Source organism: Mycobacterium sp. 1164966.3 (assembly GCF_001665395.1).
GTDB lineage: Bacteria > Actinomycetota > Actinomycetes > Mycobacteriales > Mycobacteriaceae > Mycobacterium.
The window spans coordinates 1-45,125 of sequence record NZ_LZSG01000002.1 but is presented as its reverse complement, the minus strand read 5'-3'; the positions used below and the strand labels follow the sequence as shown (position 1 = coordinate 45,125).

Here is a 45,125-nt window from a genome sequence, read left to right as displayed (position 1 = left end):
ACCGGTTTTTCTGCTCGTGAATCCACCCATTACCCGTTGGCGGTGGGGGTCATTCCCGGTGATCAGTTGGGTCTTCGAGTCGAATACGACACCGAAGTATTCGACACCGGCGACATCGAGGTGCTGGTCAACCGGTGGCAAACGGTGTTACTGGCCATGACCGCTGATCCAGGTCGGCGGTTGTTGTCGATAGGTCTGCTCGAGGAGGCCGAACAGGCCCGGCTCGATGAGATCGGTAATCGGGCGGTGTTGACCCAGCCGCCGGTGCCGATGGTGTCGGTGCCGATGGCGTTTGCCGAGCAGGTGGCCCGCAGTCCGCGGGCGGCGGCGGTGACCTTCGAGGGCCGCTCGATGTCGTATCGCGAGCTGGACGAGTCCTCGAATCGGTTGGCGCATCTGCTGATTGAGCAGGGCGTGGGCCCAGGTGAGCGGGTGGCGTTGTTGCTGCCGCGCTCAGCGCAGGCGATTGTAGCGATCTTGGCGGTGCTCAAGACTGGGGCGGCTTACGTGCCGATCGATCCAGGGCATCCTGACGCGCGGATCGAGTTTCTGCTCGCTGATGCCGCCCCAGTCCTGGCGGTCACGACTGCCGGGCTATGCGCGCGCCTGGACGGGCACAATGTCGGGATCATCGATATCGACGACGCCGTCGTCAACAACTACCCCGACACGGGCCTGCCGGGGCGCGCGGCCGACGACATCGCCTACCTCATCTACACCTCGGGTACCACCGGGAACCCGAAGGGAGTGGCGACCAGCCACCATAACGTGATGCAGCTCCTGAAGGTAGCGGACAACTATCTGCCGGCGGATGGGGTATGGACGCAGTGTCATTCGTATGGGTTTGACACCTCGGTGTGGGAGATCTTTGGTCCGTTGTTGGGTGGGGGCCGGGTGGTGGTGGTGCCCGACGAGGTAGCCAGCTCGCCAGACGATTTCCACGCCCTGCTGGTTGCTGAGCGGGTCAGTGCCCTTGCACGTACCCCCTCTGCCCTAGGGACGTTGTCGCCGCAGGGGTTGGAAGCGATGGGGTTGGTGGTCGCTGGTGAGGTCTGCTCGCCGGAGATGGTGGACCGGTGGGCGCCCGGACGGGTGATGTTCAACGCATACGGCCCGACCGAAACGACGATGGCCGTGACTATTAGCGCGCCGCTGAACGCGGATGCCGCTGGCGACGATGTGGTGCCGATCGGTGCGCCGGTACCCGGGGCAGCGTTGTTTGTGCTGGATGGGTGGTTGCGTCCGGTGCCGGTAGGTGCCGCTGGTGAGCTCTATGTGGCTGGCGAGTGTGTGGCGTATGGGTACGCGGGTCGGGCGGGATTGACCTCATCGCGATTTGTGGCCTGCCCGTTCGGCCGTCCCGGACTACGCATGTATCGCACCGGAGATGTGGTGCGTTGGGGCCCCGATGGACAGTTGCGATATGTGGGGCGCGCCGATGAGCAGGTCAAGATCCGCGGATATCGCATCGAGTTGGGTGAAGTCCAGGCCGCGCTGGCCGGGTTGGAGGGAGTCCAGCAGGCGGCGGTGATCTCCCGTGAGGATCGTCCGGGTGATAAGCGGTTGGTGGGATATGTGGTCGGTGCGGTGGACCCGGCGGCGGTGCGTGCCGAGCTCGGTGAGCGGTTGCCGGGATACATGGTGCCGGCCGCGGTGGTCGTGATCGACTCGCTGCCGTTGACGGCCAACGGCAAACTCGACAAACGCGCCCTGCCGGCACCGGAATACGCCGATGGCGATCGGTACCGGGCCCCGGCCAATCCCACCGAGGAACTGCTGGCCGGCATTTTTGCCCAAGTCCTAGGGCTTGAGCGAGTCGGGGTTGAGGACTCGTTCTTCGAGTTGGGTGGGGATTCGCTGCTGGCGATGCGGATGATCGCCACAGTCAACAAGACTTTCGATTCCCATCTCGCCGTGCGCACCCTATTGCTCACGCCCTCGGTTAGAGGTCTGAGTCAACAGTTAGGCAGAAATGACAGCGCCGTGGAACTGGTCCCTATTGAGGTTCTGAGGGAGGGAACAGGTGTCCCGCTGTGTTGTATCCACGAAGGTTTCGGTCTGAGTTATGCATATCGGGCACTGGGCGAGTATTTAGATTGCCCGCTTATCGGAATCAACCAAATCCCGTACAACGGTGAAGGCGGACAGCTCTCGATTCATGAGATGGCGAAAGAGTATGCCGATCGGCTCCAGGCGCTGTACCCCGAAGGGCCCTACAGGCTTCTCGGCTGGTCTTTTGGCGGCCCGGTCGCGCATGAACTGGCCATCGAACTTCGTCGGCGCGGCAGCGTAGTCGAACGCCTCATACTGTTGGACCCGGTGCTCACCAACAATGGCGCCACACAAAGTCAGCCCCCAGACGATAACAGCCAAGGCGAAGATCGCATCTTGCAACTTTTCTTACAATCTAACGGTATCGATATTCCCGACCTGGCGGAGCCTCTTACCTACCAGAAAGCAGAGGAATTGATCCGTCAACAGCAAGGAGTTGTAGAATTTGTTCTTCCGCCCAGGGAGCTGTTCGATTTCGTGGTTGACAATTGGAATGCCAATCGATCACGTATCCTGAACCATTTACCTTCTGTGTTCGATGGCGACATGATCATATTCTCCGCGCGGAGCCAAGAAGGGAATGAATTTACCCATCCACAAAATTGGCGACCGTACGTCGCCGGCGAGATTACGGTGCACCCGGTCGATTGCGACCATGACTACATGATGACCGCCGAATCGCTCGCCCTGTACGGTGAACAACTCAAACTCGCTTTAGAACCGTGATGGCTTGGCTCAGGAAGCTCCTAGTCGATCTCCCCCGTCAGGTTGAAGTCACTGAGCGTGCGGGCCGCTAACTCACGCAAATCGGTTTTCGTTTTGACAGAGCCCGGCTGGTACGCACACACGGCAACGAAAATTCTGTCAGGAAGACGCCAAGACTGCACAGTCATGAGGCCGTCTATTCGCTCTAGCCACTGTCGCGTTAGGTGTTGCCCGGCCAATCGCCCGGTGACGTACTCAGCGTCGCTGCCATCCAGACGGCATACCACCGAGCCGAAATCGCCAAGGTTAGAACAAAATACAGGAAGGTAGTCGCCGAACATCGTGTCGTCCAGCTCGCCCATCCGCTTCAAAACCCGTTTCGGTATGAACGGAATGAGAGAAGCGACTTGCGACGACTCGTCCGGCGATTTTCGCACCGTTTCCAGTGCCTGCCTGATTGCGGCGCGGGCGTCACGCAGATCCGTTGTTAACTGCGTTGAATCAATGCGGACACGTGCAAACGACACCGCGTTCGCACGTGTATCCCCGTCGCTGCGGGTGCTTATCGGGAGTTGCATCGTCACAGTGCCGTCACCCGAACTACGGCGGCCCATGTGCTCAGCGAGTTTCGCGACCCACCCCGCGACCAGCGTCTTGCTCGTTCCGCCGAGCGCCTGTGCGCGGGCATCCCATTGGGTCACATCGACAACGACGGTGACGTGCGGTACGAGGACAACGTCGTCGGGGACGTTGTCCCAGCGCCTTTCTCGGACAGCCACTGCGCGCGATGCCCGCGATTTGGCAATATCCTGCCGGTTAGTTCGCGCCAGTTTCACAGATGCGACGACCGCTCGGGCAAGTTCCGGTACCTGCCGAACTGTTAGACGGACATCCTGCCCCACCGCGCGTAGTCGAGTGCGTGAGCGCGGCGGCGGGTAGGCAAGATCGCGAGTGTTTCCGACAATCGCATCATGTACCGCTGCAACCATCCCTAGGCCGTCGAGCACGTAATGGGAAATCAACAGACTGACCGCGGTCGAACCGTCCGTAAGTGGAAGGACGTTCAGATGCCAGCTGGGCCCCATCTCCGGATCGAGAGGCAATTGTAAACATTCATCAGCCCACTCACTGAGCTCAGATCGTGGACGAGCGCACGTGGCGATATCGATGTCGGACGGCCCTGGATCTGATACCCACCGATCCCGGGCAAATGGCAGCGGCGAACGCTCGATCCGCCGGCCCAACAACCCACGACGAAGATTCTGGTGAAACCGCCTCAGTCCGTCGAAATCAATAGGGTGCTCATAAACCCACACGACCTGCATGACTTCCCTGCGCTGGGTGACGCGCTGGCCCGTGAACACGGCCTGATCCACGGCCGCGAGACGATTGTCCGGCCGTGCCACACGGTTGGACGCTTGGCTATCAGTTGATGCTCGTACAGGAAGAATCCGGGCCGGCACTGATCAGCCTTCCTCGACAGGGTCCGATTTGTTCGTAGCAGGAAGTTGCGCGGGCGCCATCTTTTCGCACAGCAGTCCGGCCAGACCGCGGACGGTGCCGATGTCGGCGAGGTCGGCTGAATTAATGCGTATTCCTGTTTCGGTCTCGATACGGGTGCGCAATTCGAGGGCCCCCAGTGAGTCCATCCCGTATTCGGAGAGCGGACGGTCGTTATCGATGTTGCGCCGCAGGATGAGGCTGACCTGCTCAGATATCAGACGCCGCAGGCGGGTGGGCCACTCATCCATCGGCAGCTCGTTGAGCTCGGCGCGCAATTTGGCTGTGTCCGAGGCGCTTTGGCTCATGGAACGGAACGCTTCGGTGAATGGGCTCTGCTGGTCCGATGCGGTCGACGATATTGCCTCCGCGATGGGCAAGTAGCCGGTGTAGGTCCGGTCGTGGCTCAGCAGCGCTTCGAACGCGTAGGCGCCCTCGTCGGAAGTGATAACGGCCTCGGCACTATCCGGCGAGGAGGTTGAGGACGCGATCTGACCCCAAGAACCCCACCCGATTGCGGTTGCGGGCAAACCCTCAGCCCGGCGCCACTGAGTGAAGGCGTCTAGCCAACTATTGGCCGCGGCGGACGCGCCTTGCCCGGGCGCTCCCAGCAGTGCAGCAGCCGAGGAGAACGAGCAGAACCAGTCCAATGGCTGATCCGCGGTGGCAGTGTGCAAGTTCCAGACGCCATAAGCCTTTGGCGCCCAGCAGCGGTCGATAAGCTCCTCGGTGAGATCGCTCAGTCCGGAGTCTTCCTCCACCGCTGCCGCATGGACCACACCGCGCAAGGCAAGCCCGGTGGCGGTCGCTGTGGCAACCAACCGCCGAGCGGTATCTGGTTGGGCGATGTCGCCGCACTCCACCACGATGTCGCCACCGAGCGCCTGGATGCGCTCTATGGTCCGTAGCGCCTCGGGGGTGGGCTGCGAGCGTTCGGACAACACGACACGCCCGCAGCCGGCATCAGCCATCTTCTCGGCCAGAGACAGGCCCAGGCCCCCTAGCCCGCCGGTAATGATGTAGGCGCCATCGCTGCGGAAGACGCGGACGTTCGACGGCGGCACGGTCACGCGACTGGTGCCTGTACGCGGGATATCGAACACGAGTTTGCCGGTGTGCTGAGCATTGCTTATCGCCCGAAGGGCAGTGGCGGCATCAGCAAGCGGGTAGTGCGAGATCTCCGGCATCGGCAGCGAGCCGTCTGCGATGAGCCCGTACACCGTTGCCAACAAATCTCGGAGCCGGTCCGGATCGTTGAGCGACAGCAACGCCAAGTCGAGGGCGTAGAAAGTGAGGTTCCGGCGAAAAGGAAAGAGCCCCAAGTGGGTGTCGCCGTAGATGTCACGCTTCCCGATCTCGACGAATCGTCCACCGTGCGCCAGCAATTCAACACCCGCGCGCTGGGCCGCGCCGGTGACCGAGTTGAGCACGATGTCTACTCCAGTGCCCAGAGTGTCGCGACGTATCCGCTCGGCGAATTCGACGCTTCGCGAGTCGTAGACATGCTCAATACCCATGTCGCGCAATAGTTGTCGACGCTGATCACTGCCAGCGGTGGCAAAGATCTCGGCTCCCGCGGCGCGGGCGATCGCGATTGCCGCCTGCCCGACTCCCCCGGTCGCGGAATGGATCAAGACCTTGTCGCCACTTCTGATGCGGGCTAGCTCGTGCAGGCCGTAATAGGCAGTCGCGTGCGGCGTGGTTATCGCGGCCGCCTGCTCGTCGGAAAGCCCGGCCGGCAAGGGCACGGCTAAATTGGCGTCGCACGTGATGAACGTGCCCCAGCAACCATTAGGGGAGAGGCCGCCCACATGATCACCCACCTGATGGATGGTCACGTCAGGTCCGACTGCGGTTACCACCCCGGCGAAATCGGTTCCCAGTTCTGGTAACTGGCCCTCGAAGGCGGGGTAGCGGCCGAACGCCACCAGTACGTCAGCAAAGTTGATGCCGGAGGCGCCGATCGCGACCTCGATCTGACCCGGTCCGGGTAGAACGCGGTCGCACGCAATAAGTTCCAAGGTCGCCAGATCGCCGGGTGTGCGGATATTTAGGCGCATCCCGTCGGTCTCGTGGTTGACGAGGGTGGTTCGCCGCTCTTCAGGACCCAGGGGAGCGGAAGACAATCGCGCAACGTACCACTGGCCATTTCGCCAGGCGGTCTCGTCTTCTTCGGACCCGCTGATCAGTTGCTGGGCCAGCTGCTCGGCATCAGTGGTTTCGTCGAGGTCGATCTGGGTGATCCGCAGGTGCGGATGCTCGGTGCCGATCACCCGGATCAAACCTCGCAGCGCGCCCTGATTGAGGTGCGGTCGGTCGCCGGCCACAACCGACTGCGCGTTACGGGTTACGACGTGTACACGAGGCGGTTCGCCAGGCAGGTCGCACAATTCGCGGATGATACGCACCAGATGCCGCACATACTCGCGCCCAAGTACCGGGGACTTGTCTATTGTCTCCCCGTTTTTAGGTCCGGTGAGGATTACCACGCCGGTGAATCGACTGGGGCGCAAGAGATTTGCCAGTTGTTCGGTGGTCGAGGTGACGTCGGCGTTCTGCGGCCAACACATCGTGGTCAATTGCGCGCCATGGCTTTTCAGGGCGTCGGTCAATGAAGTGGCAACCACATCGGCGGTGGCGGTGGTGCTGAGCAGCAGCCAGGTTCCGGCGTCGACATATTCCGTCTCGGGCAATGCTCGCGGCCGCCAATCGATGGTGAGCAGCCGCTCGGCCAGCACCCGATCCTTTTGGTCTTTCTCGGAGACGCCGGTGCCCAATCGCAGCCCCTGCACAGCGAGCAGAATTGCTCCGTGCTCGTCGAGCACATCGATGTCGGCTTCGATCCCGGAAGTGTCGGCGTACGTGATGCGCGTGTAGCAGTAGTGGGCGTTGCGCGCCGAATCATAGGCGCGTAGCCGCCGGATACTCAGCGGCAACGCCAGCATGTGCTCGCCAATGGCCTGAACTTCCGGATGAGCCGCAACGGACTGAAAACAGGCATCCAGCAACGCCGGGTGTGCGCCATAGGCGTCCTGTTGCGAGCGGATTTGGCGGGGTAACGCGACTTCCGCCAAGATCGTGCCGGTGCTTTCTGAGCCGCTGTGGACAGTCCCCAGACCGGTGAACGCCGGGCCGTACTGCAGGCCACGGTCGTCCAGGCGCTTGCGCACGTCTGCGCCATCCTCGCCACCAGGATGCGCGTCGACTAGCGCGGATATGTCAAGCGCAGGTGGCTGCTCGTCGCCTCCGGTACGGAGGACCGCAGCGGCCAGCCGGGCTGGTTCGCCCCCCTGATCGGTGTCTACCGTGAACTCGACGAGTGCCGGCGACATCAACGTCGCCGAAGCGGCAATCGTAATCTCCGCATCCAGCAGCAGCGCTTGCTGGAAGCGAATGTCGCAGACGTCACCAGCCTCGCCCAGCACAGCTCGCGCGGCCGCTAACGCCATTTCGCAATAGGCTGCCGCCGGAAGCACAGCCACATTGCGGACCTGATGATCGCCCAGCCAAGGCTGAGCGCCGGTACCGACCTGTCCCTGCCAGACGTGCCGTTCCGGCTCCCCCGGCAAGCGCACATGCTGTCCCAGCAGGGGATGTACCTGAACTGCGCATCCGCCGTGGGTCGGGGTAGGTTCCTGATTGTCAGCGCTCAAAAATAGCCGGCGGTGAGTCCAACTCGGCAGCGGCACGTCAACCAGCCGCCCGTTCGGGTACAGCGCGGAAAAGTCGACCGCGGCGCCCGCATTGTGCAAATCTGCCAGGAACGATTGCAATCCGCGCGGAAGTTCCTGCTCACCAGCGGGCGGTACGTCCAGTTCGCGTCGTCGCATGCTGGCCAGGGCGGCCACCGGCATGTCGAGGCTGCGGGCGTTCTGCTCAAGGGGGTGGGTGAGCAAGGGGTGTGGCGCCAACTCGCCGAAGACTCGGAAGCCATCCTCCATGGCAGCACGCACTGCGGCCGCGAACCGAACCGTGCGCCGCAGGTTGTCCACCCAGTAATGACCATCGCACACCGGCTGCTCACGCGGATCGAACATGCTCGTCGAGTAGAACGGAATTTCCGGGGTCTTTGGCGTTAGGTCGACCAGGGCGTCGGCCAGTTCGTCGAGGATGGGTATGACCTGCGGAGTGTGCGATGCCAGGTCGATAGCCACCTCACGGGCCATCACTTCGCGCTGCTCCCACGAGGCCACCAGCTCGCGGACCGTCTCGGTGGCCCCGCCGATCACCGTGGACTCCGGTGAAGCCACGACCGCGATCACGACGTCATCGATCCCGCGGGCCATCAACTCGGAAAGCACTTGCTGGGCGGGCAATACCACCGATGCCATGGCCCCCGAACCGGTGATGCGGGACATCAACCGTGAGCGGCGGCAGATCACGCGGACCCCGTCTTCCAAAGACAGCGCCCCGGCGACCACCGCCGCCGCGATCTCTCCCAGCGAGTGACCGATCACCGCGCCCGGGCGCACTCCGTACGATTTCATCGTGGCCGCCAGCGCGACCTGCATCGCGAACAGGGTCGGCTGCACCCGGTCAACGCCGGACACTACCGTAGGTGCCGTCATTGCTTCGATTACCGAAAATCCAGACTCCTGGGCGATCAATGGTTCGACCGCGGAGACGGTAGCGGCGAATACCGGCTCACTGGCCAAAAGCTCAGCACCCATGCCTGGCCACTGTGATCCGTGCCCGGAAAACACCCACACCGGACCTTGATCGTCGCGTCCGACCGCGGGTTGATAGGGAGTATCTCCGTCGGCGATCTCGCGCAACCCCGCCGCAAGCTCCTCAGGGTTGTCGGCGATGACCGCTGTGCGTACCGAGCGGTGCCCGCGACGGCGCGCCAGGGTGTAAGCAACGTCCGTTAGCGCGACGTCGTCGTGTGCTTGTAGCCAGTCCGCCAGCCTGCCAGCAGTGCGGCGCAGCTCGGTGGCTGAAGTGGACGAAAGCGGAAAAAGCAGAGCTGCCTGACTAGTCGATGGCAGTGTTTCGGCTTCTCTGGTGGTTTCGGGGATCTCCGGAGCCTGCTCCAAAATTGCGTGAGCGTTGGTTCCGTTGAACCCGTAGGCTGACACGGCCGCCCGCCTCGGTCGGTGGTCGTCGCCCGGCCATGGCGCATTTTCTACCGGTACGAACAGATTGGTTTCGATTTGGGCGAGTTCATCGGGCAGGCGGGAAAAGTGCAGATTTTTCGGAACAATGCCTCGCTGCAGGACTAGGACCGCCTTCATCAATCCCAACGTGCCCGAGGTGGACTGGTTGTGTCCGAAATTCGTCTTCGCCGACCCCAGGGCGCATGGGCCGGTGCGGCCGTAAACCTCTGCCAGACTCGCGAATTCGATGGGATCTCCCACTGGCGTGCCGGTGCCGTGGGCCTCCACCATGCCGACGGTGCTCGGATCGACGTCCGCCACGGCCAAAGCGGTTCGGTAGGCGTCGACTTGGGCGGGCCGTGATGGTGTGGTGATGGTCGCGGTGCGGCCATCGTTGTTCAAGGCGGTGCCGCGGATCACGGCCAAGATCCGGTCACGGTCGCGCAGCGCATCCGGTAACCGCTTGAGCAGTACCATCGCGCAGCCCTCCCCGGAGGCGAACCCGTCCGCGGCGACGTCGAACGCGTGGCAGTGTCCGGTCGGCGACAGCATGCCGCCCGCCGACCCCGCGGCGAATTTCCTTGGATCCAACGTCACCGAGACACCGCCCGCCAGAGCCAGGTCGCATTCCCGGTCCTGCAAGCTGCGGCGTGCCATGTGCACAGTGACGAGGCCAGAAGAACATGCGGTATCCACTGTTATAGCCGGACCGCGCAGGTCCATGGCGTAGGCGATGCGCCCAGACGCCAGGCTGTAATTGCTGCCCAAAAATCCGTACGGCCCCTCCAAGGCGTGGGCATCGGCCGCCACAGATATGTAGTCGTCATGCGTCAAACCCACGTAAACACCGGTGCGTGTACCAACCAGACTTGTCGGGTTGATACCAGCGTGTTCCACTGCCTCCCAAGAGGTTTCCAGCAATAGCCGATGCTGCGGGTCGATCGCGGTCGCCTCCCGTTCGTCGAGCCGGAAGAAGTCGGAGTCGAATCCGGCAACGTCGTCCAGGAATGAGCCCCACTTCGTAATCGAGCGACCTGGTACCCCGACCTCGGGGTCGTAGTATTCCTCGGCGTCCCAGCGGTCGGGCGGGACTTCGGTGATCAGGTCATCGCCACGCAGCAACGCTTCCCATAGCCGTTCGGGCGAATCGATTCCCCCAGGAAGCCGGCATGCCATGCCGACGATGGCGATCGGGGTGGCAGGTGTGGTCGTCACGTCGGGCGAAGAATCCGGTGAAGCGTGGCGATGCACACCGTCATCGATCGCTCGAGATGGATCCATTCCGCCTCCTAGTAGCGATGACTAGCTGGCCGTATAGGTCGCTCGACTCAAGACGCTACAGTCTTGCGACTGCGCAGGTTGCTACATCACGCCCGATTGATGGCCTCCTACGGCCGAGCCGAATGGGCGGCCTGGAGCAGGGGGAGGGTATTACGCAAGGCGCCGGGCGTTAAGGAAAACTGATGAGGTTGTTACCCAATCGTGATGTCGGTAAGCAGCGCGGCCAGATGCTGGTCGCCCTCAAGGCCGTGCGTGAGACTTCAGCCGCAGGAGAATTTTTCGAAACTGCGACAGGCGCTGATGCCCTCCACTACGGTTGGGAACGGTTTCACTTGTACTAGACGGTCTGGAGAAGCGTGAGCGTCAACCCGTTCGACGATGAGAGTGGCAGGTTTTTCGTCCTGATCAACGACGAAGAACAGCACAGCCTGTGGCCGACCTTCGCCGATGTTCCCGCCGGCTGGCGGGTGGTTTTCGGCGAAGCCGACCGCGCCGCCTGTCTGGACTACATCGAACAGAATTGGCCCGACATTCGGCCAAAGAGCTTGCGCGACAGGCTGGCAGCGGAAAGAGCCTCTGACTAGAAAATTCAAGCCGCGACAGCGAACCTACCTCGACGCTGGTCTGCTACAGCGCAAAGCGCAGCAGGGTTTCGCGCCCACGTGTCGCATCAGCCGATTTCGGCGAATCGCTCACTGGTAACTAGCCAAGCGCGTTGACACCTGCGCGACAGATACAACGGAGCCCGACCTGCCCAGTCGTAAACGCATGAAGTCGAGCAGGCTGTGCTAACCGGCTTTGCTTCTGTCCTGAAAGGAGCTGACCCGGTTCGGCGCAATCTGCGTGGTTCGATCTCGCGGCAGCAGGTCATGCACGATCGCGGCGACGAGATCGGGTCGGTCGATGGGGAGCAAATGACTTGCCCTGTCCGCGAAGACGAGCTCTCCCTGTGGAAATCGCTCAGCGAGTTCGCGATAGGGGTCACAATAGTGGGGTTGCGCAGCTGGAGCGCCGGTTGGCGATTGAGGGAGGACCACCCGCACTGGAACGCTCGGCAACTCAGCGCCGCGCAATTCCGCCGCCACCTCCCGCAGATAGCGGCCAGCGTGCGACACGGTCAATGCGGTCTGCAATCCCACCCGCGGATTCGCAGAGATCATCCGGGAGATCCAGTTAAGTCCCTCCTGACTGAAGTTCGCGGGAGCAAGGCACCGAAGCAAGGTTCGGCCAGCACGCGTGCTGAAAAAACCGGTCAGCGCGAGAAGCCCAGTTACCCAAAGGCAGACGGTGCTGAGGGCGACGGCAATGGATTGGAGAATCCGAGACTCCGTGGCTACCGCCGGGTCGAGCAATACGAGCCCCGCTACGTTGGCTGGATATCGGGCAGCGAACATTTCTGCGACAATGGCCCCGTTCGACCACCCGACGATGATTACCGGCGTGGCACACCCGAGAGAACGAAGTAGCGCGTGCAGGTCATCTGCCATGTCAGCAACGCTGCGACGTGGCGGACCGTCAGACCTTCCACTGCCAGCGCGGTCATAGGTCAGCACCGTCGCAAACGCGGCAAGCCGCTCTTCCAAACCGCCGAAGTCGTCGCCGCTCGTACCTTCACCGGTGCCGCCGGCTTCGAGGACGACAGTAGGACCGTGACCCATCACGCGGGTACATAGCACTTTGTCGCCGATGTCAACCAACCGGCGGTGCGGCCAGATCACGACCCGACCATACAGTGTCCAGGGGGGTTGTATCCGCCGTTTGTTCAAATCCTGGAGGACAAATTCTCTGTCCTGTTCCAGATCGCTAGCCCTTCGGGGGCGCGGGACCTTGCGGCTGGGTGACGGAGAACGCGTCGCCACTTCCAAAACCAACAGAAGCTTCATCCTGCGACATGGGCCATTCGACGCCAAACACCAGATGGCCGGGCTTTCGGATCACTCCTCAGCCATAGACAGGCACAGAAATAGGTCTGGGTTAACTCGCTAGCCCGCCGTGGCGGCCTGATTGACGACAGTCTCAAAACGCTTTTCCCAGCGAAGGTAGCTACCGAAGCTGCCGAGCACGAAGGGCGAGAGTGCGATTGCCCAGGTCGCCACCTGGTTCAGCACATTAGCCGGGAAGCGCATCGGCCTTACGATGTCGACAAAAAGGATGGCCCGCATCCCGTCCGTCCGGTTCCAAGCTTCGTGCTCGAAGGTGTCGTCGAAGATCATCACCCGGCCCTCCTCCCAATGACGGGTCTGCGACCCGACTCGGATGGCACACATCTCGGCCGGCTCGGGGACGAGCAGCCCCAGATGAAGACGGAGCACGCCCTTGTAAGCACCATGATGTGGCGGCAGGTGTTTCCCGGGCGCGAGGATCGAGAAGAAAGCGGTCTTCATGCCCGGCATCTTCTTCAGGAGCTTGGCTGTTTCCGGACAGCGACGACAATTGGCCGCCGCCTTTATACCGTAGGCGTAGAAGAAGAATGTCTTCCAGCCGTCGTCCTGGGTAAGGCCGATCTGGTCCTTCGAGATGTCCTGAAAATTCGGCATGTCCGCCGCGTAGGGCAGCAGCGCATCGAGCTCGGCGCGGACCTTGCGCCAATCAGCCTCGACCGTCTCAACCCAAGGGAAGTCTTTATTTTCGAAGAACTCCTGGTCGCCGAATATCGAAGACCGGCTGTAAAGGCGGTAGAGCGCACCGAAAATCGGCATGATGAGACGTCCGAGTATCCGCCAGAAGAACCCATGCGTCTGGTCCATGCAGCCCCTTTCGCCGAGGCCGAAGTTTACACGGCGCTCTCTTGCGATCCAGCGTTTCCGGAAACCTCGATGCCCACTCGGCGCAGCGCCGCAGATGACTCGATGAACGACCAAACCGAGTTGGGCACCCCGTCTGGCGCCGGCGACTCGGTGTGTCAGACCTTTCGGGGAACGCTTGCTGGTGACCACCAGACTCGACAGCGTTGAGCACGATCAAAAACCATGCACCCAAGTGCAATCGACGGGTCATATTCGGCGGCCCCCGCGACGACGCTTTATGCTGGCCCAACGAACCACGAGGTACGACATCTAGCGCACGACCGAACCGGCGGCCGCGGTAGCTGTCCTCAATGCAGGCAGTCGCCACGGGGCGTCGCCAATCGTACTGCTGCCATACGGCCAGCCGGTGCAGCCTTTGACCGCGTGCAAATCAACCTTTCCTCGTCAATTTGGGGACAACTAATGTCACTGTGCCGCAAGTCTTTTGGCTCCTCGGCCGCGGAGTCACCGGCGAAGGGATAGGATTTTTGCGATGAGATTTGTGCTGGCAAGCTATGGAAGTCGCGGCGATATCGAGCCGTGTGCCGCTGTCGGCCAGGAGCTGCAGCGCCGTGGGCACGACGTGCGTATGGCCGTTCCGCCCGACCTGGTTGGCTTCGCCGAGGCGGCTGGGCTCGCGGCAGTAGCGTACGGTTTGGAGACGCGCGAGTGGCTCGAAGCGCACCGCGACCTCTGGACGCGGTTCTTCCGTGGCTTTTGGAACATTCAAGATCTGGTCGGGTCGGCGCGTGATGTGAGGGCGCCCATCACCGAATGTTGGGAGCGGATCAGCACAACCCTGTGGTCGCTGGCGGACGGGGCCGACCTGCTGTTCACAGGTCTGAGTTTCGAGCAGCCGGCCGCCAATGTCGCGGAGTATTACGACATTCCGTTGGCCACGCTGCACTACCACCCGGCGCGGCCCAACGGTCAGCTCGTGCCATTTCTCCCGAGTCCGCTTTGCAGGTTCGCGATGGCGCTCGACGACTGGCTCGGTTGGCGCATGGCGAAGGAGGCCGAAGACGCGCAGCGCCGTACACTGGGCCTTCCGAAGGCAACGTGTCGCGCGTCGCGGCGAATTGCCGCGCGCGAGTCGCTGGAGATCCAGGCCTACGATGAGGTTTGTTTTCCGGGCCTGGCGGCGGAATGGGCCAAATGGAACGGGCCCAATGGTTCTTCAAGGCCGTTTGTCGGAGCGCTGACGATGGAGTTGCCGACCGACGCTGACGATGAGGCCTTGTCGTGGATTGCCGAGGGGACGCCGCCGATTTTTTTCGGGTTTGGCAGCATGCCGGTCGAATCTCCCGGAGACACGTTGGCGATGATCGCTGCAACCTGCGAAGAGTTAGGGTTGCGGGCGCTGGTTTGCGCCGGGTGGAGCGACTTTAGCGACCTCCACCATTTCGAGCACGTCAAAGTGGTGAGCACGGTGAATTTCGCGGCCGTTTTTTCGGCTTGCCGCGCGGTCGTGCACCACGGCGGCGCGGGCACCACCGCTGCGGGTCTACGAGCCGGAATCCCCACGTTGATTCTCTGGACGTGGTTCGATCAATTGCTCTGGGGAGCTCGGATCAAACGATTGAAGGTGGGGACGGCCCGCCGGTTCTCGAGCGCTACCCGAGAATCGCTCGTTGCGGACCTGCGTAGCATTCTCGCCCCTGACTACGTCGCGCGGGCCTGCGAGTTCGCCACCCGAATCACCCAACCCACTGAAAGCGTTGTAGCCGCCGCCGATCTCCTGGAAGCGAAGGTCCGTCTGAGTCGCGTTGGCTGATAGTTGGAGGCGACCCGTCGAGATGGTTGGGCGGCCCTGCGCATTGAGGTGATACGCGATGATTAGTCAATCGCGCCAGTCAGGCCGAACTCGGCGAGCGTCTGCGCAGCCAGCTCACGCAAAGCGGCGTTCGTGTTCTCCGCGCCCGGCTGGTAGGCGAGGACCGTCATGGCAATTTTGCCGCCGATACGCCAAGACTGCAGTCGCAATTGACCGCCTGCCTGCTCAAGCCACCGCCGCGTTACACCTTGTCCGATCGCCCGCGCGGTGTTGTACTCGGCGTCGGTGCCATCGAGGCGACGCAGCACCGCGCCGACGTCGCCGAAATTAGAACAAAACACCGGAAGATCGGTCGCGCCGACCACCATCACATCGGACAGCCATTTCGACGTTCGTTTCGGCATGAACTGGGTCAGCCAAAGGAGAGGCGAGGACTCATCTGACGTCTCCCGCACGGTGCTCAGGGCTTCTTTGACCGCGGCGCGCACGTCATTGAGATCAGTAGTCACCCGCGTCGGGTCGACGCTGACGTACGCAAACGACATTGCGTTGGCGCGCGTATCACCCTCTGCGCGGTCGCTAAACGGGAGTTGCAGGGTGACGGCGCCATCGCTGGCACGTCGTCGCCCCATGCGCTCGCCGAGTTTCGCAGCCAGCCCTGCCGCCAGCGCATTACTCGTGCCGCCAAGCGCCTTCGCGCGCGCATCCCAGTCATCAAGCCCGACGTGGATTGTGATGGATGGTACGACGACGACCTCATCGCCATCGCCGCCGGAAAGGGCGACCGGTGGGGATGCCGGTGATCGGGAGATGCCTTGCTGGTAACGACGGGCCTCTTTTGCCGCTGCGACAAGCTCGCGGCGGTGATGATTGGCCAGTTTTGCCACCGCGCCCAGCGCCCGGGCCGCCTCGGGTACTTCCCGCGCCGTCAGCCGGGCATCCTGGGCAAGTGCGCCCCGTCGCGTGCGTGAACTCGGGGGCGGGAGGCCGAGATTGCGCGTGGTGCCCATGATCGCTTCCGCCATGACGAGAGCGAGCCCGATTCCGTCGACGAGGAAGTGGGAAACAACCAGGGTCACCGCGGTCGAGCCATCGGTGAGGGGGAGGACGCCGAGATGCCAGCCGGGACCCGATTCCGGATCAGTCGGGATCTGCGAGCGTTCATCAGCCCAGTCGCTGAGTTCAGCGCGTGGACGGGGGCGCTCGGCAATGTCGATGTCCGGCGGATTCGGATCCGAGACCCACCTATGCCGGGCGAACGGTAGCGGCGAACGCTCGATGCGCCGTGCCAGCATTTCGTTGTGAGCGAGATTGTGGTGAAAACGCCTGAGCCCGTCGAAATCAAGCGGGTGCTCATAAACCCAAATGATTTGCATGACTTGTTTTTGGCCGGTGGCGAGCTGCCCCTTGTAAAATGCCTGGTCCAGTAACGCGAGCCGATTGTCCGGGCGCGCATCACCGTTGGGTGTGCGGCTGTCAACGGACGCAGGTGCAGGACGCATCCAAACTGCCACTCATCAGCCTTTCACGAGTCTTGCCGCGGCCGGATCATCGCATCTTCGACTTCCTGCGGGTCTGCCACCTCCTGTGCGCTGTAGCCGATAAACAGCGCGACCCCCCCGAGCAGTCCGATCACCCCCGCCAAGCACAGCAGGCCATAAGTGATGCCGTGGTCCAGGGCATTCAACTGCGCGGCATTCATGAACTTTACCGGCCCCTCAGTGCCACCCAGCGACAGAGTGCGCGCAGTAACGGCAGCCTGAATGGCGGCCAGCATTATTGGGCCTCCGAGATTTTGTAGCATCGCCGCGATTGCGGATGCAGGGCCGATGCGATCGACGTCGACGCTGGCGATCAACGCTAGACGAAGCGGGACGTTGGCCAAGCCGATACCGACAGCGGCGACGACGAGCGGCAGCACCAGATTTGGGAAGTACGGGACGCTGCGAGTGAGCGTTGAGCCGTACAGCATGGCCGCCAGCACCAATACGCCGCCAATGACCATTACGACCCGCGGCGAAAAATCCCGTACCAGCCGCGACGAAGCGGCCGCCCCGATGACCACCGCAATGGAAAATGGGATGAAGCGGACACCCGCCTGCAGCGTGCTGTAGCCCATGACCTCCTGCACGTAGACGCCGACTAAGACGATCAGTGTGAACAGCACCCCCCCGCACAAAAAAACGGTCGCGAATATGGCTAGCCGGTTGCGGTCGCGGAATAGGTTGAACGGCACCACGGGGTTGGTGGCCGTGCGCTCCACTAAGACGAACGCCACAAGAGCGGCCAGAGCCAACACACCCAAACCGATCGGAACAGGCGAGAGCCAGCCCTTCTCCGGCCCGATCGACAAGCCGAAGACCACAGCGGTACAAATCAGCGTCGCCAGGATCGCCCCGGTGGCGTCAAGCTTCATCCGCTCCCTCTGGGTTTCCTTCAGCGCGGCTCGGGCCAGCCAAAGTACCAGCAGCCCGAGCGGCACGTTGACTAAAAACGCCAGCCGCCACGACACTTCGGTGAGCACTCCGCCTACCACGAGACCCATCATTGAGCCGACAGCGAGCATCGCACTGAACACCGCCATCGTCGCATTGCGCAAGGGACCCTTTGGAAAGGTCGTCGCCACCAGCGCCATGCTTGTCGGTGCGATGATCGCGGCCGCGGCACCTTGCAGCAGCCGAGCCAACACCAGTGCGGACCCGTCCCAGGCGATGCCGCAAAGCGCTGATGCGATGGTGAAAAGCGCGACGCCGCTGATAAAGCTTCGCTTGCCCCCGAAGGTGTCACCCAGACGACCGCCAAGCAGCAGCAGCCCCCCGAAGGTCAGCACATAGGCTGTGACCACCCAGCTCCGCCCCGCATTCGACAGGCTCAGTTCGTTCTGGATCCTCGGAAGCGCAATGACAGTAATCGTGCCGTCCATCGACGCCAACAGCTGGATGGCGCCGATCGCGGTAACCGCGGCTACGAACCAGCGGGGCGGCCGATTCGGAAAGAACCTTTTGGTACGCTGCGCCGTAGTCGATTCGATGGACATTGGGGTCGCGCGTTCCGTGCGCTCTGTCGTCCCGTGAGGGAGTGTCTGCTCCCCATCTTTGAGCGGCGCCATAGCTTGCGACCCTATAGCAATCTTCAAAGCCGGTAGCCAGAAACCTAGGATTCGTCTACGGGACTATCGATTGCGGTCGATGGCGCCGGCGATGGAAACTAGCCTGCTGGCCACCGGGCATCGATTGCCTCGCTGAACGCCATCCGCGGCGACGAAAAGATGTTGCTCTTCTAAGAACGCATCAGCGCCGGGAATGTGCGGCCGCGGTCAGGGCGAGCCTGTGCCACGTGCAGAAGCCCTCGAATTTCTAGGTCGGTATCGGCGCCGCGGAATATGTTGCCGGAGCTCAAGACGTGGCGTGATAGGAAGTCTAGACTCGTCGCCGACAATACCGGCGTGGGATAGGGGCAGTTTTGACGGTGACCGCTCTGGACGTGCGATCCTTGTACCTCGACTTGTTGCGACGCAACCTCACCCGATTCGGGATGCACGAACGCATGCCCTCGCGGTGGCCGCTGCGGCGACGCCTCCTTCTCAAAACCGCCAACACGGTTTTGCCTATGCTCAGCGGCACAAGCCCGTTCGGTCAGGCCAAGCGCGACTTGGGCTTAGATTGGCCGGCAGAAGCCGAGACGATGATTGGCATGCAGCGACTCGCCAGTCTGCAGCACTGCGTCGAAACGGTACTGGCGGACGACGTTCCGGGCGATCTGGTCGAATGTGGAGTGTGGCGCGGGGGGGCTTGTATCCTGATGCGCGCGGTCCTGGCGGCTTTCGGGGATGAGACGCGATGCGTGTGGCTGGCCGACTCGTTCGAGGGCCTGCCCCCTCCGGACACCGCAAACTACAAGGCGGACAAGGGGATACGGCTTGACCTCTTTGGATCCATTCTGGGAGTGCCGGAAGCGGAAGTCAGGGCGAATTTCGAGCGTTATGGGCTGCTCGATGAGCGGGTTCGCTTTCTCCCTGGCTGGTTCAAAGATACGCTGCACGATGCCCCAATTGATCGGATCGCTGTCTTGCGCCTTGATGGCGACCTCTACGAATCTACGATTCAAGCGCTAACAGCGCTTTACCCCCGCCTGTCTCCTGGGGGTTTCTGCGTCATTGATGACTACCAAATTCATGTGTGCCGGCAAGCTGTCACGGACTACCGCGCGGAGCATGGAATATCTGAGGAGATCATCGACATAGACGGGTGTGGAGTTCTGTGGCGCAAGCAATGAACGTGCTTCGGACATCCACCCCGCGGCGTTTGGCTTCGACCGCACGTCTGGCCGGAAGCATTTGCGATTCGACGTGGCCAACTCCGCAGTGATTCAACCCAATTGGAACTTGCTCACATCGTACGATGAATCCGGCTACCGCGATATCCGCGGCGATGATCCGACTCGTAGCGAGGGCTACCGTCGTCGGCGAGATGGGTCGCCCGGACGGTGTTAGCCGCCCAGGCTCCGGTGACGAACCTGCGATGTGCTCGATATGCGTTGCAACAGTTGGTGATTGATCGGTCACGATGCCGTAACCGCTGAATGGGCGGCCGGCGGTGGGGCGGATTTCTCTCCGGGCGGTGCGGGCCAACTGCTAGCATCGGGTCCATGTCTGGACCCGATGCTCCGGTTCGGATTGGAATCCTCGGTGCAGCACGCATCGCACCGGGGGCGCTGATCATCCCGGCCAGTGAGAACGACGAGGTCGTGGTAGCAGCGATAGCGGCGCGCGATGTCGCTCGTGCCGAGGCTTTTGCCACCAAATTCGGGATCGCGCGGGTGCACCACAGCTACGAGGCGCTAATCGCGGACCCAGACCTGGATGCCGTCTATAACCCACTGCCAAACGCTTTGCACGGCAAGTGGACCCGAGCTGCCCTTGCCGTGGGCAAGCACGTACTGTGCGAGAAGCCATTCACCGCCAATGCCGCAGAGGCCCGCGAGATCGCCGAAATGGCTTCGAAGTCAGACCGGGTTGTGATGGAGGCATTCCACTATTGCCACCATCCAATGGCTGTGCGAATCGAGGAGATCGTTGCCTCGGGGGAGTTGGGCAAGCTGAAGCGGGTGGAGGCGGCCTTGTGCTTCCCGCTGCCGAAGTTCTCCGATATCCGCTACGACTATGCCCTTGCCGGTGGCGCGACCATGGATGTCGGATCCTATGCGGTCCACATGGCCCGCAGGTTCGGCGGCTCGACGCCGGAAGTCGTTTCGGCGCAGGCGAAATTGCGCGATCCTCAGGTGGACCGGGCCATGAAGGCCGAGTTGCGGTTTGCAGATGGGCACACCGGCCGCGTTCGCTGCTCGTTGTGGTCGACGGACCTGTTGGAATGGAGCGCCAAGGTGGTTGGCGACCGGGGCGAGGTGCGGATGCGGGTGCTCAATCCGCTGGCACCTTTCCGTCGGCTCTCGGTCCGGTCAGCCGAAGGTAATCGTGTAGAACGCTTTCCGCAGCGCACCTCCTATGCGTATCAGCTTGATGCTTTTGCAGCGGCGGTGCTGCGCGGGGCACCGGTGAGGACGTCGGCGGAAGATGCCATCGAGAACATGACCGTCATCGATGGGATCTATCGCGCTGCGGGCCTCCCGCTCCGCGAGCCTGCCTGACCGTCAGGTGGCGAAATGCGCCTGGTTCACGTGGGCGGCCACCCGTAAAGCGTTGGCGGCGATCGTCAAACTGGGGTTCACACCGGTACTGGATGGGAAGAACGAGGCGTCTACCACGTAGAGGTTCTCCACTTCGTGCGCCCGGTTTTGCGGGTCCAGAACACTGGTTTTGGGATCGGTACCGAAGCGGCACGTGCCGCAGACGTGAGCCAGGGCCGAGTTGTTTTCCGCGCCCCGCAGGGTGATTTTGCGAAACGGCTCCAAGACTTCTTTCAACTGGCGCAGGAACACCGCGCGGCGCTCTAGGTCATTGGCGTGGACACGGTACTGAATTCGAAGCCGTGGGCGACCGTCTGAGGTCGGTTGGTCGCACGGCAGGACCCGGTTGTCCAAGTAGGGCAGATCTTCCATGATCGGTGCCAGCACCAGTCCGCCGTTGAAGTACCTTTCGTACACGCGGCGCGTCGCGGGACTCATCATGCGTAGCATCTTCGGCATCCAACCGGGGACGTTGGTCACCATTTCCATCGGCGGCATCGAACCGAATGACTGCACCGTGCCGTATTTCTGCCCTTCCCAGAAGTAAAAATCGCTCAGCCCGATCTCCTTGTTGCACTCGGTGATTTTGCTGCCGGTCTGCGGGAAGATCTCAATCAAATCGATCAGATGGCGCATCAAATTGCGGCCCACCCAATCCGAGCCATTGGCCAATCCACGCGGCCAGTCACCCGAACGGGAATTGAGCAACAGCACCGGGGTGGCCAGGGCACCGCCGGCTGCCACCACCACCTTGCCCTTCAGGGCCAGCATGCCGGAGCGGTCCTCACAGATCACTTGCCTGACCTGTGTGCTGTCCGCATCCAGGCGCACGGCCCGACATTCCGGGAGCAGGTGGGCGCCGTGCTCGGCAACTGCGGGCAGCACGCAATTGCGGGCGGCCTCGTTCTTGCACGACTGGTGACACAGATGGCTGTGGCACGTGATGCAACCGTCGGTGTAATCACAGGCCATTGGCAGGTGGTAGGGATGCAATCCGCGGCCTGTAAGGTAGTCGACCAGCGGCTGGTTATCGGCCGAAAATGGCGGCGCCGCAGGCAGATTGGCCTCCGCCGTCTCTGGCCGCAGGGGATCGGGTTCGCCGCGGACGCCCAACAGCTTCTCAGCCGCCTTATACCAGGGTCGCATCTGGTCGTAGGTAATCGGCCAAGCTTCCGGCACGGTGGAGTCGGCGGGATCCGGAAAGTCTTGCCGCGGAGTGAAATCGCGGACGAAAAAGCGCTCGCAAACCATGGCATAGAGGGCCGACGACCCGCCCGTCCCGCTGCCGATGAACGGCAAGAACCGCCGCGGGAAGCGTCCGCTGATGTCTTCGACCTCGTCGGTCCAGCGGCCGGCCCGGGCCAGCGCGTCGTAGTAGGCCTCTGCGGTACGGGCGGACATCGGCTCGGCCACTTCCGGCGGCGAAGCACGAATCGTCCCCGGCACCCCGGGCAGTGTCGAGCGCCCCTTCTCGACAAACAGCACCCTGCGACCTGACCGAGCCAGTGAATAACCCAGCGTGCCGCCACCCATGCCCGTGCCCACGACGATCACGTCCCACATAATGCGTTCCGCTTCGCGCGGATTCAGCTGGCCGTCGGCCGCAATCGAGTCCATCAGCGGATCATGGCACAAAGCTTTGCGCGGTTTGTGCGAATCGCGATCCGCCAGCCTGGCGGCTGCCCACAACTCAACGAAACAGCAAGGGGTTGATGTGATTACGACCCGCTGGCACAGGGCATACATGCCTCGCTCGCGTCGTCAAGTACCGTGCTCTAGTACCAGTTGCCCACCCAACGGCACCTCGGCGCCCGGCTGCAACTCGCTCAGCCGAACGCCCCGTCCGCGGTCGAATGAGCAGGGATAATGACCGATGCCTCTGGCGCCACGTGAGCGCACGGGGAACCGAAAGGCTGATTTTCGATGAAATTTGCGCTGGCAAGTTACGGAACTCGTGGCGATATAGAGCCGTCGGTCGCCATCGGCCGTGAATTGCAGCGCCGCGGGCACGAGGTCCGCATGGCCGTCCCACCAGACTTGGTGGGATTCGCCGAATCGGCTGGGCTGGCAGCAAGTGCTTATGGGCTGGAGACTCAGGCGTGGCTGGACGCCTACCGCAACTTTTGGACGAGTGTCTTTCGCAACTTTTGGAAGGTGCAGGAGTTGCGCAGGCTATGGCCCGAGCTTTCGAAGCCCCTTACCCAGTGCTGGGACGAGATCGCCAAGACGCTGACATCGCTGGCGGACGGAGCCGACCTGCTGTTCACGGGCCTGAGTTTCGAACAACCGGCTGCCAATGTTGCGGAATACTACGACATTCCGTTGGCGACGCTGCATTACCTTCCGGTGCAGCCTAATGGCCAACTCCTGCCACTGCCGGCGCCGTTGGGACGGCTGGCGATGGCGGCGTACGACTGGCTCGGTTGGCTCATGGACAGGAAGTTCGAGGACGCGCAGCGCCGTGAACTGGGCCTGCCGAAGAGCACCGCCCCCGCGTCGCGACGCATCAGTAAACGTGGATCGCTGGAAATCCAGGCCTACGACGAGGTTTGCTTTCCCGGGCTGGCGGCGGAATGGGCGAAATGGAATGGGCCCATCGATCCTCTTAGGCCGTTTGTCGGGGCGCTGACGATGGAGTTGCCGACCGACGCCGACGAAGAAGTCGCATCGTGGATTGCCGCCGGAACACCGCCTATTTTTTTCGGGTTTGGCAGCATGCCGGTCGAATCTCCTGCCGAAACCATTGCCATGATCGGCGGGGCCTGCGAGCAGTTGGGCGAGCGGGCCGTGGTGTGCGCCGGGTGGAGCGACTTCACCGACGTCCCCGGTTTCGAGCATGTCAAGGTGGTGGCCGCGGTGAATTTCGCGGCCGTTTTCCCCGCGTGCCGCGCAGTTGTCCACCACGGGGGCGCGGGCACCACGGCGATAGGCCTGCGCGCTGGGGTTCCCGCCTTGGTCCTTTCGATGGACGTCAACCAGACATTCTGGGGAGCTGCGATTAAACGACTGAAGGTCGGCGCGGCTCGCCGCCTGTCGGTCACTACCCAGGAAACGCTGATTGCGGACCTGCGCATGATCCTCGGCCCTGACTACGTCGCGCGGGCCCGCGAACTCGCCACCCGGATGACCAAACCCGCCGAAAGCGTTGCTGCCGCGGCCGATCTGCTGGAAGCGAAAGCTCGCCTGAGTCGCGCTGGCTGATCGGCGAAGGCGAACCGTCGCGATGTTTGCCACCGGCCAAGCGCTGGCCGACTGTCGCGTGCCGGGCACGTCTTTCAAGAACTAATCCATAAGACACGCGCTCGACGGGTATGGTCAGCACTACTTACCGCCGCCGTGCAAATTTGCCGAATTACAGCAACGAGGGCGGTCATTCCAGCGTATTATTGTGCCCCCCAGTGCGGTCGGGAAACAATACGCGTGGGTTGCAGGACTGGCTGGTCGCTTGGGTGGGGGTACGGGAGGAATGACTTCAAACGGGAAAAGGCCACGGAAGCCGACCGTTTTGCACGGCCGACGATTGGGGTCGCCCTCGCGCGTTCACGCTCCCACCGAAGCGAGCGACCCCACATCAGCGCCGGCAACTTGGTTCGACACGCACACCGGGACCGCACCAGTGCTGCCTGCCCTAGTCGGCAGCGGCGATTGCAGGCTGATCGACCTCCCCAAGATTCACGACCCTCGAGGAAACCTGACCTTCGTCGAATCGGGCAGGCACGTGCCATTCGAGATAAAAAGGGCTTTTTGGATCTATGACGTTCCGGGTGGCTCTGTGCGAGGCGGCCACGCGTACCGATCCATTCACGAGTTCATAGTGGCATTGTCCGGGAGCTTCGAAGTCATGGTGAGCGATGGCTCGCACCGAGTTCACTATGCGTTAAATCGTTCCTACCAGGCTCTGCTCGTGCCCAATCTCATTTGGCGGGAGATGATCAATTTTTCTACGAATTCGGTGGCCCTCGTTCTCGCCTCGGGGCCATTCTCGCCTGATGAATACGTGCATGACTACGAGGATTTTCTGCGACTCCGGAACATGCAATGAGCCGCATCGACGAATGCAGGCTGGTGAACCTTGAGAAGATCGAGAGTCCCAAAGGCAGTCTGTCTCCACTCTATGGCGGGGTACACGTTCCTTTCGCAATCAAGCGGGTCTATTACCTTTACGATGTCCCCGGCGGAGCTGAGCGCGGCGGACACGCACACCGCGAGCTCCAACAACTGATCGTGGCAGCGTCGGGGTCCTTCGCGGTGACGCTCGATGACGGGCAGAATCGACGAACCGTGTCACTCGACCGTTCTTACTATGGCCTCTACCTCCCGAACTTGATCTGGAGAGAATTGGTGGGTTTCTGTACAGGAGCCGTATGCTTGGTATTCGCCTCCCTGCCCTACGACGAATACGACTATATTCGCGATTACCACGACTTCCTGGCCACTGTGCGCAGCCCAGCCGGCGAGCGCGGCACAGGGTGAACGGTCGCTTTTCGGCTTCGACAATCGAAGCGAGGAAAAGAATTCCGCTTGGATATTCATTGGGGGTATCGTCGCGCCGCTGTTTTAGCGGCTCTTGTCATCGACGGTGCGAAATCCGGTTCGCAGAAGAGAACTGAGCTGAGAGCAATTATGGAAAATGAGTGACCCTGGGGTGGGGGTACGGCGGTGAACGCCCCGCTCGTGGCCGTGGATTTTCTGGACGTTCGCGCTGCCACCCGGGAACTCGAAGCACCGGTGCTGGAGGCCATCCAGCGAGTCGTGCGCGGCGGGTGGTACATACGCGGCGAAGAGACAGCAGCGTTCGAGCATGAGTTTGCTACCTTCACCGGGGCGAAGCATGCGGTAGGAGTCGGCAATGGCCTGGACGCTATTGCCCTCGCGCTGCAGGCGCTCGGGGTTGGCCCCGGTGATGAAGTCATCGTCCCGACAAACACCTACATCGCGACCTGGCTCGCGGTAGCACGTATCGGCGCCCACCCGGTAGGGGTGGAACCGATCGTCGGCCAATGGAACCTCGATCCTGCTCGGGTAGAGGACGCGATCACTCCGCGAACGCGTGCCCTCATCCCGGTGCACCTCTTCGGCCAACCCGCAGATCTCGGGGAACTCTTGGCATTGGCGACCAAACACGGGCTGGTTGTGGTGGAGGATGCCGCGCAGGCGCATGGTGCGCGCTACAACGGTCGACGCATCGGCGCTCACGGCCACGCCGTGGCATGGAGCTTCTATCCTGGGAAAAACCTGGGCGCTTTTGGTGACGCGGGTGCCGTGACCACCGACGACTCTGGTGTGGCAGCTCGCGTTCGTTCTCTCGGCAACTACGGAAGCACCCAGAAATACGTGCATGACGTCCTCGGGACGAACTCGCGACTCGATGAGATTCAGTCGGCCGTGCTGCGCGTCAAATTGCAGTATTTAGATAGTTGGAACGACCGGCGACGGAGCATCGCCAATCGCTACGCCCAAGAACTCATCGGCGCCCCAGAACTACGCTTGCCCGACACCGCCCCTGACCGTGAACATGTGTGGCACTTGTACGTAGTCGACCATCCCTCGCGCGATGACCTACAGAAACATCTGGCTTCCAAAGGAATTCAAACACTGGTGCACTACCCGATCCCCCCGCATTTGTCGGGTGCGTTTGCTCCGCTTGGACTAACCAAGGGAACATTCCCTATCGCGGAAGAGGCGGCGGGCACTCACCTAAGTCTGCCCATAGGTCCTCATCTGTCGGAGGAGGACGTCACGCGGGTGATCGATGCCTGCCGGTCGTTTCCCTGATAGCAGCCGATCCTTCCCCCTCGGGGCTCCCGGCTATCAGCAAACTCGCCTCAGGCGAACCTTCTCTTCAAGTAGATCGGCGGTGGCCGCCGCGCTATCGGCGGGTTTGGTCATCCGGGCGGCGAGCTCTTGGGCGCGCGCGACGTAGTCAGAGGCGAGGATGGTGCGCAGGTCGGTGACCAGCGTTTCCCGGGTAGTGGTCGACAAGCGCCGAGCGGTGCCTACCTTCAGTCGCTTTACCCGCGCGCCCGAGATCATGTCATCGAGCAATGTCCAGAGGATCAATGTGGGGACTCCGGCGCGCAGCCCCGCTGCAGTGGTGCCCGCACCCCCGTGGTGCACGACCGCGCGACATGCTGGGAAGACGGCCGCGTAATTCATCGTGCCCACGACCTTGACGTGCTCGAAACGGGGGACGTCGCTGAAGTCACTCCAGCCAGCACATACCAACGCCCGCTCGCCCATCTGCTCGCAGGCCGCGCTGATCATGGCGAGCGTGTCGGGCGCAGATTCGACCGCTATGCTGCCGAACCCGAAGAAAATCGGCGGTGTCCCCTCGTCGATCCACGCCGCGATCTCCTCATCGGCGTCGGTCGGCAGCTCCATCGTCAGGGTGCCGACGAACGGCCTTGAAGGGGCTAGGGGCCCATTCCATTTCGCCCATTCGGCTGCCAGCCCCGGATAGCAAACCTCGTCATAGGCCTGGATTTCCAGCGACCCGCGTTCGATTATCCGCCGCGACGCGTGGCTGGTTGCCTTTGGCAGGCCTAGTTTGCGGCGCTGCGCGTCCTCTAACTTTTTCGTCATGCCCCAAGCCACCCACTGGTCCATCGTCAGTGCGAATCGCACCAGCGGCGCCGGCAGAAACGGCACGAACTGGCCGTTGGGCCGCATCGGGTGGTAGTGCAGCGTGGCCAACGGAATGTCGTAGTACTCCGCGACATTGGCAGCGGGCTGCTCAAAGCTCAGACCGGTGAACAGGAGGTCGGCCCCGTCGCTCAGCGACATCAGCGTCGCGGTCATCTGCTCCCAGCACTCGTTGACCGGCTCCCAAACTTCTTGCCACGAGCTCCGCAGATCCTGGACTCTCCAGAAGCTCCGGAACAACCGGTTCCAGAAGTCGCGGTGCACTTCCAGCCACTCGCGCGTGTCCACCCCGTAGGCGACTGCGGCAAGTCCAGCCGATTCGGCGAAGCCGACAAGGTCAGGTGGAACGGCCATGCGCACTTCGTGCCCACGGCGCAGCAGCTCAAGGCCGGCAGCGGCGGACGGCTCGATATCGCCGCGGCTGCCATAGCTTGCGACCACAAACTTCATCGCAAAATCCTCGCCTTTCAGTCATTGCTAGACAACGTCAGAAGTATCGGTCGTTACCGGTCATTTCGGGGCCGTTGGCAGCCATATATCCGGCCGCGAGGGCAGCTACGGCAATGTGAGTGGCCGGCGGCTGAGAAGTACCCAGATCGTGCCGCGGTTCTTGAAATCGCTATACGCTGCCTCGGTGATCGCTGGCACCTTGCGCTCGAAAACCCAGCGGTAGTCGTTGTGTTGGTCGTAAATGAAAAATCCTTTCTGCTCAAAGGCCTTCAGCGTGGCATCGATATGCGGCTCTTTCGCCAGGAGGGCTACGACAAGGCCGGGATGGGGGAACGTGTCGGGGATTGTCGGCGCCACCACAGCCTCGGCGCCTTCGATGTGAACCTTGATGAACGAGACTCGCTCCGCCTCGCCGCCCACAATCGAGCCGAGCGTGTCTGCCGGGACGGTCGTGGGAATCCAGGTTTTCCCAAAGTGCCGGCGGTCTAGCTCCCCCTTGGCGGGCGGCTTGAGCCGGTACAAGAGGTCGTTGTTCGGATGCGCGTACAAGGTGATCTCGCCCTTTTGGTCCGCGCATGCCGCCATGACCACCTCGACAATGTCCGCGGCGCCGTTCAGCTCAAGATTGGCGCGCAACCGTCGCACATTGTCCGGCGCGGCCTCGATCGCGATGACCTTCCCGGACGGACCTACTCGCTGGGCGAGTAGGAGGGAGTAGTACCCGCAGTTGGCCCCGGCGTCGACACAGACGTCGCCCTCTTGCACGTGTCGAAGTATGAACTCGGAAAGCACGGGCTCGAAGGCGCCGCGGAAGCGTAGGAATGAGTTGAGCCAGGCGCTGCCAGGGCCGGCGACGAACTTTGTCCCATATTCGGACTCGACAGGAGTTTCGTCAGAATCTATGCCGAGTGCCGGCAGCAGCTTCTGACATGCGCTCACGTACACGGCTTTGGTTATCCAGGGGAGGCGGTCCTGGGCCACACAGGCGCGCATCGAGCGGACCAGCACGCCACGCCCACGCTCCTTGACGGAGTCGAGACTAGGCATCAATCGTTCCTTCAGGTTGGGAAGGCGCGGCATCGCAACGGAGACCGCCGATGGCGGCAACCCTACCGGCCCGCGTGCAAATGTATGCCCGCATCAGGTTTTAAGGCCGGCCGTCACGGTTTGTAGTCACCGATGCAGCACAGCGACCCGCAGATTCCATCGATCAACGTGCGGCCTGTCGCTGCTCTCGTTGGTTTTCGGTGACTATCCGTCGTGAATTGAGTGCGGCACCAAGAAGTTCCGTTGTCGAGGACTGTACGCACGCCAGCCACGGCTTCGAGAGGCGTCGAGACTCCTGCGGCCGACCTTGTGCCGAAGTCGTTACGGCACATGATCTCTGATGCTCTTGTCGAGGCGCCGGCGGATCAGTGCTCCTGCTGCTTGACCGCGAATCGACATGAAGAGTCGACGCGGTGCAGCAGGATGCGGTGTCCTTTGAGATACTCATCGGCGGCTTTGCGGGCACCCTTGAAGTGCCCGTAGTCGTCGATGACCAAGACTCCGCCGACAGGGATTCGCGGGTAGAGATGCTCGAGCTCGTGGCGCGTGGAGCCGTATAAGTCGGTGTCGAGGCGCAATAGGGCTATCGTCTCGGAAGCATGCTCAGGGATGGTGTCCTCTACAGGGCCCGCTACCAGGTGGATCCGTTCCGGCGGATATCCGGTCGACGCCAGTCGGTCGAAGACCTCGTCGCGCGAAACCTCGAAGTGAGTGAGTCGCGAGCCCAGTTCTTGTTTGAGCTTGCCCGGGTTCATCATGCGCTCAACCGACCTGCCCTTGAAGTCGGCGTCGTCGGGGGTGGGTTGGGTCGGGATACCGGACGGTCCCAGCCCGGTGAACATGTCGAACCCGGCGACATCGCGGTCGGAGATGCCACGTTCGAGCAGCCGCAACAAGGTCGCCATCAGGCTTCCGCCACGCCAGACTCCGCACTCGACGAAAGCTCCCGGGATATCGTTGTCGATGATGTAGTCGACACTCGTGCACAATTCGGCAATGCGGTCACCGGAGGTCAACGTGTACGGCTCGACAGCGCGAATGATGCTTCGCACGGAGTCATCCAGATCCACGAACGGGAAACGCGCGGCCTCCTCGTGCGTTTGGCGCACGATCAACGACGTCACATAGTCCGAGACAAAAGGCACCTTGCGTTTGCTCATCGACCGCCCCCTCCTGTGAAGCCAACATGCTAACCGACTTCATTTCGACGAGGAGGCAGATGGCGCGATCTGAGGACATGACGGCGCGCGTGCTCTTCGCCTGGTTGCACCGTATGCCAATCGAAGCCGACGGCGATCGCCGCTTGCGTACAACTTCTGGATTTCGGATCGGCAGCGACGGTGTCGGACTAGACTCCCGGGGTCAGCTGAGCCTGGAGAACACGGGGCAAGGATTCATTTCGGCGGAACATGCGCGAGCAGTGAGGGGCTAGGGTCTTCGTTCAATGAAGATTGTGCTGGCATTCTATGGCAGTCGCGGCGATATCGAGCCTTGCGTCGCTGTCGCCGGAGAGTTGCTCCGCCGCGGGCACGACGTGCGCTTGGCGGTCTCGCCCGACCTGGTTGCGTTCACCGAGTCGGCGGGCCTTCAGGCGGTCGCTTACGGGCCGGATGCGCGGGCGTGGCACGACCTGCATCGTGACCTCTTGGTGCAGGTGTTCCGCAACTTCTGGAGGGTCCGGGATGTGATCCGGTTAGGGCGCAAAGATTGGGAATTGTTCACCCAGTTCTGGGATGAGGCCAACACGACTCTGACGTCGCTGGCTGATGGAGCCGACCTGCTGTTCACCGACGCGGGCTTCGACCGGCCTGTCGCCAATGTCGCTGAGTGCTACGACATTCCGTTGGCCACGCTGCATACCTCCCCACTTCAGGCCGACCCCAACTTCGTGCCGATGGTGTTGTCACCGCCGATTCGCGCCGCAATGGCGGTCGCCGAGTGGCTGGTTGAGCGCTTGGAGAGGAAACTCGAGAACGCGCAGCGCCGTAAATTGGGTCTACCGAAGGCAACCGGGCCGACGTCTCAGCGGAACGCCGAACAAGGATCGCTGGAGATCCAGGCCTACGACGAGGTTTGCTTTCCCGGGCTGGCAGAAAAATGGGCGAAACACGGTGGGCCCAGTGGCCCGTCGAGGCCCTTGGTGGGCGCGCTGACGGTGGAGATGCCGACGGCTGTTGACGAGGAAGTCGCCTCATGGATTGCCGCGGGAACACCGCCGATTTTCTTCGGTTTTGGCAGTATGCCGGTGAAATCTCCTGCCGACACGCTCGCCATGATCGCCGCGACCTGCGCGCAATTGGGTGAGCGGGCGTTGGTTTGCGCCGCCGGGACCGACTTCAGCCACGTCACCCACTACGAACATGTCAAGGTGGTGGGTGCAATGAATTTCGCGGCAGCGTTTCCCGCTTGCCGCGCCGTGGTGCACCACGGCGGCACAGGCACCACGGCCGCAGGCCTGCGCGCCGGAGTTCCTACGTTGATCCTTTCCACATGGCTGGATCAGATTCTGTGGGGGGCTCAGGTGAAACTACTGAAAGTGGGCACTTCCCGGCCGTTTTCGAGCACCACCCAGGAATCGCTAGTCGCAGACCTGCGCACCATCATTACCCCGGAGTACGTCGCTCGGGCCCGCGAGTTCGCGACCCAGATGACCAAACCGGCCGAAAGCGTCGCCGCCGCAGCTGATCTTGTAGAAAATTTCGCCCGCCGCAGGGGGCTTGGCTGATCCCGATGGTGGTCCGTCCAGGCGGTCGGCGATTGCCAGCGCTCCTAACGGCGCCCCTCAGCTTCTACTTCACCATGACGGAGTTCTTGCACGTGATCGCTTGGCCCGGAAAGTAATTCGGGTTGAGCGTCAATCCATTCAAGTAGCTCACGCAGGCCGCTTTCGAGTGCCCACTTCGGGTGCCAGCGCAGCGCGTTCTCCGCCGGCTCGATGATGCAGCTCGCGGCGCGTACGTCACCGTCGCGAAACTTCGGAACGACAACGGGTTCCGGGGCGCCGCAAATGGCGGCGATCTTGCGAGCCAGCTCATGGATGGTGGTCGCAACGCCTGACCCGATATCGAGGCAGCGGGGCTGACCCGCGAGGGTCTGCACCGCGGCGAACACCGCGTCGACGACATCGTCGATAAAGACGAAATCGCGTACGATCCGACCGTCTTCGTAGACCTCCAACGCGCTTCGCGCGCGCGCCAATCGCGCGAAGAGAGCGACGATTCCGGTGTACGAATTGGTCAGTGACTGGCCTGGCCCGTAGACATTCTGTAGACGCAGCACACTGAGATTGGTGTCGTGCGCTGCCGCCCAAGCCACCAGCAGGTTTTCCTGCGCGAGTTTGGTCGCGGCGTAAATATTGGTGGGACGGGGCTCCGTCTGCTCCGCGCAGCTCGGAAGCGGTGCGGCAGGTTCGCCGCTGGGGCCCTGGGGATCCCAGATACCCGCCAACAGCTGAGCGTGGCTGCGCGGCCGCGGATAGAAGACGTGTGTGCCGCATTGCCAAGCGCCCTCGCCGTAGACGGCTCTCGACGAGGCCAGGATGAGCTGGTCGGGCACAAGTGCTGCGCGGGTCAGGGCGTCGAGAAGCTGGGTCGTCCCCACCACGTTGACCGAGCCGTGGCGCGTCGCCTCGGAAAGGGATTGCGCCGTTCCGGTCTCGGCCGCCAGATGGACGATCTGCGAAGGACGGAACAACCGCAGCACAGCATCCCAGTCAGGGGCGTGGGTGACATCGCCGGTGAACAGCCGCACGGACGACGGCAGGTCGATCGCTGCGCGTCCGCCATGAACCTGCGGGTGGAAAACATCCATCACCGCGACGTCGTAGCCCGCTTTGACGAGGCGACGCGAGAGCGCGGATCCGATAAAACCGGCCCCACCGGTGACAAGCACAGACATTGACAAGAGTCGAGGCCTCCGGGTGGTCTGCGAAGCGAATATGTGACCGGCACGCGTTGCCGATGATGTGAGTCGGATCGATAGTATCGGGGACTTCTACGATGTGCGCTCAATCGAGCGCCGCCATGGATATCGTTTCTTCGAAAGTCTTTCTCGCGGTACCACGCCCGCGACGGGATGGCATCGGCAATGTGTAACTCACGTTGTCAGGGCGCGCATACATTGCGGCGCAATGATTCTGCGTCAGCCCTCGCGATTGCCGGAAATCTACAATTTCACCGATGGCACCGGTAGGTGGACTATGTTGCTGGGCAGGTTCCGGTCCGGCCCCTGCCGCGCGTTGGAGAACCCTGCGGACGTGTTCCTTGGCAGCTGCCCGATGTCTGAGAGGTGTGGCGTGTGAAGCGGCTCGACGTTATCAGGCAGGCGCTCGAAGGACGGAAGCAAAGCGTATATCTCGAGATTGGTGTCGAGTACGGACGGGTGTTCCGACGTATTGCCGCCGACGAGAAGATCGCTGTCGATCCGGCGTTCAAGCTATCGGCGCGCTCCCGTAGGCGCGCTGGTGCCCAGGCGCGCGCCACCCATTACTTCGAGATGACCAGCGACGCTTTTTTCGCGAGCCAGGCTGCCTTTCTGAAGCAGCGCGGCATCGATGTCGCGCTGATCGACGGCCTGCACACCTACGAGCAGGTCGTGACCGACGTCGAGAACACCCTGCGCTATCTGCGGGAGGACGGCATCATCGTCCTGCACGACTGCAACCCTTCGCGCGCCTCGATCGGCTGCCCCGCGGAGTCGTACGCCGACTTTCGTGCGCAAAACCATTGGTGGAACGTGTCTTGGAGCGGCGATGTCTGGAAGGCGATTGTCCATCTGCGCAGCACCCGGGAAGACTTGCAAATTGCGGTGCTGAACTGCGATTTTGGTGTTGGGATCATACGGAAGGGGTTGCCGGAATCGCGACTGTCGTACTCGGCGGCGGAGATCGAGAGCCTCGTTTACGCGGACCTCGCCGCCCGCCGTGAGCGTTTGCTTAACGTGAAGCCGCCCGCGTACCTCGGCGAATTTCTCGGATCACAGCGTCCAGTATCTCCGACGGAAACCTAACCGGGGCAATTACGACGTTTGGCGAGTTTCGCTTTTAGGCCAGAGCCTTAGCCGCAGATCTGCAATATATTGTGCCGCAATTGTCAGCCAAATTACGTTGTTCTGTGACATATCATCCTGGTATTTATTTGAAATCCACTTTGACGCGTTCCGGCGGCTTCCTACCCCCGGCAGAATCCTGGAGGGAGGGGTGGCCGTGAGTCAGAGTTTCCAAGGCGCATTAGTCGCCATCCGAGTCGCGCTAATCCCAAGGGTCACTGCGGCGAACCGTTCGCAACGACCTTACGGCTCGTCCCTTACCCCCGAGTCGCTACGAGAGCTCCGCGCGCACCGGCACGGAAGGCGCAGCGCGCCCGCCCGCCGACACCCTCGGACCTCAGGTCTTACTCAGACCAAATGTTTACCAAACATTGTGACCTGCCACACACCCAGGCACTTTGGCGAATCCCCTGACCCGCCATGACGGCCTGCAGTATGGTCAAGTTTCACTGATGTCCAATTAGATGGTCTGGAGCACTGTTGAGCATCAATCCGTTTTACGACGACAATGGCAGTTTTCTCGTCTTGGTCAACGATGAGGAGCAGCACAGCCTGTGGCCGACTTTTTCGGATGTTCCGGCAGGCTGGCGTGTGCTTTACGGCGAAGCGGACCGCGCCACGTGTCTGGACTACATCGAATCGAATTGGCCCGACATACGACCCAAGAGCCTGCGCGAGAAGCTGACAGCCGGCCGAGCTGCCGATTAATAACTCGTCTGAATCTGGGAGGTAGTGGGGGAGCTGGATGGTGTTCGACGACGGCGCACGTCCGCTGACTCGAGGACAGCTTGACATATGGCTTGCGCACGAAACGGGTCACTCCAGTACTGAGTGGCAGCTCGGCCTACTCGTAAAAATCGAGGGCAGGTTAAATCGTGATGCCCTGAAGTGGGCCATCCGGCGCGTGGTGCGGGAGGCCGAACCAATCAGGGTCACGTGCTTTGAGGCGGACGGCCAGGTTTTCCAAAGGCCGAACGATTACCCGATTGTTGAGCTTGCCTTCTTCGACGTGAGCGGTTCCAGCCAGCCGGTGCAGGAAGCCCACGAGATGGCCTTGTCGATACAACGCACGCCAATGCCGTTCACGGGGCCGCTCTTCAAATTTGCGCTATTTCAGACGGGGCGCGAAGAGTTCTACCTATTCACCAGCCTGCACCACATCGTGGCAGACGCATCCGGAGTTGCGCTGGTTGGTCATCGCATTGCGACTGTTTATTCCGCGGTTGCTTCCGGTGCACCTATCCCACCTGCCTTTTTCGGCTCGTTGCGAGATTTGGTCGACCAGGAGCTGGAATACGAGGCGTCCGCGGATTATCTGGCGGATCAGGCGTATTGGACGCAAAACGTTCCGCTGGAAAGCGACCACTACCACGGATCGCCGCAACTCGCGGACGAGCGTGATCCTTCCCAGTTCTCCGCGCCTGTCCGGTTAGACCCGACGGTCCTGCGCCGAGTGGACGAGTTGTCCGAGGTTTGGAACGTCCCTCGGTCATCGGTGATCACAGCGGCGTGCGCACTTCTGTCGCGCGCGTGGTCCGCCGCGAGCTCGGAGGTGGTGCTGGACTTCCCGGTGGGCCGGCGAGTATCTCCGGAGTCAAAGACGCTTCCCGGGATGCTCGCCGGGGTGGTGCCGCTGGTGTTGAGTGTTTCGCCGCGATCCACGGTTGCCGATTTTTGTCGGCATGTCGACACGCGAATAGGTGAAGCGCTGCAGCATCAGAGATTTCCGGTGCAAGCCCTTGAGCGCAAAGCTCATTCCCGCGAACCAGGCCAGCCGGCCGCGAGAGTGAGCGTCAATTTCATCCCCACCGCATTTACCCTCGACTTCGGCGGTGTGCCCGCGTCGGCGTCAATGACCAATTCCGGCCTCGTGGGCGCCTTCGGGTTGATGTTCTCGGGGGCGGGTGACGAGCTTTTTCTCAGCACGCTGGGTGCTGGACATCCCTTTTCGAAATTTGATGTTTCCGAATTAGCGGGACGATTGCAGCGCGTTTTGGCGGCGATGACCTCCGAGCCGACGCGGGCGTTGTCGTCAATCAATGTGCTCTATGGAAATGAACACGCCGGGCTGCATGGGTGGGGCAACCGGGCCGTGTTGACCCAGCCGCCGACCCTGTCGGCGTCCCTTCCGCAGTTGTTGGCCGCGCAGGTGGCCCGCGCGCCGGAGGCGGTGGCGATCAGCTGCGCGGGGCGGTCGTGGACTTACCGCGAGCTCGATGAGGCCGCCAACCGGTTGGCGCATGTGTTGGCTGACTCTGGGGCGGGCCCCGGACAGCGGGTGGCGCTGCTTTTTTCGCGGTCGGCCGAGGCGATCGTGGCAATTCTTGCGGTGCTGAAGGCCGGTGCCGCATATCTGCCAATCGACCCTGCGGTGCCGGCGGCGCGCGTGGAGTTCATGCTCGGCGACGCCGCGCCCATCGCCGCGATCACCACCACCGCTCTGGCCGACCGGCTGGAGGGACGTGGTCTGCCGGTTATCGATGTCGGCGACCCGCGCATCGGCACCTATCCCTCCACGCCGTTGCCGACACCGATGGCGGATGACATCGCCTACCTCATCTACACCTCGGGTACTACCGGTGTTCCGAAGGGTGTAGCCATCACCCACCGCAACGTGGCACAACTGCTGGCGGCAATGGACGAGAACCTGGAGCTGGCGGGACAGGTCTGGACGCAGTGGCACTCGCTGGCCTTCGACGTGTCGGTGTGCGAAATCTGGGGTGCCCTGTTACACGGCGGACGACTGGTGGTAGTGCCCGAATCGGTGGCGCGCTCACCCGAGGACTTCCACACTTTGCTCGTCACCGAACAAGTCAGCGTATTGAGCCAAACCCCGTCGGCGTTCTATGCGCTGCAAGCCGTCGACGCGCTGCAGCCTGAGTGGAAGCATCAGCTGAAGCTGCAGACGGTGATATTCGCCGGTGAGGCGCTGGAACCGCGGCGTCTGGGCACGTGGCTCGAAAACCACCCCGGATTGCCACGCATGATCAACATGTACGGCACGACCGAGACGACCGTGCACGCCTCGTTCCGGGAGATCACCAACGGCGACCTCGACAACCTTGCCAGTCCGATCGGCGGTCCGTTGGCGCACCTTGGCTTCTTTGTCCTCGATGCATGGATGCAGCCGGTACCGCCCGGTGTGGCCGGTGAACTGTATGTGGCCGGTGGGGGACTGGGTTACGGGTATGTCGGCCGGGCGGGGCTGACGTCGTCGCGATTTGTGGCGTGTCCGTTCGCCCCCGATGGTCCCGACGGTGTAGGCGCCCGGGGACAACGGATGTATCGCACCGGGGATCTGGTGTGCTGGCGTGACGACGGGCAGCTCGAGTATTTGGGGCGCGCGGACGACCAGGTCAAGATCCGCGGGTATCGCATCGAGCTGGGCGAAATTCAGGCGGTGTTGGCCGCGCTCGACGGCGTTGAACAGGCGGTGGTGATCGCCCGCGAGGACCGCCCGGGCGACAAGCGCCTGGTGGGCTACGTCACCGAGTCGGTGACCGGCATTGTGGACCCGGTTGCGGTGCGGACCGCGCTTGCCGAACGGCTCCCGGCCTACATGCTGCCGGTCGCGGTCTTGGTGCTGGAGGCGATGCCGCTGACGGTTAACGGCAAGCTGGACAAGCGTGCCCTGCCGGCACCGGAATACCAGGACGGGGATCGTTACCGCGCTCCGGCAAACGCCATTGAGGAGGTTCTCGCCGGTATCTACGCCCAGGTGCTGGGGCTGGAGCGGGTCGGGGTGGACGACGCGTTCTTCGAACTGGGCGGCGACAGCATTTTGTCGATGCAGGTGGCGTCCCGGGCGCGCGCGGCCGGAGTGCTGTGCCGCCCGCGCGACATTTTCGTCGAGCAGACCGTCGCCGGGCTGGCCCGGGTGGCCCGGGTGGCCGATGGTGCCGCCGGCACGATCGATGAGGGTCTCGGGCGGGTGGTGGCCACCCCGATCATGCGCTGGCTGCAGGGCGTGGAGGGTCCAGTCGAACAGTTCAACCAGACGGTGGTGGTGCAGGCCCCGGCAGGGGTCCGTGAGGCCGACGTCCTGGTCTTGTTGCAGGCGTTGCTGGATCGGCATGCCATGCTGCGGCTGCGCGTCGACGGCGACGGTTCGGATGGTTGGTCGTTGCAGGTGCCTGAGGCGGGCTCGGTGCGGGCGAGCGAGGTCCTGCAGGCGACGGACGCGCTGTCGGATGAAGCGGTGGTCGATGCCCGATCCCGGTTGAACCCGGCCGGTGGCGTGATGCTGAGCGCACTCTGGGCGGCTGCGACGGGTCAGCTGGCGTTGGTCGTTCATCACCTGGCCGTGGATGGCGTGTCCTGGCGAATTGTGTTGGAGGACCTCAACATTGCCTGGGCCCAGCACCACAGTGGCCAACCGGTGGCGTTGCCGGCGAGTGGAACCTCGTTTGCCCGGTGGGCGTCGCTGCTGCAGGAGCGTGCGCACGACCCCGCAGTGGTGGCCCAAGCCGAGACCTGGCGGCAGGTGGCAGCGGTCCCGGCCGCTTTGCCGGCGGTGCAACCCGCTGTCGATACCTATGCGACTGCCGGCCGGTTCACAGCGGAGTTGGACGCTGACACGACCCGGATGCTGTTGGGTGAGGTGCCTGCGGCTTTTCATGCCGGGGTGCACGACATCCTCTTGATCGCCTTCGGCCTGGCGTTGGCGGAGTTCCTGGACAACCGCGGGGCGCCGATCGGCATCGATGTCGAGGGCCACGGACGTCACGAGGAGCTGGGCGCCGACGTTGACTTGTCCCGCACGGTGGGCTGGTTTACCACCAAATACCCGATCTCGTTGAAATTCGGGAGGCCCGCCCGTGCGCTGGACTGGGCACAGGTGATGGCCGGTGACGCGGCGCTGGGCGCGGCGATCAAGGACGCCAAAGAGCAGCTTCGTGCGGTGCCCAACGACGTGACCTACGGTGTGCTGCGCTACCTGAACCCCGACGTGGACCTGGCCGCAGTCGACCCGCCGATTGGGTTCAACTACCTGGGCCGACTGGGTGCCGCGGGCGCCGAGCTCTCCGACGAGCCGTGGCGTATCAGCAATGAAACGTTGTCCTTCACCGCCGTCGCGGCGGCACTGCCCCTGCCGTTGGCTCACACCCTGGACCTCAACGCGGGCACCGTCGACACCGAGGTCGGCCCGCACCTGCTCGCCGACTGGACATGGGCGCCCTCGGCGCTGGATCTCGGACAAGTGACACGACTGACTCAGTTGTGGTTCGACGCACTGGCCGGTATGTGCGCGCACGTGCGCAGTGGCGGCGGTGGGTTGACGCCGTCTGATGTCGCGCCCGCCCGCCTCAGCCAGCAGCAAATCGACGAGCTGTCACGGCAATACCCGATTGCCGACGCGCTGCCGCTGACTCCGCTGCAGCAGGGACTGCTCTTCCACACCAGAACGGCGCAGGGTCCCGGCGACGATGTCTATGCGATGCAACTGGACCTCGCCATAGCCGGTGCTCTCGACCCGAACCGCCTGCGCGAAGCGGTGCACACGGTGCTCAACCGACATCCCAACCTAGCGGCCCGATTCTGCGAACAGTTCGACGAACCGGTACAGGTCATCCCGGCCGATCCAGTGATGGGGTGGCGGTATGTCGACCTCGCCGGCGGCACCGAGGAGCAGGTTCAGGAGGTCCAGGCTGCCGAGCGCGCCGCAGTCTGCGACTTCGCCGAGCAGCCGGCGTTTCGGGTGGCCCTGATCCGGACCGGCGAAGATCGGCACCGGATTGTGCTGACCGTTCACCACATCGTCGTCGATGGCTGGTCGCTGCCGATCCTGCTGCAGGAGATTTTCGCCAGCTACTATGGCCAGCCGCTGCCTGGTGCAGTTCCGTATCGCAGGTTTGTAACCTGGCTGGCCGATCGGGACATCGATGCCGCCCGGGCGTCCTGGCGCGATGTGCTCGCCGGTTTCGACACTCCGACATTGGTCGGGCCGCAACACCGCATGGAGCTCGGGCGCCGCGACGTTGCATCGTTCCGAGTGCCAGAGGAAACGACGCGGCTCCTCGGCGAGCTGGCACGCACGCACCACACCACCGTCAACACCGTCCTCCAAGGCGCTTGGGCGCAGCTGCTTACCACGCTGACCGGCCAGCACGATGTCGCGTTCGGTGTCGCGGTCTCGGGTCGGCCGGCCGAGTTGCCCGGGGCCGAATCGATGGTCGGCCTGCTGATCAACACGGTGCCGGTGCGGGCGATGATCGCGTCGGGAACTACCACCGCCGATCTGTTGGAGCAGTTGCAAAGCGCGCACAATCACACCCTCGACCACCAGCATCTGGCCCTGAGCGAGATCCACCGGGTGGCCGGTCAGGAGCAGCTGTTCGACACGCTCTTCGTCTTCGAGAATTACCCGGTCGATACCGCCGCGTTGACAGCTATCAACGGGTTGGCGATCACCGAGTTCAGCAACCGCGAATACAACCACTACCCGCTTGCGGTGCAGGTGATGCCGGGTGGTGAGCTGGGCATTCGGGTGGAATTCGACACCGAGGTGTTCGATGCGAACCGCGTCGAGCAATTGATTGAGCGGTTCAAGCGGGTGCTGGCGGCGATGGCCGTCGACCCGGCACGGCGGCTTTCTGGGCTCGACGTGCTGGATGTACATGAGCACGCGGAGCTGGATCGGTGGGGGAACCGGGCGGTTCTGACCGAACCGGCACCTTCCCGACCGTCGATACCGGTGCTGTTTACCGCGCAGGCGGCGCGTGCTCCGGAGGCCGTGGCAATAAGTGACGCTGAGCGTTCGTGGACGTATCGCGAGCTCGATGATGCGGCGAACCGGCTGGCGCAGCTGTTGGCCGGTCACGGCGCTGGACCAGGGCAGCGGGTGGCGCTGCTGTTGCCGCGGTCGGCTGAGGCGATCGTATCGATCCTGGCGGTGTTGAAGACCGGGGCGGCCTATCTGCCCATCGACCCCGCACACCCGGTCGCGCGGATGAAGTTCATGGTTGCCGACTCCGCGCCGATCGCCGCGATAACCACTGCGGAACTGGCCGACCGGCTGGACGGACATGAGTTGGTCGTCATCGATGTCAGTGAAATCCAGGACCCCCGCATCCATACCCAGCCCAGCACGGCGCCCCCTGCGCCGGCTCCCGACGACATTGCCTACATCATCTACACGTCGGGTACCACCGGCGTCCCGAAAGGTGTGGCGGTCGCCCACCAGAACGTGACGCGTCTGCTGGAATCTCTCGACGCGGAGCTGGCGCTCGACCAAGTGTGGACCCAGTGCCATTCCCTGGCCTTCGATTTCTCGGTGTGGGAGATCTGGGGCGCGCTGCTGCACGGGGGGCGAGTGGTCGTGGTGCCCGACGCGGTCGTCCGTTCACCAGAAGACCTGCACGCCTTGCTGGTGAAGGAACAGGTCGGCGTACTGAGCCAAACTCCGTCAGCGTTCTATGCCTTGCAGACCGCCGACGCGCTGCAGCCTGAGCTGGGACAGCAGCTCAAGTTGCAGACGGTGGTGTTCGGTGGCGAGGCTCTGGAACCGCAGCGGCTCGGGACGTGGTTGGAACACCACCCGGGATCGCCTCGGCTCATCAACATGTATGGCATCACTGAGACGACCGTGCATGCCTCGTTCCGCGAGATCGGCAGCAGTGACGTTGAGAGCAATGTCAGTCCGATCGGCGGGCCCCTGTCCCACCTGGGTTTCTTTGTGCTGGACGGCTGGCTGCGCCCGGTACCGGCAGGTGTGGTCGGCGAACTGTATGTGGCAGGAGCCGGACAGGCCTACGGGTATGTGGGTCGAGCCGGGTTGACATCGTCGCGGTTCGTGGCGTGCCCATTCGTCGGTGCGGGAGCACCCCAACAGCGGATGTATCGCACCGGGGACTTGGTGCGGTGGGGCGCTGATGGGCAGCTGCGGTATGTGGGGCGTGCCGATGAACAGGTCAAGATCCGCGGATATCGCATCGAGCTCGGTGAGATCCAGACGGCGCTGGTTGCGCTGGATGGGGTTGAGCGGGCGGTAGTGATTGCTCGCGAGGACCGCCCGGGCGACAAACGGCTGGTGGGCTACGTTACCGGTGCCGTCGAACCGGCCGCGGTGCGCAGCGCGCTGAGTGACCGGCTGCCCTCGTTCATGGTGCCGACCGCGGTGGTGGTGCTGGACGCGTTGCCGTTGACGATCAACGGGAAACTGGACGTCCGGGCGCTGCCGGCCCCGGAGTACCAGCAAGTCGACGATCACCGCGCCCCCACTAACACCGTCGAAGAGATCCTGGCCGGCATTTACGCGCAGGTCCTCGGCGTCGACCGGGTTGGGCTTGACGACTCGTTCTTCGAGCTGGGCGGCGACAGCATCTTGTCGATGCAGGTGGTTGCGCGGGCCCGTGCCGCCGGTGTCTTGTGCAAACCGCGCGACATTTTCGTCGAGAAGACCGTGGCCGGGCTGGCCCGGGTGGCCCGGGTGGCCGACGGTGCCGGCGGCCCGGTCGACGAGGGGCTCGGGCCGGTGCTGGCAACGCCGATCATGAGGTGGCTGCACGACCTGGACGGTCCGGTCGATCAGTTCAACCAGACGATGGTGGTGCAGGCCCCGGCAGGTGCCGGCGAGGCCGACGTGGTGGCGCTGTTGCAGGCGTTGCTGGATCGGCATGCCATGCTGCGGCTGCGTGTCGACGACGACGGCGCCGGAGGTTGGGCGTTGCAGGTGCCCGAGGCCGGGTCGGTGCACGCGAGCGAATGTGTGCAAGTGGTGGACATGCTGTCGGACGAAGCGCTCCTCGATGCCCGATCCCGGTTGAACCCGGCGACCGGGGCGATGCTCAGCGCGCTGTGGGTAGCCGCTACGAGCCAATTGGTGTTGATCGTTCACCACCTGGCCGTCGACGGGGTGTCCTGGCGAATCCTGCTGGAAGACCTGAACATCGCTTGGTCCCAGCATCGGGATGGCCGGCAGGTGGTCTTGCCTCCGACGGGAACGTCGTTCGCCCGGTGGTCGTCGTTGCTGGCCGAGCATGCGAGCGCCCGGGAGGTCGTGGATCGGGCCGATGCGTGGCGCCAGGTCGTCGCGGTGCCGGCCGTGCTGTCGCCGGTGCAACCCGCACGCGACACCTATGCCACTGCCGAGCATTTGTCGGCGGAGCTGGACCCAGACACCACCCGGATGCTCTTGGGTGAGGCGCCTACGGCGTTCCACGCAGGAGTGCACGAGATCCTGTTGGTCGCGTTCGGGTTGGCGCTGGCGGAGTTCTTGGGCACCGGTCGTGCACCGATCGGTATCGATGTCGAAGGTCATGGCCGCCAGGAAGAAATCGGCGCCGACATGGACCTGTCACGCACCGTGGGTTGGTTCACCACCAAGTACCCGGTGTCATTGGCGGTGGGGGGGCTGTCCTGGAAGCGCGTGGTGGCCGGCGAGGCCGCACTGGGCACGCTGATCAAGGAGGCCAAAGAGCAGCTCCGGGCGCTCCCGGACGGTTTGACCTACGGCCTGCTGCGTTATCTGAACAGCGATGTCGACCTGGCCGGGTCTGACCCGCTTGTCGGATTCAACTATTTGGGTCGGTTGGATACCGCCGCGGGTGAGGTGTCCGGTGATGTGTGGCGGATCAGCCAGGACGACTGGGCGGTCACCGGAGCCAGCGCGGCAACAACCACACCGCTCGCACACGCCCTTGACCTCAACGCCTTGACCGTCAACACCGATAACGGCCCACAGTTGCAGGCCAACTGGACGTGGGCGCCGTCGGTACTCAACCATGCGCAGGTCAGTCGGCTGAGCCGGTTGTGGTTCGAGGCCCTGGCGGGCATCTGCGCTCATGTACGAGGCGGCGGGGGCGGGTTGACGCCGTCCGACATCGCCGCCCGCCTCAGCCAGCAGCAGCTCGACGAGCTTCAGAGGTTGTATGCGGATCGCTGACGTATTGCCTTTGACGCCGTTGCAGCAGGGGCTTCTGTTTCACGCCAGCACCGCTCAGGGTAACGACGACGACGTCTATGCGGTGCAACTGGATATCACGCTGAGTGGTCGGCTCGATCAGCACCGGCTGCGCGATGCGGTACACACCGTGGTCAACCGGCATCCACACTTGTTAGCCCGATTCTCCGATCAGTTCGACGAGCCGGTTCAGATCATTCCGGCCGATCCCGAGGCCCCCTGGCGGCATATCGAACTGGACGCCGACGATGCCGACGCCGAAGTCGAGATCCAGCGGATCTGTGCCGATGAGCGGGCCGCAGTATGTGACCTCGCCGACCAGCCGGCCCTTCGGGTGGCGTTGATCCGCACCGGCGAACATCGGCACCGCTTGGTGCTCACCAATCACCACATCGTGATGGACGGCTGGTCGCTGCCGATCCTGCTGCAGGAGATTTTTGCCAGCTACTACGCGCAGCCGCTGCCCGGGGCGGTCCCGTACCGCAGATTCGTGAACTGGCTCGCCGATCGCGACCTTGATGGCGCCCGTGCGGCCTGGCGTGAGGTGTTGGCCGGTTTCGACACCCCCACTTTGGTGAGTTCCCCAGGCAGGTCGAAGCGCGGGCCGCAAGGGGTGGCGTCGTTTCAGGTGCCTGAGCAGACCACTCGCGCCGTCGGCGAGCTGGCGCGCTCCTGTCACACCACCGTCAACACGGTGCTCCACGCCGCCTTCGCGCAACTGCTGTGCCAGCTGACCGGACAGCATGATGTCGTCTTCGGCACCGCGATCTCGGGTAGGCCCGCCGAGCTGCCCGGCGCGGACTCGATCGTGGGCCTGTTGATCAACACGGTGCCGGTGCGGGGGCGCATTACCACGGCCACCACCACCACCGACCTGCTCGATCAGCTGCACAACGCGCAAAACCACACGCTCGAGCACCAGCACTTGGCGCTTAGCGAGATTCACCGCGTCACCGGTCACGACAAACTGTTCGACACCATGTTCGCGTACGAGAACTACCCGATCGACGCCGCCGAGCTGTCGGGCACCGATGGGTTGGCCGTCACCGAGCTCAACAACCGCGAATACAACCATTACCCGTTTGTGGTGCTGGCCGAACCGGGCCCCGCACTGGACCTTCACGTCCAATTCGACACCGACGTGTTCGACGCGTCCAGCA

At 63.0% G+C, this 45,125-nt stretch carries 24 protein-coding genes and 1 pseudogene; 14 read left to right on the top strand and 11 right to left on the bottom strand.

Going from position 1 to position 45,125, the window contains the following annotated elements:
* Window positions 1–57: 57 nt before the first annotated feature.
* Window positions 58–2,778 (top strand): annotated as a pseudogene (locus A9W99_RS27575) (amino acid adenylation domain-containing protein); the annotation flags it as partial.
* Window positions 2,779–2,798: 20 nt separating this feature from the next.
* Here the strand turns inward: A9W99_RS27575 and A9W99_RS01755 are convergent.
* Both A9W99_RS01755 and pks2 read right to left on the bottom strand, forming a co-directional pair.
* Window positions 2,799–4,133, bottom strand: coding sequence for a wax ester/triacylglycerol synthase family O-acyltransferase (locus A9W99_RS01755; protein WP_253869514.1), 1,335 nt, complete (start codon window positions 4,131–4,133; stop codon window positions 2,799–2,801).
* Window positions 4,134–4,223: 90 nt separating this feature from the next.
* Window positions 4,224–10,634: a type I polyketide synthase gene (pks2, locus tag A9W99_RS01750; RefSeq protein ID WP_067372496.1), complete on the bottom strand. Its 6,411-nt coding sequence runs from the start codon at window positions 10,632–10,634 to the stop codon at window positions 4,224–4,226.
* A 356-nt stretch (window positions 10,635–10,990) separates the two neighbouring features.
* On the opposite strand from pks2, the gene A9W99_RS01745 reads away from it, so the two are divergent.
* Window positions 10,991–11,218: an MbtH family protein gene (locus tag A9W99_RS01745; protein ID WP_067372494.1), complete on the top strand. Its 228-nt coding sequence runs from the start codon at window positions 10,991–10,993 to the stop codon at window positions 11,216–11,218.
* A gap of 204 nt (window positions 11,219–11,422) precedes the next feature.
* Here A9W99_RS01745 and A9W99_RS01740 read toward each other — a convergent pair whose 3' ends face one another.
* Together A9W99_RS01740 and A9W99_RS01735 are read right to left on the bottom strand one after the other, a co-directional pair.
* Window positions 11,423–12,352 carry an alpha/beta fold hydrolase gene (locus A9W99_RS01740; protein WP_067372491.1) on the bottom strand — a complete coding sequence of 310 codons (930 nt, stop codon included), beginning with the start codon at window positions 12,350–12,352 and terminating at the stop codon, window positions 11,423–11,425.
* A gap of 264 nt (window positions 12,353–12,616) precedes the next feature.
* Window positions 12,617–13,381 (bottom strand): aspartyl/asparaginyl beta-hydroxylase domain-containing protein, encoded by a 765-nt coding sequence (locus A9W99_RS01735; RefSeq protein ID WP_216639700.1) that lies wholly within the window; start codon window positions 13,379–13,381, stop codon window positions 12,617–12,619.
* Between the two features lie 532 nt (window positions 13,382–13,913).
* On the opposite strand from A9W99_RS01735, the gene A9W99_RS01730 reads away from it, so the two are divergent.
* Complete coding sequence (locus A9W99_RS01730) at window positions 13,914–15,194, top strand: glycosyltransferase (RefSeq protein WP_067372488.1); 1,281 nt, start codon at window positions 13,914–13,916, stop codon at window positions 15,192–15,194.
* Window positions 15,195–15,256: 62 nt separating this feature from the next.
* Here the strand turns inward: A9W99_RS01730 and A9W99_RS01725 are convergent, their stop codons facing one another.
* Complete coding sequence (locus A9W99_RS01725) at window positions 15,257–16,696, bottom strand: wax ester/triacylglycerol synthase domain-containing protein (protein WP_067372486.1); 1,440 nt, start codon at window positions 16,694–16,696, stop codon at window positions 15,257–15,259.
* 23 nt (window positions 16,697–16,719) lie between these two features.
* The gene (locus tag A9W99_RS01720) at window positions 16,720–18,303 is read right to left on the bottom strand and encodes an MFS transporter (protein WP_067372483.1); all 1,584 of its coding nucleotides are present in this window, start codon (window positions 18,301–18,303) and stop codon (window positions 16,720–16,722) included.
* Between the two features lie 353 nt (window positions 18,304–18,656).
* Between A9W99_RS01720 and A9W99_RS01715 the strand changes: the two genes are divergently transcribed.
* Complete coding sequence (locus tag A9W99_RS01715) at window positions 18,657–19,469, top strand: TylF/MycF/NovP-related O-methyltransferase (RefSeq protein ID WP_067372480.1); 813 nt, start codon at window positions 18,657–18,659, stop codon at window positions 19,467–19,469.
* A gap of 372 nt (window positions 19,470–19,841) precedes the next feature.
* Complete coding sequence (locus tag A9W99_RS01710; RefSeq protein WP_067372477.1) at window positions 19,842–20,840, top strand: Gfo/Idh/MocA family protein; 999 nt, start codon at window positions 19,842–19,844, stop codon at window positions 20,838–20,840.
* A 3-nt stretch (window positions 20,841–20,843) separates the two neighbouring features.
* Here the strand turns inward: A9W99_RS01710 and A9W99_RS01705 are convergent, their stop codons facing one another.
* Complete coding sequence (locus A9W99_RS01705; RefSeq protein WP_067372510.1) at window positions 20,844–22,496, bottom strand: GMC oxidoreductase; 1,653 nt, start codon at window positions 22,494–22,496, stop codon at window positions 20,844–20,846.
* Between the two features lie 306 nt (window positions 22,497–22,802).
* Here A9W99_RS01705 and A9W99_RS01700 point away from each other — a divergent pair, with 306 nt between their 5' ends.
* The 4 genes from A9W99_RS01700 (at window position 22,803) to A9W99_RS01685 (ending at window position 26,654) form a co-directional block, all read left to right on the top strand.
* Window positions 22,803–24,080, top strand: a complete 1,278-nt coding sequence (locus tag A9W99_RS01700) for a glycosyltransferase (protein WP_067372475.1) — start codon at window positions 22,803–22,805, stop codon at window positions 24,078–24,080.
* Between the two features lie 265 nt (window positions 24,081–24,345).
* On the top strand, window positions 24,346–24,921 hold the full coding sequence (locus A9W99_RS01695) for an FdtA/QdtA family cupin domain-containing protein (protein WP_082929767.1): 576 nt from the start codon (window positions 24,346–24,348) through the stop codon (window positions 24,919–24,921).
* On the top strand, window positions 24,918–25,352 hold the full coding sequence (locus tag A9W99_RS01690) for an FdtA/QdtA family cupin domain-containing protein (protein ID WP_067372472.1): 435 nt from the start codon (window positions 24,918–24,920) through the stop codon (window positions 25,350–25,352). Before A9W99_RS01695 ends, A9W99_RS01690 begins: the two co-directional genes overlap by 4 nt.
* 186 nt (window positions 25,353–25,538) lie before the next feature.
* Entirely contained in the window at window positions 25,539–26,654 is a 1,116-nt protein-coding gene (locus A9W99_RS01685) for a DegT/DnrJ/EryC1/StrS aminotransferase family protein (RefSeq protein WP_253869512.1), read from the top strand.
* Between the two features lie 36 nt (window positions 26,655–26,690).
* On the opposite strand, the gene A9W99_RS01680 is transcribed toward A9W99_RS01685, so the two are convergent.
* The 3 genes from A9W99_RS01680 to A9W99_RS01670 all read right to left on the bottom strand — a co-directional run bounded on the left by A9W99_RS01680 (window position 26,691) and on the right by A9W99_RS01670 (window position 30,178).
* Window positions 26,691–27,971, bottom strand: a complete 1,281-nt coding sequence (locus tag A9W99_RS01680; RefSeq protein ID WP_067372469.1) for a glycosyltransferase — start codon at window positions 27,969–27,971, stop codon at window positions 26,691–26,693.
* 105 nt (window positions 27,972–28,076) lie between these two features.
* Entirely contained in the window at window positions 28,077–29,051 is a 975-nt protein-coding gene (locus A9W99_RS01675) for an FkbM family methyltransferase (protein ID WP_067372466.1), read from the bottom strand.
* Window positions 29,052–29,383: 332 nt separating this feature from the next.
* Window positions 29,384–30,178 carry a TylF/MycF/NovP-related O-methyltransferase gene (locus tag A9W99_RS01670; RefSeq protein WP_067372463.1) on the bottom strand — a complete coding sequence of 265 codons (795 nt, stop codon included), beginning with the start codon at window positions 30,176–30,178 and terminating at the stop codon, window positions 29,384–29,386.
* 284 nt (window positions 30,179–30,462) lie between these two features.
* Between A9W99_RS01670 and A9W99_RS01660 the strand changes: the two genes are divergently transcribed.
* Window positions 30,463–31,743 (top strand): glycosyltransferase, encoded by a 1,281-nt coding sequence (locus A9W99_RS01660; RefSeq protein WP_067372458.1) that lies wholly within the window; start codon window positions 30,463–30,465, stop codon window positions 31,741–31,743.
* Between the two features lie 44 nt (window positions 31,744–31,787).
* Here A9W99_RS01660 and A9W99_RS01655 read toward each other — a convergent pair whose 3' ends face one another.
* A complete protein-coding gene (locus tag A9W99_RS01655; protein WP_067372501.1) occupies window positions 31,788–32,909 on the bottom strand; it encodes an NAD(P)-dependent oxidoreductase in 1,122 nt (373 codons plus the stop codon).
* Window positions 32,910–33,314: 405 nt separating this feature from the next.
* Between A9W99_RS01655 and A9W99_RS01650 the strand changes: the two genes are divergently transcribed.
* The 4 genes from A9W99_RS01650 to A9W99_RS27665 form a co-directional block, all read left to right on the top strand.
* The gene (locus tag A9W99_RS01650) at window positions 33,315–34,025 is read left to right on the top strand and encodes a class I SAM-dependent methyltransferase (protein ID WP_067372455.1); all 711 of its coding nucleotides are present in this window, start codon (window positions 33,315–33,317) and stop codon (window positions 34,023–34,025) included.
* Between the two features lie 519 nt (window positions 34,026–34,544).
* Window positions 34,545–34,772: an MbtH family protein gene (locus tag A9W99_RS01645; RefSeq protein ID WP_067372453.1), complete on the top strand. Its 228-nt coding sequence runs from the start codon at window positions 34,545–34,547 to the stop codon at window positions 34,770–34,772.
* A gap of 37 nt (window positions 34,773–34,809) precedes the next feature.
* Window positions 34,810–43,947 (top strand): non-ribosomal peptide synthetase, encoded by a 9,138-nt coding sequence (locus A9W99_RS01640; RefSeq protein WP_067372450.1) that lies wholly within the window; start codon window positions 34,810–34,812, stop codon window positions 43,945–43,947.
* A partial coding sequence (locus A9W99_RS27665) for a condensation domain-containing protein (protein ID WP_371514912.1) occupies window positions 43,934–45,125 on the top strand: 1,192 nt, incomplete at its 3' end. The genes A9W99_RS01640 and A9W99_RS27665, both read left to right, overlap by 14 nt.

Bases quoted from the DNA above. Each gene is read 5' to 3' on its own strand.
- pks2 (WP_067372496.1), bottom strand. From the start codon at position 10,634: ATGGATCCATCTCGAGCGATCGATGACGGTGTGCATCGCCACGCTTCA.
- A9W99_RS01735 (WP_216639700.1), bottom strand. From the start codon at position 13,381: ATGGACCAGACGCATGGGTTCTTCTGGCGGATACTCGGACGTCTCATC.
- A9W99_RS01730 (WP_067372488.1), top strand. From the start codon at position 13,914: ATGAGATTTGTGCTGGCAAGCTATGGAAGTCGCGGCGATATCGAGCCG.
- A9W99_RS01725 (WP_067372486.1), bottom strand. From the start codon at position 16,696: ATGCGTCCTGCACCTGCGTCCGTTGACAGCCGCACACCCAACGGTGAT.
- A9W99_RS01720 (WP_067372483.1), bottom strand. From the start codon at position 18,303: ATGGCGCCGCTCAAAGATGGGGAGCAGACACTCCCTCACGGGACGACA.
- A9W99_RS01710 (WP_067372477.1), top strand. From the start codon at position 19,842: ATGTCTGGACCCGATGCTCCGGTTCGGATTGGAATCCTCGGTGCAGCA.
- A9W99_RS01705 (WP_067372510.1), bottom strand. From the start codon at position 22,496: ATGGACTCGATTGCGGCCGACGGCCAGCTGAATCCGCGCGAAGCGGAA.
- A9W99_RS01700 (WP_067372475.1), top strand. From the start codon at position 22,803: ATGAAATTTGCGCTGGCAAGTTACGGAACTCGTGGCGATATAGAGCCG.
- A9W99_RS01695 (WP_082929767.1), top strand. From the start codon at position 24,346: ATGACTTCAAACGGGAAAAGGCCACGGAAGCCGACCGTTTTGCACGGC.
- A9W99_RS01690 (WP_067372472.1), top strand. From the start codon at position 24,918: ATGAGCCGCATCGACGAATGCAGGCTGGTGAACCTTGAGAAGATCGAG.
- A9W99_RS01680 (WP_067372469.1), bottom strand. From the start codon at position 27,971: ATGAAGTTTGTGGTCGCAAGCTATGGCAGCCGCGGCGATATCGAGCCG.
- A9W99_RS01675 (WP_067372466.1), bottom strand. From the start codon at position 29,051: ATGCCGCGCCTTCCCAACCTGAAGGAACGATTGATGCCTAGTCTCGAC.
- A9W99_RS01670 (WP_067372463.1), bottom strand. From the start codon at position 30,178: ATGAGCAAACGCAAGGTGCCTTTTGTCTCGGACTATGTGACGTCGTTG.
- A9W99_RS01660 (WP_067372458.1), top strand. From the start codon at position 30,463: ATGAAGATTGTGCTGGCATTCTATGGCAGTCGCGGCGATATCGAGCCT.
- A9W99_RS01640 (WP_067372450.1), top strand. From the start codon at position 34,810: ATGGTGTTCGACGACGGCGCACGTCCGCTGACTCGAGGACAGCTTGAC.